Source organism: Leucobacter chromiireducens subsp. solipictus (assembly GCF_016758195.1).
Taxonomy (GTDB): domain Bacteria; phylum Actinomycetota; class Actinomycetes; order Actinomycetales; family Microbacteriaceae; genus Leucobacter; species Leucobacter solipictus.
Map to the genome: position 1 here is coordinate 672,184 of NZ_QYAC01000001.1, position 57,239 is coordinate 729,422.

At 69.9% G+C, this 57,239-nt stretch carries 53 protein-coding genes and 1 riboswitch (2 of these 54 only partly in view); of the genes, 19 read left to right on the forward strand and 34 right to left on the reverse strand.

Annotated elements, in window-relative coordinates:
• The 3 genes from eno to hisS all read right to left on the reverse strand — a co-directional run.
• On the reverse strand, positions 1-118 hold the 5' portion of the coding sequence (eno, locus tag D3230_RS03125; RefSeq protein ID WP_202343521.1) for a phosphopyruvate hydratase. It extends 1,163 nt beyond the left edge of the window; only the first 118 of its 1,281 coding nucleotides appear in the window; it begins with the start codon at positions 116-118; the stop codon falls past the left edge of the window.
• Positions 119-233: 115 nt separating this feature from the next.
• Positions 234-668, reverse strand: coding sequence for a VOC family protein (locus tag D3230_RS03130; protein WP_202343522.1), 435 nt, complete (start codon positions 666-668; stop codon positions 234-236).
• A gap of 100 nt (positions 669-768) precedes the next feature.
• Positions 769-2,067 (reverse strand): histidine--tRNA ligase, encoded by a 1,299-nt coding sequence (hisS, locus tag D3230_RS03135; RefSeq protein WP_202343523.1) that lies wholly within the window; start codon positions 2,065-2,067, stop codon positions 769-771.
• Positions 2,068-2,225: 158 nt separating this feature from the next.
• Here hisS and D3230_RS03140 point away from each other — a divergent pair, with 158 nt between their 5' ends.
• The gene (locus D3230_RS03140) at positions 2,226-3,449 is read left to right on the forward strand and encodes a hypothetical protein (RefSeq protein WP_202343524.1); all 1,224 of its coding nucleotides are present in this window, start codon (positions 2,226-2,228) and stop codon (positions 3,447-3,449) included.
• Entirely contained in the window at positions 3,446-3,895 is a 450-nt protein-coding gene (locus tag D3230_RS03145) for a GntR family transcriptional regulator (protein ID WP_202343525.1), read from the forward strand. The genes D3230_RS03140 and D3230_RS03145 overlap by 4 nt, the downstream gene beginning before the upstream one ends.
• Positions 3,896-3,956: 61 nt before the next feature.
• On the opposite strand, the gene D3230_RS03150 is transcribed toward D3230_RS03145, so the two are convergent.
• Together D3230_RS03150 and D3230_RS03155 are read right to left on the reverse strand one after the other, a co-directional pair.
• The gene (locus D3230_RS03150) at positions 3,957-4,394 is read right to left on the reverse strand and encodes a carboxymuconolactone decarboxylase family protein (RefSeq protein ID WP_337249059.1); all 438 of its coding nucleotides are present in this window, start codon (positions 4,392-4,394) and stop codon (positions 3,957-3,959) included.
• A 105-nt stretch (positions 4,395-4,499) separates the two neighbouring features.
• Positions 4,500-5,075, reverse strand: a complete 576-nt coding sequence (locus D3230_RS03155; protein WP_202343527.1) for an endonuclease domain-containing protein — start codon at positions 5,073-5,075, stop codon at positions 4,500-4,502.
• Positions 5,076-5,700: 625 nt separating this feature from the next.
• On the opposite strand from D3230_RS03155, the gene D3230_RS03160 reads away from it, so the two are divergent.
• The gene (locus D3230_RS03160) at positions 5,701-6,015 is read left to right on the forward strand and encodes a hypothetical protein (RefSeq protein WP_202343528.1); all 315 of its coding nucleotides are present in this window, start codon (positions 5,701-5,703) and stop codon (positions 6,013-6,015) included.
• 216 nt (positions 6,016-6,231) lie between these two features.
• On the opposite strand, the gene D3230_RS03165 is transcribed toward D3230_RS03160, so the two are convergent.
• Complete coding sequence (locus D3230_RS03165) at positions 6,232-7,107, reverse strand: MazG nucleotide pyrophosphohydrolase domain-containing protein (protein ID WP_237466666.1); 876 nt, start codon at positions 7,105-7,107, stop codon at positions 6,232-6,234.
• 105 nt (positions 7,108-7,212) lie between these two features.
• Here D3230_RS03165 and D3230_RS03170 point away from each other — a divergent pair, with 105 nt between their 5' ends.
• Entirely contained in the window at positions 7,213-7,788 is a 576-nt protein-coding gene (locus D3230_RS03170) for a hypothetical protein (RefSeq protein ID WP_202343529.1), read from the forward strand.
• A gap of 156 nt (positions 7,789-7,944) precedes the next feature.
• On the opposite strand, the gene mfd is transcribed toward D3230_RS03170, so the two are convergent.
• From mfd to D3230_RS03195, 5 genes are all read right to left on the reverse strand, one after another.
• Positions 7,945-11,646, reverse strand: a complete 3,702-nt coding sequence (gene mfd / locus D3230_RS03175; RefSeq protein ID WP_202343530.1) for a transcription-repair coupling factor — start codon at positions 11,644-11,646, stop codon at positions 7,945-7,947.
• Positions 11,643-12,233, reverse strand: a complete 591-nt coding sequence (pth, locus tag D3230_RS03180) for an aminoacyl-tRNA hydrolase (RefSeq protein WP_202343531.1) — start codon at positions 12,231-12,233, stop codon at positions 11,643-11,645. The genes mfd and pth overlap by 4 nt, the downstream gene beginning before the upstream one ends.
• A 156-nt stretch (positions 12,234-12,389) precedes the next feature.
• On the reverse strand, positions 12,390-12,971 hold the full coding sequence (locus tag D3230_RS03185; protein WP_202343532.1) for a 50S ribosomal protein L25/general stress protein Ctc: 582 nt from the start codon (positions 12,969-12,971) through the stop codon (positions 12,390-12,392).
• A gap of 367 nt (positions 12,972-13,338) precedes the next feature.
• Positions 13,339-14,073, reverse strand: coding sequence for a uracil-DNA glycosylase (locus D3230_RS03190; protein WP_202343533.1), 735 nt, complete (start codon positions 14,071-14,073; stop codon positions 13,339-13,341).
• Positions 14,070-14,846 (reverse strand): SDR family oxidoreductase, encoded by a 777-nt coding sequence (locus D3230_RS03195; RefSeq protein ID WP_202343534.1) that lies wholly within the window; start codon positions 14,844-14,846, stop codon positions 14,070-14,072. The genes D3230_RS03190 and D3230_RS03195 overlap by 4 nt, the downstream gene beginning before the upstream one ends.
• Positions 14,847-15,050: 204 nt before the next feature.
• On the opposite strand from D3230_RS03195, the gene D3230_RS03200 reads away from it, so the two are divergent.
• From D3230_RS03200 to D3230_RS03230, 7 genes are all read left to right on the forward strand, one after another.
• Entirely contained in the window at positions 15,051-16,373 is a 1,323-nt protein-coding gene (locus D3230_RS03200) for a bifunctional o-acetylhomoserine/o-acetylserine sulfhydrylase (protein WP_202343535.1), read from the forward strand.
• Between the two features lie 230 nt (positions 16,374-16,603).
• Positions 16,604-17,809 (forward strand): homoserine O-acetyltransferase MetX, encoded by a 1,206-nt coding sequence (gene metX, locus D3230_RS03205; RefSeq protein WP_202343536.1) that lies wholly within the window; start codon positions 16,604-16,606, stop codon positions 17,807-17,809.
• A 204-nt stretch (positions 17,810-18,013) separates the two neighbouring features.
• Complete coding sequence (locus tag D3230_RS03210; RefSeq protein ID WP_202343537.1) at positions 18,014-19,057, forward strand: hypothetical protein; 1,044 nt, start codon at positions 18,014-18,016, stop codon at positions 19,055-19,057.
• A 5-nt stretch (positions 19,058-19,062) separates the two neighbouring features.
• Positions 19,063-20,661, forward strand: a complete 1,599-nt coding sequence (locus D3230_RS03215; protein WP_337249060.1) for a hypothetical protein — start codon at positions 19,063-19,065, stop codon at positions 20,659-20,661.
• On the forward strand, positions 20,658-21,560 hold the full coding sequence (locus D3230_RS03220; protein ID WP_420029011.1) for an ABC transporter ATP-binding protein: 903 nt from the start codon (positions 20,658-20,660) through the stop codon (positions 21,558-21,560). Before D3230_RS03215 ends, D3230_RS03220 begins: the two co-directional genes overlap by 4 nt.
• The gene (locus D3230_RS03225) at positions 21,557-22,771 is read left to right on the forward strand and encodes an ABC transporter permease (protein WP_202343538.1); all 1,215 of its coding nucleotides are present in this window, start codon (positions 21,557-21,559) and stop codon (positions 22,769-22,771) included. The genes D3230_RS03220 and D3230_RS03225 overlap by 4 nt, the downstream gene beginning before the upstream one ends.
• A 95-nt stretch (positions 22,772-22,866) precedes the next feature.
• The gene (locus tag D3230_RS03230; protein WP_202343539.1) at positions 22,867-23,475 is read left to right on the forward strand and encodes a hypothetical protein; all 609 of its coding nucleotides are present in this window, start codon (positions 22,867-22,869) and stop codon (positions 23,473-23,475) included.
• On the opposite strand, the gene D3230_RS03235 is transcribed toward D3230_RS03230, so the two are convergent.
• Together D3230_RS03235 and D3230_RS03240 are read right to left on the reverse strand one after the other, a co-directional pair.
• Positions 23,466-24,512 (reverse strand): hemolysin family protein, encoded by a 1,047-nt coding sequence (locus D3230_RS03235; protein ID WP_202343540.1) that lies wholly within the window; start codon positions 24,510-24,512, stop codon positions 23,466-23,468. The two genes, D3230_RS03230 and D3230_RS03235, sit on opposite strands and share 10 nt — an antisense overlap.
• Entirely contained in the window at positions 24,509-25,843 is a 1,335-nt protein-coding gene (locus tag D3230_RS03240; RefSeq protein WP_202343541.1) for a CNNM domain-containing protein, read from the reverse strand. The genes D3230_RS03235 and D3230_RS03240 overlap by 4 nt, the downstream gene beginning before the upstream one ends.
• A gap of 244 nt (positions 25,844-26,087) precedes the next feature.
• Between D3230_RS03240 and D3230_RS03245 the strand changes: the two genes are divergently transcribed.
• From D3230_RS03245 to D3230_RS03255, 3 genes are read left to right on the forward strand one after another with little or no spacing between them, the layout of a single operon-like run.
• Positions 26,088-29,801 (forward strand): multifunctional oxoglutarate decarboxylase/oxoglutarate dehydrogenase thiamine pyrophosphate-binding subunit/dihydrolipoyllysine-residue succinyltransferase subunit, encoded by a 3,714-nt coding sequence (locus D3230_RS03245; protein WP_237466667.1) that lies wholly within the window; start codon positions 26,088-26,090, stop codon positions 29,799-29,801.
• A 6-nt stretch (positions 29,802-29,807) separates the two neighbouring features.
• Positions 29,808-30,590, forward strand: a complete 783-nt coding sequence (locus D3230_RS03250; protein ID WP_202343543.1) for a FadR/GntR family transcriptional regulator — start codon at positions 29,808-29,810, stop codon at positions 30,588-30,590.
• Entirely contained in the window at positions 30,587-31,294 is a 708-nt protein-coding gene (locus D3230_RS03255; RefSeq protein ID WP_202343544.1) for a cache domain-containing protein, read from the forward strand. Before D3230_RS03250 ends, D3230_RS03255 begins: the two co-directional genes overlap by 4 nt.
• Positions 31,295-31,336: 42 nt before the next feature.
• Here D3230_RS03255 and D3230_RS03260 read toward each other — a convergent pair whose 3' ends face one another.
• The 5 genes from D3230_RS03260 to D3230_RS03280 form a co-directional block, all read right to left on the reverse strand.
• Positions 31,337-32,059, reverse strand: coding sequence for a type 1 glutamine amidotransferase (locus tag D3230_RS03260; protein ID WP_202343545.1), 723 nt, complete (start codon positions 32,057-32,059; stop codon positions 31,337-31,339).
• The gene (locus D3230_RS03265) at positions 32,056-32,775 is read right to left on the reverse strand and encodes a gamma-glutamyl-gamma-aminobutyrate hydrolase family protein (protein ID WP_202343546.1); all 720 of its coding nucleotides are present in this window, start codon (positions 32,773-32,775) and stop codon (positions 32,056-32,058) included. Before D3230_RS03265 ends, D3230_RS03260 begins: the two co-directional genes overlap by 4 nt.
• 2 nt (positions 32,776-32,777) lie before the next feature.
• Positions 32,778-33,497: a substrate-binding periplasmic protein gene (locus D3230_RS03270; protein ID WP_337249061.1), complete on the reverse strand. Its 720-nt coding sequence runs from the start codon at positions 33,495-33,497 to the stop codon at positions 32,778-32,780.
• On the reverse strand, positions 33,494-34,915 hold the full coding sequence (locus tag D3230_RS03275) for a glutamine synthetase family protein (protein ID WP_202343547.1): 1,422 nt from the start codon (positions 34,913-34,915) through the stop codon (positions 33,494-33,496). Before D3230_RS03275 ends, D3230_RS03270 begins: the two co-directional genes overlap by 4 nt.
• An 87-nt stretch (positions 34,916-35,002) precedes the next feature.
• On the reverse strand, positions 35,003-36,223 hold the full coding sequence (locus D3230_RS03280) for a cytochrome P450 (protein WP_202343548.1): 1,221 nt from the start codon (positions 36,221-36,223) through the stop codon (positions 35,003-35,005).
• A 230-nt stretch (positions 36,224-36,453) separates the two neighbouring features.
• On the opposite strand from D3230_RS03280, the gene D3230_RS03285 reads away from it, so the two are divergent.
• Both D3230_RS03285 and D3230_RS03290 read left to right on the forward strand, forming a co-directional pair.
• Positions 36,454-37,761 (forward strand): FAD-dependent oxidoreductase, encoded by a 1,308-nt coding sequence (locus D3230_RS03285; protein WP_202343549.1) that lies wholly within the window; start codon positions 36,454-36,456, stop codon positions 37,759-37,761.
• Between the two features lie 11 nt (positions 37,762-37,772).
• A complete protein-coding gene (locus D3230_RS03290) occupies positions 37,773-38,231 on the forward strand; it encodes a flavodoxin domain-containing protein (protein ID WP_202343550.1) in 459 nt (152 codons plus the stop codon).
• A gap of 59 nt (positions 38,232-38,290) precedes the next feature.
• On the opposite strand, the gene D3230_RS03295 is transcribed toward D3230_RS03290, so the two are convergent.
• From D3230_RS03295 to D3230_RS03310, 4 genes are all read right to left on the reverse strand, one after another.
• Positions 38,291-39,070, reverse strand: coding sequence for a gamma-glutamyl-gamma-aminobutyrate hydrolase family protein (locus tag D3230_RS03295; RefSeq protein WP_202343551.1), 780 nt, complete (start codon positions 39,068-39,070; stop codon positions 38,291-38,293).
• A 48-nt stretch (positions 39,071-39,118) separates the two neighbouring features.
• Positions 39,119-40,615, reverse strand: a complete 1,497-nt coding sequence (locus D3230_RS03300; protein ID WP_202343552.1) for an APC family permease — start codon at positions 40,613-40,615, stop codon at positions 39,119-39,121.
• Between the two features lie 252 nt (positions 40,616-40,867).
• On the reverse strand, positions 40,868-41,224 hold the full coding sequence (locus D3230_RS03305; protein ID WP_202343553.1) for a cupin domain-containing protein: 357 nt from the start codon (positions 41,222-41,224) through the stop codon (positions 40,868-40,870).
• 116 nt (positions 41,225-41,340) lie between these two features.
• The gene (locus D3230_RS03310; RefSeq protein WP_202343554.1) at positions 41,341-41,691 is read right to left on the reverse strand and encodes a nuclear transport factor 2 family protein; all 351 of its coding nucleotides are present in this window, start codon (positions 41,689-41,691) and stop codon (positions 41,341-41,343) included.
• 89 nt (positions 41,692-41,780) lie between these two features.
• On the opposite strand from D3230_RS03310, the gene D3230_RS03315 reads away from it, so the two are divergent.
• The 3 genes from D3230_RS03315 (at position 41,781) to D3230_RS03325 (ending at position 44,972) form a co-directional block, all read left to right on the forward strand.
• Positions 41,781-42,806 (forward strand): agmatine deiminase family protein, encoded by a 1,026-nt coding sequence (locus D3230_RS03315; protein WP_202343555.1) that lies wholly within the window; start codon positions 41,781-41,783, stop codon positions 42,804-42,806.
• A gap of 174 nt (positions 42,807-42,980) precedes the next feature.
• The gene (locus D3230_RS03320; RefSeq protein ID WP_202343556.1) at positions 42,981-44,498 is read left to right on the forward strand and encodes an aldehyde dehydrogenase (NADP(+)); all 1,518 of its coding nucleotides are present in this window, start codon (positions 42,981-42,983) and stop codon (positions 44,496-44,498) included.
• An 81-nt stretch (positions 44,499-44,579) separates the two neighbouring features.
• Positions 44,580-44,972 carry an META domain-containing protein gene (locus D3230_RS03325; protein ID WP_202343557.1) on the forward strand — a complete coding sequence of 131 codons (393 nt, stop codon included), beginning with the start codon at positions 44,580-44,582 and terminating at the stop codon, positions 44,970-44,972.
• 59 nt (positions 44,973-45,031) lie between these two features.
• Here the strand turns inward: D3230_RS03325 and D3230_RS03330 are convergent, their stop codons facing one another.
• From D3230_RS03330 to D3230_RS03385, 12 genes are all read right to left on the reverse strand, one after another.
• Positions 45,032-45,385: a hypothetical protein gene (locus tag D3230_RS03330; RefSeq protein WP_202343558.1), complete on the reverse strand. Its 354-nt coding sequence runs from the start codon at positions 45,383-45,385 to the stop codon at positions 45,032-45,034.
• 79 nt (positions 45,386-45,464) lie between these two features.
• Complete coding sequence (gene purH / locus D3230_RS03335) at positions 45,465-47,126, reverse strand: bifunctional phosphoribosylaminoimidazolecarboxamide formyltransferase/IMP cyclohydrolase (protein ID WP_202343559.1); 1,662 nt, start codon at positions 47,124-47,126, stop codon at positions 45,465-45,467.
• Positions 47,127-47,158: 32 nt separating this feature from the next.
• Positions 47,159-47,776, reverse strand: a complete 618-nt coding sequence (gene purN / locus D3230_RS03340) for a phosphoribosylglycinamide formyltransferase (protein WP_202343560.1) — start codon at positions 47,774-47,776, stop codon at positions 47,159-47,161.
• Between the two features lie 61 nt (positions 47,777-47,837).
• Positions 47,838-48,386 carry a nucleoside/nucleotide kinase family protein gene (locus tag D3230_RS03345; RefSeq protein WP_202343561.1) on the reverse strand — a complete coding sequence of 183 codons (549 nt, stop codon included), beginning with the start codon at positions 48,384-48,386 and terminating at the stop codon, positions 47,838-47,840.
• Positions 48,387-50,132 carry an ABC transporter permease gene (locus D3230_RS03350; protein WP_337249062.1) on the reverse strand — a complete coding sequence of 582 codons (1,746 nt, stop codon included), beginning with the start codon at positions 50,130-50,132 and terminating at the stop codon, positions 48,387-48,389.
• Positions 50,113-51,249: a thiamine ABC transporter substrate-binding protein gene (locus D3230_RS03355; RefSeq protein WP_202343562.1), complete on the reverse strand. Its 1,137-nt coding sequence runs from the start codon at positions 51,247-51,249 to the stop codon at positions 50,113-50,115. Before D3230_RS03355 ends, D3230_RS03350 begins: the two co-directional genes overlap by 20 nt.
• A riboswitch (TPP riboswitch) is annotated at positions 51,243-51,353 on the reverse strand. It overlaps the preceding gene by 7 nt.
• 6 nt (positions 51,354-51,359) lie before the next feature.
• A complete protein-coding gene (locus D3230_RS03360; protein WP_202343563.1) occupies positions 51,360-53,063 on the reverse strand; it encodes a cell division protein PerM in 1,704 nt (567 codons plus the stop codon).
• Positions 53,064-53,085: 22 nt separating this feature from the next.
• Positions 53,086-53,862 carry an ATP-binding cassette domain-containing protein gene (locus D3230_RS03365; RefSeq protein WP_202343564.1) on the reverse strand — a complete coding sequence of 259 codons (777 nt, stop codon included), beginning with the start codon at positions 53,860-53,862 and terminating at the stop codon, positions 53,086-53,088.
• A complete protein-coding gene (locus D3230_RS03370) occupies positions 53,859-54,683 on the reverse strand; it encodes an ABC transporter permease subunit (RefSeq protein WP_202343565.1) in 825 nt (274 codons plus the stop codon). Before D3230_RS03370 ends, D3230_RS03365 begins: the two co-directional genes overlap by 4 nt.
• A gap of 8 nt (positions 54,684-54,691) precedes the next feature.
• Positions 54,692-55,702 carry an ABC transporter substrate-binding protein gene (locus tag D3230_RS03375; RefSeq protein WP_202343566.1) on the reverse strand — a complete coding sequence of 337 codons (1,011 nt, stop codon included), beginning with the start codon at positions 55,700-55,702 and terminating at the stop codon, positions 54,692-54,694.
• A 50-nt stretch (positions 55,703-55,752) separates the two neighbouring features.
• On the reverse strand, positions 55,753-56,466 hold the full coding sequence (locus D3230_RS03380) for a response regulator transcription factor (RefSeq protein ID WP_202343567.1): 714 nt from the start codon (positions 56,464-56,466) through the stop codon (positions 55,753-55,755).
• On the reverse strand, positions 56,463-57,239 hold the 3' portion of the coding sequence (locus D3230_RS03385; protein WP_202343568.1) for a sensor histidine kinase. The gene runs 480 nt beyond the window's last position; 777 of the gene's 1,257 nt are visible here — the last part of the coding sequence; its start codon lies beyond the right edge, outside the window; its stop codon occupies positions 56,463-56,465. Before D3230_RS03385 ends, D3230_RS03380 begins: the two co-directional genes overlap by 4 nt.

Here is a 57,239-nt window from a genome sequence, read left to right on the forward strand (position 1 = left end):
CGGAGGGCACCGCGGCGCGGCCCACCGAGTCGTCCGTCAGGCCGACCTCGACCTCGACGGTCGGGTTTCCGCGAGAATCCAGAATCTCGCGTGCGATCACTGCGTCGATAAATGCCACTATGCGCTCCTCAGGTGTCAGCCAGTGCTGGGTGTTTGGGCAAACGTGTGGCGCGGATCCGCCACCCTCACTAGTCTAGCGGCCGCTGGTGCGCCCGTCCCGTTCTCGGCGGGAGTCAGTCATTCTCGGTCATGAAGGCCTCGGGCCCCTGTTCGGCCGCCGCGGGGTCCATGTACATGAACTCCAGGATGTTGCCGTCGCGGTCTTCGAGGGTCCGGGAGTACATGAAGCCGTAGTCCTGCGCGTCGCGGGGCTCGCGCCCACCAGCGGCAAGCCCGGCCTCCAGAATCGCGTCCACCTCCGCGCGCGACTCGCGGGAGAGCGCGACGATCACCTGGGCGCTCTGCGCCGGATCCGCCACGGGTTTCTCGGTGAAGGTGCCGAAGTACTCGCGGGTGAGCACCATGAAAAAGACCTGCTCGTCCCAGACGACGCAGGCGGCATTCTCATCGGTGAACAGCGGGTTGATCTCACACCCGAGCGCGGTGTAGAAGGCTTTCGCCCCGTCCAGGTCGGCGGTCGCGAGATTCACGAAGATTTGCGTACTCATTGCGGTACTCCCCATCCGCCGCGAGGTGCGGCTATCGCGAATAGCGTCGCACCCCGCGCACCCCCGGTCAAGAGCGGATTCGGGAGAGTTTCCTGGGATCTTACGCCGACAACGGGCGGAGTTCGAGATCGGCGACGGTCGCCGTCTCGGCGCGCACATTCGCGATGCTGGTAAAGCCTTCCGCAGCCACGCGCGCGAGGAGCGTCTTCATGTTCTTCTGTCGCTTCTCGAGTCGCACGCGGTGGCCCCGCGCGACGAGCTCGCGCTTGAGCGCGACGAGCTGCGGGAACGCCACCTCAGCGTCGTACACCAGCGCCACGGCCTCGGGGCCCGTGGCCTCGGGCAGCGTGATGAGATCCACCACGCGTTCGAAGCCGATCGAGAATCCCACCGCCGGGACGTCCTGCCCCAGGAACCGGCCCACCATGCCGTCGTAGCGGCCGCCGCCACCCACGGAGCTGCCGGATCCGGGGTGCGCCACCTCGAAGATGGTGCCGGTGTAGTACCCCATGCCGCGGACGAGCGTCGGGTCGAAGCACACGCTGACGCCCTCGGGCAGCACGCCGTCGAGCGCGGCACCCAGCTCGGTGAGGTTCGCGATGCCGTCCTCGGCGGCCCCGACCGGGAGCACCGCCGCAATCGCCTCGCCCGTGAGCGGGATGCCGGATCCCGCGAGCGCGGGCTCCACGCCCGCGAGGATCTCGCCCATCCGTTCGGCGGCGACGGGGTCGATCTCGCGCAGCTCGGCCACGACGCCCTCGGTGCCGATCTTGTCGAGCTTGTCGACGGTGATGAGGGCGCGGTCGTGGGTCTCGGGCGCGAAGCCGCAGTGCCCCAGGAGGCCGAACAGGATCCGGCGATCGTTCACGCGGATCACGCACCCGGCAAGGCCGAGCTCCGCGAGCACCTGCGATGTTGCCGTGACGAGCTCGATCTCCGCGAGGATGCCGGGCTCACCGATGATGTCGATGTCCGCTTGCACGAACTGGCGGTAGCGGCCCTTCTGCGGGCGCTCCGCGCGCCACACCGGGGCGATCTGGATGGCACGGAACACGGGCGGGAGCTCGGCCCGGTGCGTGGCGTAGAAGCGGGTGAGCGGGACGGTCAGGTCGAACCGCAGGCCGAGGTCGGCGAGCTGCTCCACGTCGCCGGCTTCGGCCGCGGCGGCGAGCGCCTCAGCCGTGATCCCGCGCTTCAGGATCGAGAAGGAGAGCTTCTCGTTGTCGCCGCCGAGACCCGAGTGGAGCCGCGCGTAGTCTTCGACCACGGGGGTCTCGATCTCGTCGAACCCGTGAGCGCGGTAGACGCCCTTGATGATGCCCAGGGCGTGCTCGCGGCGCGCTTTGTCGGCGGGCAGGAAGTCGCGCATGCCGCGCGGTGGGTTCACGGGATTAGCCATAGTTCCCCATTCTTCCACCTCTCGGCGGCGGATCGTGCCGGTCACCCTCACGGCATCCCCGCACTGAGCATCTTGATCCACGTGCGCAGTACAAGTTGTGCTACTCTCGCAACACAATCTCGTTTGTCCCCGACGACCCCCGACCAGAAAGCACGCGCATGGACTTCACACACTGGCTCCGCTCGGTTCTCTGGCCGCTCAAAGAACTCTTCCCCGTCGAAATCGCGCTGACACTTGGGCTCGTGTTCTTCGCCCTGTCCTGGGTGTTGCCGCGCAAGATCGTGAACTTTCCGGCGCTCACGTCCCGAACCCGGACACTGGTGTGGCTCGGCGCCGGCGGGGCGTTCGCTGTGGTGGCCATTGCGACGGTGACCAGTTGGATCAGCCAGCGGCAGGGGTATCTGGGGGCCGTCGGCTTCGACGGCTGGTGGCGTCGCCCCGCACCACTGCTCGCCGCCGCCATCGCCATGGCGGTGGGCGCGATCGCGCTCGCCCGCGCACCCCAGCCCGCCCCGGGCGAACGCGCCATCGCGCCGCGGCATCGCTGGTGGCACTTTGCTCCGCGCGGGCTGCTCGGACTCGCGGCCACCGGCGCTGCACTGCTGTTCCTGACCGCGAGCTGGCACACACTTATCGGGGTCTCCGCACCGAGCCACGTCGAGAAGTGGGATCAGCCCGGAACGCTCAATCTCCCCATCTACTTCGAAGCCTTCGGCGGGGCCGGGTATCTGCCCGGCGCGGGATGGCCGAATCACCTCGCGACCCTCCTTGCGCTCGGCGCGACCTCACTCGTGCTGATCCTCGCGCTCGGCCGGGACGCGAATCGTCCCGCCGCACGCGCCTCAGCGGCCAGCGTGCGCGCCGAGCGCGCCGCCACCGCCCGGGTCTTCGTGCTCCTTGCGCTCGGCGGGATCCTGCTCACCCTCGGCGCGGTCTGGGCCCATATCGGCTTCGTGGGCGAGGGCAGCATCGGGCTCCACGTCGGCGACGCCCCGGGGGCAGAGCCGGTGTACGTGGGCACGAGCTACCAGGCATTTGCCCGGTTCATGCACCTGGGCGGGTATCTGATTCAGGGGTTGGGAGCCGCACTCCTGCTCCGGCTCGGGGTGGACACGCTGCGCGCCGCCGCCGTGCGTCGTCGAAACGCGCACGCGCTCGACGGCCACACGCACACGCTCGGTACCGACGCGCTCACGCTCGGTGCCGACGCGCTCGATGGCCACTCGCTCGATGCCCGCGCCGACGCCGACGCCAACGGGTTCGAAACCGATGCGGACGCGCACGCCGACGCCAACGCGCCCGATGCCCACGCGGACGCGCACGCCGACGTTGCCGAGGGCGGCCCCCGGCAGACACCACGCCGGACCGGACTGGCACGATGACCCCGGAACACTCCGGCCTCCCAGCACCGCAGGACCCGAGTCAGGCGCTCCCCCGAACCGCCGACGAAATCGTCGAACTCTTCCGAGGGGCCATCCGCGCGGGGCAGCTGGGCGACGGCGAACGCCTTCCGACGGTACGACAGACGGCCCGCGATTTCGGGGTCGCCCAGGCCACCGCCGCGAAGGCGTACCGCGCACTGGAGCAGGATGGCCTGGTCGTGACCCGCACCGCCGCTGGCACTCGCGTTGCCCCCGGAGCGAGCCGCGCACCCCACACGGTGGTGGAACGCGCACGCGTGCTGGCCGAGGCCGCCCAGGCCGCCGGAATCAGCGCCGACGACGCGGTGTCGGTGCTCCGCGTGGTGTGGGGCACCGGCTCAAGCCACCCCGGCCCAGAGGAGCAGACACCGCCGCTTCCCCGTGCCGAACCCAACATCCAGAGCTGAGGATTCGACGGTCACGCGAGCGGTGCGTCAGGTCCGAATCCCCGGGACTGCGCGTGACCCGCTACGGCGCGACGCGATAGCCGCTCCGAATCGCGACGCGATTCCAGGCGTTCATCACCACGGCCAGCCAGCTGACGGCGGAAACCTGCGCCGGTGTCAACTCGTCGGTGTCCCAGTCGGTCCGTTCCGGCACCGAGAGGCGCGTGACCTCTTCGGCGAGACCGAGCGCCGCCTGCTCCAGCGCGGAAAAGTACTGCGATTCCCACCACGCCGGGAGCACCGACAAGCGGTCCGCGGTTTCGCCCGCGGCGAGTGCGTCTCGCGTGTGCAAGCGGCAACAAAACGCGCAGCCGTTGAGCTGCGACACCCGCAGCTTGATGAGTTCGATGAGGTTCGGACTCAACTCCGCTGCGGCGGCCGCCTCCTCCGCAGCGGCGCTGAACGCTGCCAGCTGCTCGTAGACCTCGGGGTGCTGTCGGCTGAGGTTGATGCGTGACACGAGATACTCCGATCGTTCAGTGATGCGGACAGGGCCCGGATCGTCGTACTCGCTCCGGGATACACGCATCGTCTCACACACCACCGACAGTGCGACCGATCGCCGTCATCGCTCGGAAAGGAAGCCGTGCAGGGGGTCACTCGGCGGCGTCAGTGGCACGTCGAGCGCCGCCGCGATGCGCTCCGCAGTTGCCCGAGGCGTCCGTGTCACGTCGGCCCGCCGAAACCGCAGCACCCGGAACCCCGCATCCTGCGCCGCGTCAATCCGGCGTGCGTCCCGCGCATACTGCTCGTCGTTCGTGCGGTGCTGCTCGCCGTCATACTCCACGATGACCCTCCGCTGCAGCTCGACCATGTCGAAGCGCCCGATCCACCGTCCTCGCGCATCGTGCACGTCGACCTGCAACGGAAGCTCCGGAATCCCGAAGGCAACCATGACGAGCCGCAGAAGCGTCTCCATCCGAGACTCCGCACCGGACCGTGCCAACTCGATGGCCGCCCGCGCTCGCCGGACACCCGGCGTGCGAGCACCCCGCGCCGCATCGCGAAGCTCCTCGCGCGTCGCAATGGGTCCTGCGGCACGCGCTCGGCGGGGCCGAATGAGGTGATCGGCCGCGATCACGAGTTCACGGAACGGGAGCACGGCGGCGGCCTGGGTCAGCGCGAGCGCGGGAGAAACCAACGGTGCGCCGCTTTCGCTGTGCCTCCACGCGACCGACGGGGCCGCGTGCGTGTGCCCCACTGCGCCACGCACGGTTGCACGACTGCCCGGCCGGAGGATCGAAACGTGCGGCTCCGGGCTCGCGGCAATCGGGCAGCCGAGCAGCACGAGGGCGGTGGCATGGCTGAATACCTCGGTCGGCCGCAGCCGCGGAACGTATTCGAGCGCGGCGGCACGCGCACGCTCAGCCGGGAAGTGTGCCGACCGGTCACCCGCGCGCAGTGACCGAACCCCGCGAAAGGGCGTGCGAAACCGCGGGTGCCGGAGTGCATCGTCGCTGACCCCGAGGCGTCGCGCTTCGGCGACGCTGAACGGACGCCCTACGAGTGGAACAGGAACTTCGGTGAGTGGCCAGGGCATGCGTTCATGTTGCCTCCCCGAGCCACGGCGGCGGGGCGAGTACGCGTATCTGTGGATAGACGGCCCTGTTTCGCGGCACAGGCCAAGCTGTGAATGAACGTGCGGCAGTCCGGAGCGGGTACCGGCCGCATCCCGATCCCCCGCATCCCGCATCCCGCATCCCGCATCCCGCTTCCATGGGTGAGTTTTGGGGGCTTCACGCCTCAGAAGGCCCGGAAACTCACCCATGGATGAAGCATCGGGCGCGCGGCTGGGCGCGGCACGGTCTCCCGCGGGCAAGGTCTCGCGCGCGATCGTGCGCGCGCTGGCGCACACGGGCACGGGAGCACACGGGCACGGGCACGGGCACGGGCAGGGGCAGGCGCGAGCACTGGCCCAAGCGGATACGAACACCGGCAGGCGCGAACACAGGCAAGCCGAGCGCGGGCAGGCGCGAGCACCGGCGGCCACCTTCGGGCTCGAGCGCGAGCGTACGCAGGCGCGGGCAGGCGCGAGCAGGCGCGAGCAGGCGCGGGCAGGCGCAGGCGCGGGCACGGTCTAGCGCGCGATCGTGCGCGAGCGTGCACGGGCGCGGTCGTCCGCGGGCGCGGGCGCGCGGCTGGGCGCGGTCGCGCGGCTGGGCGCGGTCAGGCGTGGGCATGGTCTAGCGCGCGAGCGTACGCGGGCGGGCGTACACGGGCGCGGGCGCGGTCAGGCATCGCCCGGCGCAGCCACGGTCTGGCGCGCCGGCGCACAGGCGCGCGCGGGCACCCGCCCGCTAGTCTTCGCCGTGCAGTTCGGAGTGCATGACCCGCGCGGCCAGGCGGTCCACGGCCAGGCGGAGCGCACGGTCGGGGTCGACCCCCGCCGAGTTGGCGCGCATCACGAGGGCGAGCATCGCGTCGCCGATCCCGACCTCCGCGAGCGCCCGCTCGTCGGGCCCGATGGCCGTGGCAAGCGGGTCCTCGGGGGTTCCCTCCCCCGCGCCGAGCTGCACCAGCCCGGCCCGCTTCAATCGTTCGACCACCTTCGCGGCGCGGGCCAAGGTCGGCATCCCCACCGGAATCCCGTCCAGGGCACCACGACTCCCGCGCTCTTCGCCCGCGGCGTCCTCCTTCAGGCGCTCCCACTCGGCGTGCAGTTCGTCCACGCTCATGTACCCGCGATCCCCGAAGACGTGCGGGTGGCGCGCGATCAACTTCTCGTTTAGGTGGTTCGCGACATCAGCGAGCCCGTACCCCTCGGCATCGCGCTCGGCGATCGCGGCGTGAAACACGACCTGGTAGAGCACGTCGCCCAGCTCGGAACGCAGCTCTTCCGCGGGGAGCTGCCGCTCAACCGCGTCGATAAACTCCGCGGCTTCTTCGACCAAGAACGGAGTCAGGGAGGCATGCGTTTGCTCCTCGTGCCAGGCGCAGCCGCCCGGGCTCACCATGCGCCACACGGTCTGCACCACGCGGGCCACCGCGTCCGCCGCGCGCTGCGCCTCCGCGGCATGCGCGAGTCCTTCGGGCGGGGCTTCCTGGGCGGGGCCGGGCGGGGCCTCCTGCGCGGGACCGGGCCCGCGCGCTGATCCGGCGAGCGAGACCGCATGGGTCCCACCCGCCATGGGTTCGTGACTGCGTTTTCCGGCACCTGCGCTCGCGCTGTCCATACCTCCACCATAGTCACCCCGTCCCTGAGTGCGTCGCACAGCGCGGACTCGGGCACCCCTTGTAACGTGTTTCCCGACACGGTGTTTGCCCGCGAAAGGACCCCGATGCCCAGTTCCCCCGCACGTTTCCGGACCCGCGCACTTGCGGCTACGGCGACGCTCGCGTTCCTCGCGATTCCCCTCGCCGGCTGCAGTCTCACGGATCTCGTCGGAGCGAACGGCAGCGCTTCGTCGCAGCCCAGCACCTCGCCGTCCGCGACGGCACAGCCAGGCGCCGGTGCCGGATCGAAGTGCCAGATCGCCACCGAGACGATCGACCGCGTCATGACTGAGGCGCAGGACGGTGCCCCGCAGATGATCGCCGACGCACTCGCCGGGAACCCGATCGATCCGGTCGCGCTCATCACCCCGGTCCTGGAATCGATCGATGCGGCATCGGCCTCGATCACGGACCCGGCGGTGCTCACCGCGTTGGGCGAGGCCCGGACCGAGTGGGATGGCCTCGCGAGCGACGTGGGCGCGCTGCAGCTGCCGGATCTCGCCGGGCTCGCCGACGGCGACCTCAGCGCCCTCGGCGATGCCCAGGCCTACGGCAGTGACCTCAGCGCCCTGGTGGGCGAGCGGCTGCCGGCCCTCCAGGAGTCGGGCGCCCGGCTGCAGCAGGCCTGCACGGCACAGTAGCGGTTGCGGCCCCGCCGCGGGCGGCACCGCCCCGGTCGTCGCGGCGGCGCTTCCCCGGGGCGGGGCTGCGCTACCGCGGTGCGTGGAGCGGTGCCACCCCGGCGAGCGGGGCCTGCACCACCGTGGCGGGCGGCACCGACACGATCGGCGGCGCGCCTACGCGGCTGGCGGCGCGTCCTCCTCGAGCAGGGTTGCGAGCACGCGCCCGGTCCACGCGACGATGTCTCCCTCGTCGCCAACCTTGCGCTGCCCCACGCCCGCGAGCGGGCTCCGTGAGCTCGCGGTGCCGCCGGGGAGCGGGATCTGCAGGGTGCCGGTCGTCTCCGTATAGCGCGCGCCCGGATACATCCGGTTCATGCGCATCTTGCGGGAGTCGAGCAACTTGACCGGTTCGATGCGCAGCGCGGGCCCGGCGGCGACGACCTTCGAGAGGCCGAGCCGGGAGGCCCGCCGCCGGAGCGCGGACACCGCGGCGAGACGCTGCACCTCGGCGGGAGGCTCGCCGTACCGGTCCGTGAGCTCCTCAAGCACGAGCGCGACGTGGTCCTCCGGCGACTGCGGGTGCGAGGCCGCGGAGAACTTCTGGTAGGCCTCGAGCCGCAGGCGCTCGCTCTCGACGTAGTCCTCCGGGATGTGCGCGTCGACCGGCAATTCGAGCACCAGCTCGACGGTGCCGACCGCTTCCTCACCCTTGAAGGTGTTCACGGCCTCGCCGATCATCCGCAGGTAGAGGTCGAAGCCGACGCCCGCGATGTGCCCCGATTGTTCGCCGCCCAGGAGGTTTCCCGCCCCGCGCAGTTCCAGGTCTTTCAGCGCCACCTGCATGCCGGATCCGAGCTCGTTATTCGCGGCCAGGGTGTCGAGGCGCTCGTGGGCGTGCTCGGTCAGGGGCTTCTCCGGGTCGTACAGGAAGTAGGCGTAGGCCCGTTCGCGGCTCCGACCCACGCGGCCGCGGAGCTGATGCAGCTGGCTCAGCCCGTACTTGTCGGCCGCGTCGATGATGATCGTGTTCGCGTTCGCAATATCCAGGCCGGTCTCGATGATGGTGGTCGAGACGAGCACGTCGTACTTGCGTTCCCAGAAATCCTGCACCACCTGTTCGAGCTGGTGTTCGGAGAGCTTGCCGTGCGCAACGGCAACCCGCGCCTCGGGGATCAGCTCCGAGATCTGCGCCGCGACCCGGTTGATCGAGCTCACCCGATTGTGCACGAAGAACACCTGCCCCTCGCGGAGCAGTTCGCGCCGGATCGCCGCGGTGATCTGCTTGTCGCTTCGGGGTCCCACGAAGGTGAGGATCGGGTGCCGGTCCTCGGGCGCGGTCGCAAGGGTGGACATCTCGCGGATCCCGGTGACCGCCATTTCCAGGGTGCGCGGGATCGGCGTCGCGCTCATCGCGAGGATGTCGACGTTCGTTTTCAGCTTCTTGAGGGCGTCCTTGTGCTCCACCCCGAAGCGCTGTTCCTCGTCAATGATCACCAGGCCGAGATCCTTGTAGAGCACGCTCTCCGAGAGCAGCCGGTGCGTCCCGATCACCACGTCGACGGTGCCCGCGGCGAGCCCGTCGATGGTCTCCTTGGACTCCTTCTCGGTCTGGAAGCGGCTCAGCGGCCGTAGCTGGACCGGGAAACCTGCGAAACGGTTCTGGAACGTCTCAAAGTGCTGGTTCACGAGCAGCGTCGTGGGCACGAGCATCGCGACCTGCTTGCCGTCCTGCACCGCCTTGAACGCGGCGCGCACCGCGACCTCGGTCTTCCCGAAGCCCACGTCGCCCGCCACGAGGCGATCCATGGGGATCGGGTTCTCCATGTCGCGCTTCACCTCGTCGATCGTGGTGAGCTGATCCATCGTTTCGGCGTACGGGAACGCCTCTTCGAGCTCGTGCTGCCACGGGGTATCCGGGGAAAACGCGTGCCCCTTGGAGGCGACGCGGGCGGAGTACAGCTTCACGAGCTCCACGGCGATGTCGCGGACCGCCTTGCGGGCCTTCGACTTCGCGGTGCTCCAGTCGCTGCCGCCCATCTTCGACAGCGCGGGGGCCTCGCCGCCGACGTAGCGGGAGAGCTGATCGAGCTGGTCGGTGGGGACGTACAGCTTGTCCTTGGGCATGCCGCGCTTTGTCGACGCGTACTCCAGCACGAGATACTCACGCAACGCCTTGCCCGCGTCACGGCCCATGCCGGTGGGCACCATGCGCTGGGTGAGCTCCACGAATTGGCCGATGCCGTGCGTCTCGTGCACCACGTAGTCGCCCGCGACGAGTTTGAGCGGGTCGACCACGTTCTTGCCGCGCCGCTTCGCGAGCTTCTGCCCGGTGGCCGCCTGGGCGCTCACCGCGCGGCCGAAGAACTCCGCCTCGGTGATGAGCGCGAATCGCGCCTCGTCGCTCTGGAACCCGGACCACGCCGTGCCCGCGACGAGGTAGACGACCCCGGCCTCAAGCTCTGCCGGGAGTTCCTCGACGATGCGCGCCGCGGCGCCGGCCTCCGCGAGCACGTCCCGCGCACGTTCCACGAGCCCAACGCCCTGGGCCGTGACGACCACACCCCAGCCTTCGCCCATGCGCTCGCTCATGAAGCGGATCATCGCCGCCGTCGCGTCGCCGCCCTTCGGCGGGCGCGGCAGCGGACCCCCGTGCACGGGGATCGCGGCGGGATCGTGGAACTGCGGGATAACGGCGGGATCGGACCCGGCATCAGGTGCGGCGTCGGATCCGGCATCGGAGCCACCGTCCACCTCCTCCGCGTCGCGCACAAAGCTCGAGACGGTCCACCAGGGGCGGTCGGCCGAGGCCTCGCGCAGCTGTGCCACCGTGAGCATGCCGCTGTCTTGCACGGGCACGGGCGCGTCGGCACCCGCGGTCGCCGCGTGCCAGGCGGCCTCCAGGAACTCGCGGTTGGTCTCGGCGAGGCTGACGGCGCGCCCCGCAATGCGTTCGGGGGAGGCCACGAGCACCGCGCCGCCCGCGGGCAGCAACGCCGTCAGAGGCTGCAGGCCCGGGACGAGCTGCGGCAGCAGGCTCTCCATCCCCTCGACCGGGATGCCCTCGCTCAGTTTCTCCAGCAACCCGGCCAGCGCCGGGAACTTTGGCAGCAACTCCGTGGCGCGCTCCCGCACCTCGTCCGTGAGCAGCAGCTCGCGCGCGGGCCACAGCTCGACCTCGGCGAGCGGGTCGCCGGCGCTGCGCTGATCCGACACCGCGAAGCGCCGGATCTGGTCTACCTCGTCGCCGAAAAAGTCCACGCGTACGGCCTGGGCCGCTTCCGGGGGAAACACATCGAGAATGCCGCCACGCACGGCGAATTCGCCCCGGCGCGTCACCATGTCGACGCGCGTGTAGGCGCGCAGCACGAGTTCGCGCGCCACGGTGTCGAGCCCGGTGCTGTCGGATCCGGCGCGAAGCGTCAGCGGTTCGGCATCGGCGGCGTGCGGCGACACCGGCTGCAGCACCGCGCGCACGGAGGCGACCACGATGAGCGGGGGCACTTCCTCCCCCGCGCGCACGGCGGCGGCGTGCTCCCGGATGAGGCGCAGCGCGATGGCGCGCCGACCCACGGTCTCGGCGCTCGGGCTCAGCCGCTCGTGCGGCAGGGTCTCCCAGGCGGGAAACTCGACGGTGCTCGCTTCGGGGACCAGCGAGGCAAGGGACGCGCGCAGCGCATCGGCCTCGCGGCTCGTCGCGGCGATCAGCAGCAACGCGCCACGGTCACCGCCCGCACGCTGCCGCCGAAGCAGGCCCGCGACGAGCGGGGCGCGGAGCCCCTCGGGGACCGAGAACTCGGCGTCCATGCCGCTGAACTCGAGCGCACGCTGGAAGGAGGCCGACTCCGCCAGGAACCCGTCGATCCCGCGCAAACTCACGATGCGCTCCGCCCGTGGTAGCGCTGCTGCGCGTTCAGGAGCCCCGCATCGACGAGCATCTCGGTGGCATCCGCGGCGTCTTCAAGCAGCACGCCGAGTGCGGCACGCTCCGCCGTCCCGAACGGCTTCAGGACGAAGTCCGCGGGATCCTGCCGTCCGGGCGGGCGGCCAATGCCCACCCGCACGCGGAAGTAGTCCGGGGTGCCCAGCGCCTTCGCGATGTCGCGCAGCCCGTTGTGCCCGCCGTGGCCGCCGCCCTGCTTCAACTTGATCGAGTCGAACGGCAGGTCGAGCTCGTCATGGATCGCGATCACGCGCTCCGCAGGAAGGTCGAAGTACTTGGCGAGCGCCGAGACCGGCCCGCCGGAGGTGTTCATGTAGCCATTCGACTTCGCGAGAATCAGCTTCGGGCCGCCCGGCCGGATCCGCCCCTCAGCGATCCTGGCCCCGGTCTTGTGCGAGGAGAACGTTCCGCCCATTCGCTCCGCGAGCACGTCCAGTGCCATCTGCCCGACGTTGTGCCGCGTCGCCTCATACTGCGCCCCGGGGTTCCCCAGGCCGACCACGAGCCAGCTGTCCTCAGCCACGGGGGCCTCCACTTTCCTCAGTTTTCGCCAGAACACTCGGCACCTCCACGCACACCATGATTGCAGGTACCACCGACACACACGCCCCAGAGCGGCAAAGAGCCCGCCGGATCAGCGAAACTCGCTGATCCGGCGGGCCGAAGTGTGCGCCGAAACTTACTCGGCTGCGGCTTCCTCAGCCGCCTCGTCCTCGGACGCGCCGCGCGGTGCGACGACGTTGACGACGAGTGCGTCCTCAGCGTCGAGCAGCGTGACGCCCTCGGGGAGCTCGACCGCGCCGGCGAGGATCTGCGTGCCGTCGGTCAGGCCGTCCACGTTGACCTCGATGTTCTCGGGGATCGCGATTGCCGGAGCGCTCAGGCGGATCGTGTTGAGCTCCTGCAGAGCGTTGGTGCCCGAGAAGGACTCGCCCACGATGTGCAGCGGGACCTCGACCTCGACGGTCTCGCCCTTCTTGACGACGAGCAGGTCAACGTGCTCGATGATCTGGCGTACGGGATCGCGCTGCACGTCCTTCACGAGGACCAGCTGCGACTTGCCGTCGATGTCGAGCTCGATCAGGGCGTTCGCCTGGCGGAGCATGAGGCTCAGCGGGTGCGTCTCCACCGAGAGGTGCACGGGGTCGGTGCCGTGGCCGTAGACGACGACCGGGGTCTGGCCGATCGCGCGGAGCTTGCGCGCCACACCCTTGCCGAAGGTCTCGCGTGCAGCTGCGACCAGCTTGTTCGTCTCAGTCATGATGATCTCCTTGCGGGCTCGCGCCCAATTGGGGCGGCCGGGCCGCCAGGATTGGTGTCTCGCACTTGCGTTGTCACGCAGCAAGATGGCCCGCAGAGGCGTTCCGTCCCGCGTCGATAACGGGCGCTGAGGCCCCTCGCCGAAGTACAGCAGCCAAGTTTACACGGTTTTTCGGCGCGACGGGACTTCCGCGGGAGTGCGACGGGGCTGCAGCAGGGTGCGGCGGGGTGCGGATGCCGCGTGCCGCCGCACGTTGCCACGGAGATTCACGGGGCAGGGCGGGAATTCCGGGAAAAATCTCCTGCGAGTTCGTGAATCTCCGCCGGGTTCGTGGGCGCACTCGCGCGACGCGGACCGGCGGGCGGCACTATCCCCAGAGCGGCAGCTGCGCGCCCGGTGCCGGATCGATCCCCCACGCGATCGGCGCCGCGCCCTGCGCAATGAGCGCCGCGTTTGCCCGACTGAACGGGGCGGAACCGAAGAAGCCGCGGGAGGCCGACAGCGGGGAGGGGTGCGCGCTCTCGATCCGGGGCACGTCACCCAGTTGGGGTGCCAACGCGCGCGCGTCGTTCCCCCACAGGATCGCGACGAGCGGGCCGCCCCGAGCCACGAGCGCCCGGATCGCGCACTCGGTGATCGCCTCCCAGCCACGCCGTCGGTGCGAACCCGCCGCGCCCGCCCGCACGGTGAGCACCCGGTTCAGGAGCAGCACGCCCTGATCCGCCCAGGCCGTGAGATCGCCGTGCGGGAGCGGCGGCACGCCGAGGTCGCTCTGCAGCTCGCGGGAGATGTTCGCGAGGCTCCGCGGCAGCGGGTGGACCGCGGCGGCCGTGGCGAAGGAGAGCCCGATCGGGTGCTCGGGCGTGGGATACGGATCCTGCCCCACGAGCAGCACGCGCACCTCGGCGAGCGGCCGCTCGAAGGCCGCGCAGACGCGTGCCGGATCAGGCAGCACCTCGTGGCCGGCGGCGCGCTCCTCGGCCAGGAACTCGGCGAGCTCCGCGAACCGCGCCCGCTCCGGCGCGAGGGCGGCGGCCCAGTCCGGCGCGATGCGGCGGGTGAACGCAGCCGCGGGGCCCGCGGTGTGCCAGTCGACGGTCACGCATCGCCCTTCGGGACGAGCGGCCCGCGATGCGTGTGGAACACGCTCGACTGGGCGACGGGGCGGAGCACGATGAGGTCCTGGTTCACGTGGGGCGGCTGCGCGAACGCGCCCACGAGGACCGCCGCCACCTCCGCCGCCTGCAGCGGGATCACCTCGGCATAGGGTTTCGCGGCGGCCGCAGCGTCCCCGCGCAGCCGGTTGAGCGTGAACTCCTCGGTGTGCACGAGCCCGGGCGCGAGCTCCATCACGCGGATCGGTTCCCCCGCGAGCTCCAGCCGCAGCACCTCGGTCACGGCGTGCGCGGCGTACTTTGCGGCGTTGTAGCCGCCGCCACCCGGGTAGGCGCTGTGGCCGGCGGTCGAGGTGACGTTGAGAATCGACGCCCAGCCGGCCTCGCGCGCACCAGCCCGGAGCACGGGGAGCATCGCCGCGGTGACGGATCGCAGCCCGAGCACGTTCACCTCGAACATGCGCCGCCAATCCTCGGTCGACGCGTGCTCCACGGATTCGGTGCCGAGCGCCCCGCCCGCGTTGTTCACGAGGCCCGTGGCACCCCCGCTCGCCGCGACCTCGGCCGCAAGCTGCGCCACCTGCGCGTCATCGGTGACGTCGCAGACGATCGGGTGAGCGCCCGTCTCGGCGGCGAGCGCCGCCAGCCGGTCAGCGCGGCGGGCGACCGCCACGGTGTCCCAGCCCTGTTCCGCGAAGCGGCGCACGGTGGCCGCCCCGATCCCCGAGCTCGCTCCGGTCACCACCACCCGCTGCCGCATGCGTCGCATTCCTTCCCTTGCCGCGTGCACGGCCCACCCACGGGCCCGCATATCCCGCTAGTTTAGGTGCGTCACAGTGAGGATTCATTACGCTCAGTGTCGGGGGACGTTGCCGACGCAGTAGCGCACCTCGTACGCTCATTTCCAGCACCACCCATACTGAACGGCCACGGGTACCGTCGGCCCCACCACCGAGGAGTACGCATGTCAGAGCAGAACGCTTGGGGCTTCGAGACCAAGCAGATCCACGCCGGCCAGCAGCCCGATCCCGTGACCGGCTCGCGGGCGCTGCCGATCCACCAGACCACGGCGTTTGTCTTCGACGACTCGGATCAGGCCGCAAACCGCTTCGCCCTTGCCGAGCTCGGCCCCATCTACACGCGCATCACGAACCCGACGCAGGAGGTCGCTGAGCAGCGCCTCGCCGCGCTTGAGGGCGGTACGGGCGCGCTCCTCCTCGCCAGCGGCCAGGCAGCGTCGACGTTCGCGGTGTTGAACGTGGCGAACGCGGGCGACCACATCGTCTCCTCGAGCTCCATCTACGGCGGCACCTACAACCTGTTCAAGTACACGCTCGCGAAGCTGGGCATCGAGGTCACCTTCGTGGAGGATCAGGATGATCCGGCAGCGTGGCAGCGCGCCGTGCGCCCCAACACGAAGCTGTTCTTCGCGGAGTCCCTCGCGAACCCCCGCTCGAACGTGCTCGATATCCGCGCGGTCGCGGACGTGGCGCACGAGAACCACCTCCCCCTGATCGTCGACAACACCGTCGCGAGCCCCTACCTGGTGCGCCCGATCGAGCACGGCGCGGACATCGTGCTGCACTCGGCGACGAAGTTCCTCGGCGGCCACGGCACGACGCTCGGCGGCGTGATCGTCGACGGCGGCACGTTCCCGTGGTCGCAGCACGCGGACAAGTTCCCGGGTCTCACCGAGCCGGATCCCTCCTACAACGGCGTGAGCTACACGGGTGCCGTGGGCGATCCGATCGCGTACATCATCAAGGCCCGGGTGCAGCTGCTGCGCGACCTCGGCTCGGCGATCGCCCCGCTCAGCGCGTGGCTGCTGCTGCAGGGCATCGAGACGCTGTCGCTGCGTATGGAGCGCCACGTGCAGAACGCGCAGGAGATCGCCGAGTGGCTCGACGCGCACGACGACGTCGCCACGGTGTACTACTCGGGCCTTCCCTCGAGCCCCTGGTATGCGGCGGCAAACACCTATGCCCCGAAGGGTGTGGGCGCGGTGCTGTCGTTCGAGCTGAAGGGCGGCGTGGATGCCGGCCGCGCGGTCGTGGAGAACGTGGAGCTGTTCAGCCACGTCGCGAACATCGGCGATGTGCGCAGCCTGATCATTCACCCCGCCTCGACCACGCACTCGCAGCTGACGCCCGAGCAGCAGCTCACCGCGGGTGTGACGCCGGGTCTGGTGCGCCTCTCGGTGGGCCTCGAGCACATCGATGACATCAAGGCTGACCTGGAGAAGGGCTTCGCCGCCGCTCGCGCGGTCGTCGCCGCAGCCCGCATCTAGCCGGGGCCAGGCGCCCCACCCGAACCCCGTCGAGATCGCACGCTCGCACCGTGCTCAGCATGAGCAGGTGCCGGATCGCAATCTCGGCGGGGTTCTGGGCTGCGCCCGGGGCTTTCCCGCGGGCGTTGCGGGCGCTTCGGCCGCTCGCACGCACGTGCACGCGCGGGGCGCGCCAGCGCGGCACGCGTAACATTCGCACGGCGCGAGGTGCGGACGGGCAGAATGGGGGCATGGACTGGCAGACTCCCGAGGATTCGTTTCCGACCGACTTCATTACCGACGCGCAGCTGCGCGCGCTCATGGGGCGGCCGCCGATCTCGGGCGGCTGGCGGGATGGTGACCCGGTCGGAGAGCGCCAGTTCGCCACGATCGGCGATCTCGCGACGGAGTTTGGCGGCGAGCTGCCGAATGTGCGCATCGCCTACGAGACCTTCGGCGAGCTCAACGCGCGGCGTGACAACGCGATTCTCGTGTTCCACGCGCTCACCGGCGATAGCCATCTCGTGGGCCCCGCGAGCGCCGGGCATCCGACCGACGGCTGGTGGGCCGAGATCGTGGGGCCCGGCCGGCCCCTCGACACGGACCGCTACTACGTGGTCGCCCCGAACGTCCTCGGCGGCTGCCAGGGGTCGACCGGGCCCGCATCCCTCTCCCCCAGCGGGCGGGAGTGGGGCGGCAGCTTCCCCTACCTCACGATCCGAGATCAGGTGGCCGCGGCCGAGCGCTTCGCCGACACGCTGGGGATCGAGCGTTTCCACGCCGTCATCGGTGGATCGATGGGCGGCATGCACGCCCTGGAGTGGGGGGTATCGCACCGCGAGCGGACCGAGCGGCTCGCCGTGATCGCGGCGCCGCCCGTGACGACCGCGGACCAGATCGGCCTGAACCTCGTGCAGCTCGAGGCGATTCGTTCCGACCCCTCCTATCGCGACGGCAACTACTACGACGCCCCGGACGGGATCGGCCCGCACCACGGGCTCGCGACCGCGCGGCGCCTGGCGCTGCTGAACTACCGCAGCCACTCGGAGCTCGACGAGCGCTTCGGCCGCTCCTGGCAGTCGGCCGTCAGCCCGCTCGGGGCCGGCGGTCGCTTCGCGGTCGAGTCGTACCTCGACTTCCACGGGAACAAGTTCACGCGCCGCTTCGACGCGGGCAGCTATGTCACGCTGGTGCAGGCCATGAACTCTCACGACGTGGGCCGGGGGCGGGGCGGCGTGCGCGCGGCGCTGTCGACGCTGGATCTGCCGACCCTGGTGCTCGGTATCCCGAGTGACCGGCTCTTCACGGTCGCGGGACAGGATGAGATCGCCCGGCACGCCCCCGGAAGCCTCGATGGCGACCGGGCGACGCGGCTCGACTCACCGTTCGGCCACGACTCCTTCCTCATCGAGTCCGAGCTCGTCGGGGCGCAGCTCACCCGACTGCTGAGCCACTAGCAGATTCCGGGCCCCATCCGGGGAAACTCGCCGCGGATGCGGGGGGATTCGCCCGCGACGGGCCGAAAACCACTGCACCGCATCGTACCCAGGTACCCCTTCTGTGGAATACTCCCGAGGGCCGCGCGCTGCTGTGCTACGTTGACGGGGATTCGCGACTCGAGTGCGGGATGGGCCCGCACCGCTAACCCCCGAAGAGGTGCCATGTCTGTACGCACGAGTTCCGCCCGGTACTGGGTTCCCGCCGCCGTTGCGGTCGCCGCGATTGCCCTCACCGGGTGCAGCGGCGGAGGCGAGTCGAAGGGCGGTGCCAGCGCCGCCGAGGAGGGCCCGCTCACCACCTACATGTCGGCGCTGTGGGACGACGAGGCGATGAGCCAGGAGAAGCTCGACGCGGAGAACCTCAAGACCGAGGAACTCGTCGCGGCGTGCATGACCCAGGAGGGCTTCGAATACGAGCCCAACACGAACAATGGCGGCGTGGTCACCATGTCTGACGAGGAGTCGGACGGCCCCGAGTGGGGCTCCGAGGAGTTCGCGAAGGAGTACGGCTACGGCATCGTTGACTTCCCGGGCGGATCGGCGATGGCCGGCCCGGACGAGGAGTACGTCGACCCGAACCAGAAGTACATCGAGTCCCTCAGCGAGTCCGAGCAGATCGCTTTCAACGAGACGCTCTACGGCCCCGGCCCCACCGAGGAAGAAATGGCCGCCATGGAGGAGGGCGGATCCTTCACGAGCAGCTGGGAGACGCAGGGCTGCTATGGCAAAGCGCATCACGAGACCCAGAAGGACTCCCCTGGCGGCATGGCCGCGTACGAGGATCCAGAATTCGCCGAGCTGTTCGAGTCGATGAACGAGGTCTACGCTGCCGTGGCCTCGGAGGACTCGATGAGCCCCGAAATCGAACAGCTCAACCGCGATTGGTCGGACTGCATGGCCGAGGCCGGCTACCCCGATCTCACCGACCCGATGACCGCGCAGAACGAACTGAGCGACGAGTACTACTCGGCTCAGGAGTTCAACGACGAGACCGGGGAGGTCACGGAGCCGAGCAAGTCCGAGAAGGACGCCTTCCAGAAGCGCGAGATCGAGATGGCGACCGCGGACTTCCGGTGCAAGAAGGAGCTGAAGTACGACGAGAAGCAGCAGAAGGTGCTGTTCGCGGCGGAACAGAAGTTCGTCGACGAAAACAAGGCCGCGCTCGACGCGCTCATCGCCAAGCACGGCGTCACGAAGAAGGACTAGCACCGGTGAAGACCCCGCGGTTCCGCGCCCGTTCGCGCGCCACGAAGTCCGGCGAGCCACCCGCGGCAGCGGGCGAACCGGACACCGACGTTCCCGAGATCTCGGACGCGGCGGGCGACGCGAACGACCCCGGGACGGCGGGAACCGACGACGGGCCCGGGGAGCCGGCCCCGTCGACCACGCGCGGGAGCTGGTGGCGCGGGCCGTGGTCCGGGACGCGTCTCGTCGCGCTCATCGCGGCCGTCGCGGTCGTGTCGCTCCTGATCGGTGTCGGAGTGATGCAGTTCATCGTCTCCCCGGCGGAGCTTGCCGCGCGCACCGCTCCGCCGAAGGCCGGGCCGGTCACCGCCCCCGTGGAACTGCGGGCGATCGAAAACACCGTCGTGTCGCGTGGCGAGGTGACCTACGCCGACGCCGTCACCGTGACGATCGATGCGGGCGGCGGCGAGGCCCGCCCCGTCGTCACGGGGCACGTTCCCGAGTCGGGCACCGTGTTCAACGCCGGCAATATCGCGCTCGAGGTTGCCGGGCGCCCCGTCATCGTGCTCCCCGGCGCGCTCCCCGCCTACCGCACGCTCAGCGTGGGGATGCGGGGCCCCGATGTGGTGCAGCTGAAGACCGCGTTGAGCGCGATGGGGTACTGGCCGGGCGATGTGGGATCGGACCTGTTCGAGTACGACACCGCATCGGCCCTCGGGACCCTGTACGAGCAGATCGGGTACGCCGCTGCTGCGGGCGGCCCCGACGCGCAGGAGACGCTGCAACAGGCGGAACGCGCGGCGCGAGACGCGGGCGTGCAGCTGGCACAGGCCCAGGCCACGCTGCAGCAGGCGATCGCCGACGGTGCGAGCAATCCGCTCGCCGAGCAGGCCGCAGTCACCTCGGCGAATGATGCCCTCGTCGACGCGCAGCAGTCGCTCGCGACCGCGCAGGAGGGTGTGCTCCCCACGCTCCCCTCGAGCGAGGCACTCTTCCTCAGCGACTTGCCCCGCCGCGCGGACGACGTGAGTGTGAAGCGCGGCGACATCCTCTCCGGCTCCCCGATGACCGTCTCCGGTGCCACGTTGACCATCGAAGGCACCATCTCCCAGGAGGACGCGGAGCTGCTCAGCGAGGGGCTCACCGCGACCTTCCCCGGCCCCGGCGGCGAAGACCTCACCGCGACCGTGCAGAAGATCATCCCCCCGAAGAGCGGGGGCGGCTCGGGCGGCGGCGCTGGCGGCGGTGACGACGCCAGCGGCGGCGGGAACGGAGACGGCGGGGGCGGCAACAGTGGCGGATCGGATTCGAGCCGGTACTCCGTGCGGCTGACTCCTGGCGAACTCACCCCCGAGCAGATCGATGTGCTGCGCGGCAGCAACGTCCGCGTGCGCATCCCCGTCGCCTCCACCGAGGGCGAGGTGCTCGCCGTTCCGATCGCCGCGCTGTCCGCAGGGTCCGGCGGCGAGGACCGGGTAGAGCTCCTGGTGTCCCGGGGGACCGGCGACGACGCGAAGACCGAAAACGTCACCGTCACGGCGGGGCTCGCCGCCGACGGCTACGTCGAGATCACCTCGGACGACCCCCGGATCGAACCGGGAGCGCAGGTCGTGGTCGGCGAATGAGCCGCATCGACGAGCTCTTTGCCGCCCCGAGAGACCCCGGCTCCGCGGACGGCGAGGCCGCCATCCCCGAGGGGCCGGCGGGCGCCACGCGCCGCACCCTGCGAGACCGGCTGCGCGGGCCCCGCGCCCGCTCGCGGGGCCGGACCGATGAGGACGGTGATACCGCGGCCACGGCCGTGGCCACGGCACCCCCCGCGGCCACGGTCGAGGGCAATCCCGACTTCGCGGGGCCGATCATCGAGCTCGAAGACGTGACGCGGTTCTTCCCCGGACCGCCGCCCGTCAACGCGCTGCGCGGCGTTAACCTGGCGGTCGAGCGCGGCGACTACCTCGCGATCGTCGGGCCCTCGGGATCCGGCAAATCCACGATGCTCAACACGCTCGGGCTCCTGGACCGCCCCAGCACCGGGCGGTTCCTGTTCGAGGGCATCGACGTCGCGGGGCTCAGCGACGATGAACGCTCGGCGCTGCGCGGGCGCGCGGTGGGCTTCGTGTTTCAGTCCTTCCACCTCATGCCGACCCGCAGCGTGCTCGACAACGTCATGCTGGCGGGGACCTACGCGGGGCTCACCCGCGATGAGCGCGAGCCGCTCGCGCGCGCCGCGCTCGATCGCGTCGGCCTGGCGCACCGCGTCGATTTCTCCCCCAACACGCTTTCGGGCGGCGAGCGGCAGCGGGTCGCGATCGCGCGCGCCGTCTGCACCTCCCCCCGGCTGCTGCTCGCCGACGAGCCCACCGGCAACCTCGACCGAGAGAACTCCGCGTCGATCATGCGCCTGTTCCAGGAGCTCAGCGCCGACGGCCTCACCATCGTCATGATCACCCACGATCAACACGTCGCCGACGCCGCCCAGCGGCGCGTGCGCATCAACGACGGCGAACTCTCGGAGCTGTCATGAGCGGCCACATCTCGCTCCGCGCCCTCGTGCATGAGGCCCTCGAAGGGATCGGGTCGCGGCCGTCCCGGCTCATCATCACCCTGCTCGGCACCGTGCTCGGGATCGCCTCGCTCGTGGCCACCATCGGCTTCGCCCAAACGGCGGCCGGGCAGATCACTCAGCAGTTCGACGCGCTCGCAGCCACCCGCGTCACCGTGGCCCCGGGCTCGACCCAGGCCCCGGGCGGCAAGGAACGTGCGACCTCCAAACTCCCCTGGGATGCCGTCGAGCGGGTGGCGCCCCTGGCCGGCGTCGTCGATTCCGCGCTCATCGGAAAGCTCCCGGCCTCGGTGCGTGTGGAGGCCGTGCAGGTGCAGGACCCCTCCGAGCCGCAGAAGTCCTCGCCGCCGGTGATCGCCGCCTCCCCCGGCCTGATGACCGTGGTCAAGGGCGGGCTGCAGACGGGCCGCTTCTTCGATTCGGGCCATGACGCGCGCCACGACCGCGTGGTCGTGCTCGGCGCGGAAGCGGCGAAGCGCCTCGGCGTGAATCGGGTCACCGGCCAGCCCGCGGTGTTTATCGATGGCCGCGCGTACACGGTGATCGGCATCCTCGACGAGGTCGGAACCCGCAACAATCTGCTCGACTCCGTGATCGTGCCGCTCAGCACGGCGCGCTCGGAGCTCGCGCTCACCACCACGGAGAGCCTCGACATCCGGATCGACGTAGGTGCGGGATCGGTCGTGGCCCGGCAGGCCCCGATCGCGCTGAATCCGAACAGCCCCGATACCTTCAAGGTAGGTGCTCCCGCGAACTCCAACGCGCTTCAGGATCAGGTCGAGTCCGATGTGAACGTGCTCTTCCTCGCCATCGGCATCGTCGCGCTCATCGGCGGCGGCATCGGCATCGCAAACGTCACGCTGCTGTCCGTGTCCGAACGGCGCGGGGAGATCGGGCTGCGCCGCGCACTCGGCGCGCGGACCCGGGACATCGCCCAGCAGTTCATGCTGGAGTCCGTCACGATCGGACTTCTCGGCGGGCTCATCGGCGTGGTCGTCGGGCTCTTCGCCCTGATTGGCGTGTGCCTGGTGCAGGGGTGGACGCCGATCCTCGCGCCGTGGGCCGCCCCGGTGGGGGTGGTGGTCGGCGCGCTCGTGGGGTTGCTTGCCGGCGGCTATCCCGCGATCAAGGCGGCGCGCGTCGAGCCCGTGGACGCCCTGCGCGACGCGTAGCCCGAGCGACGCGACGCCCCGGAGGCTTTCGGCAGGCTCTCACTTTCCCCGCGTATGCTCGGCTCAGTTCGTCCATCGGGGAGGAGGTGTCAGCTGTGCCGGTCAAAGTCGGGTTGGAGTCAACGCTGCGCGCGCGGCGTTCCGCACGGACCGTGGGATTTGCGGCCGCGATCACCGCGACGCTCCCCCTGGTGCTGACCGCCTGCGCACCGGTGGCTGACGCCGAGGTCTACGCGGCGCAACTGCACGCGTCCGCGGACGCGGATATCCTGACCATCCCCACGGCCCGGGTGTACCAGGTCACCGAAACCAACGTCATGACGCCGATCAGTGGCGCGCTCGGCCGCGCACTGGATCACCCGGTCAAGTCGACGGGCTCCCTGGTCCTCAAGGATGGCGTCATCACCGAGGCCCACATCGGCCTCCACCTCGGCAGCTACCCCGAGGCGGTGTTCGAGCTCACGGAGCCCGCGGTGCTCCGCCGGGAGGGCAGCTCAAAGAGTACCGTCCGCGCGATCGGCACGGTGTCCGTTGATGGCTTACTCAGACACGACATCAGCGTGGAGCTCACCCCCACCGTGCTGACGCAGGAGTCGGTCGAGTTCGACGTGCAGTTCGCGGTTCCGGACAACCCCTTCCTCGTGGGCCGGAGTATCCCGCTCGATCAGCTCTCCGCGCACCTCGTACTCGACGCTCAGGAGTAGCGCTGCCGACGCGTCGCGTCGTGCACCTCGCCCACGAGCTCCTCGATGACGTCTTCAAGGAAGACGACGCCCAGCTCAGTCCCGTCGCTCTCCAGGATGCGGGCCAGGTGGATCCCCCGCGCCTGCATCCCCGCGAGGACGTCCTCGAGCTCCGCGGTCGCGGGGAACGAGACCATGTCCCGGATCCGCTTCGGGGGGATCGGTTCGGCAATGCGCTCCTCAGAGAGCCGCACCAGGTCCTTGATGTGGACGTAGCCGGTGAGGCCCCCATCCGTGGCGGCGATCGGGTATCGCGAGAAGCCGTGCTTCGCGACGGCTGCCTCGACGTCTTCCGGGGTGGCGCCGGCGGGCAGGATGACCAGCCGGTCCGCCGGCACCAGCAGATCCGCCGCCCGTTTCGTCGTGAACTCGAACGCCGCGGTCAGCGCGCCGCTCCGGTCCTCGAGCACGCCCTCGCGGGTGGAGTGGCTCACGATGCTTGCCACCTCTTCCAGCGTGTAGGTGCTCGTGGTCTCGGACTTCGGCTCGACTCGGAACAGTCGCAGCACGCCGTTGGCCATCGCGTTCATCGCGGCGATGATGTGCTTCAGGACCCGCGACACGGCGACGAGCGGGGGCGCGAGCAACAGCACGGCCTGGTCCGGGATCGAGAACGCCGCGTTCTTCGGGATCATCTCACCGAACACCACGTGCAGGTAGGTGACGATCAGCAGGGTCAGCACGAAGGCGGTGATGCTGACGGCCTGCGCGGACAGTCCAGTCCATGCGAGCGGCCCCTCCAGCAAGTGGTGGATCGAGGGCTCGGACACGTTCAGGATCAGCAGCGAGCACACCGTGATGCCGAGCTGACTCGTGGCCAGCATCAGCGTCGCGTGCTCCATCGCGTAGAGCGCCGTCTTCGCGCGCTTCGATCCCGCTTCGGCGCGCGGCTCGATCTGGGATCGGCGTGCCGAGATGACGGCGAACTCCGCACCGACGAAAAAGGCGTTCGCGATCAACAGCACCACGAGCCAGACGATTCCCATCCAGTCGCTCATCGGGGACTCTCCTCAGCCTCGTCGGATTCGCTCGGCAGTGGTGGCCCGGTGTAGCGCAGGCGCGCGATCCGACGCCCGTCCATGCGCTCCACCCGCAGCACCCCGCCGTCGGCGAGGGGAACCTCGTCGCCGACCTCGGGGATCCGCTCGAGTTCACGCAGCACAAAGCCGGCGACGGTGTCGTAGTCGCCGTCCTCGGGGATCGTCACGCCGGCCTGCTCACGCACCTCGTCCGGGCGCAGGTCCGCGGGGAACGTCATCTCGTCCGCGGTGCCGACGACGCCGGCGGCGGCGCGATCGTGCTCGTCCGCAACCTCCCCCACGATCTCCTCGACGAGGTCTTCAAGCGTCACCATTCCGGCGGTGCCGCCGTACTCGTCGACCACGATCGCGAGCTGGAAGCCGCTCGAGCGCAGGGCGCCGAGCAGCTGATCGAGCCGCATCGTCTCGGGCACGCGAACGACGTCTTCCGCAAGCGCCGCGGCGGGAACGTCGCGGCGCTTGGCGCGCGGCACGGCGACCGCGTGCTTCACGTGGACCACGCCGACGATGTCATCCCGGTCCTCGTCGATCACGGGGAAGCGGGAGAAGCCCGAGCGGCCCGAAAGCTCGAGCACGTCCTGGGCGGATTCGAGACGCTGCACGCTCTCGACCCGCAGCCGCGGCGTCATGACATCGGCGGCGGTCAGCTCGGAAAACCGCAGCGTGCGGTCCAGCAGGGTCGCGGTATCGGCTTCGAGGAGCCCGGCGCTCGCCGAGTGCCGGACGAGGGAGGACAGCTCCTCGGCCGAGCGTGCGCCGGAGAGCTCCTCTTTCGGTTCGATCCCGATGCTCCGCAGCATCCCGTTGGCGCTGCCGTTGAGCACGAGAATTGCCGGCTTGAACGTTGCGGTGAACGCGCCCTGCGCCGGCATCACCAGCTTCGCGGTCTGCAGTGGCCGCGCGAGCGCGAAGTTCTTGGGGACGAGCTCCCCGACGATCATGGAGAAGACCGTGGCGAGCGCGATCGCGATGGGGGCGCTGATGGTGCGGCGAAGATCCTCCGGCACGCCGATCGCCCCGAGCGGGGCGTCAAGGAACGCGCTGATCGACGGTTCCAGCGTGTAGCCGGCGAGCAGCGTGGTCAGGGTGATGCCGAGCTGCGCACTCGACAGGTGCGTCGACGTGATCGACAGCCCGCGGATCACCCGATCGAGGCCCCGCTCCCCCGCGTCACGTCGACGCTCGAGCTCTTGCCGGTCGAGCGCGACAAGCGAAAACTCCGCCGCGACGAAGATGCCGGTCCCGACGGTCAGAATCAATCCGATCAGCAGCAGTATCCAGTCGTTCACCGGCAGCTCCTGAGCGGTGCAGGCTGCCGCGCGTCCGCGCGGCAGCTACTCGGAGGGTCTGAGGGTCTTCGAGAGCCAGAATCCATAGTGATGGCCACTTTATCACCGCGGGCTGAGAATCTACGCAGGAGCTATGCCGCGAGTTCCCCCAGAAAGGCGTAGGGTTGAACATGGTACGGCTACGGTGCTGCACCCCGATCACCGAAACTTGCCACGCAAGTGGCACGACCGAGAGGAACCCGCTTTGGCAGAGCGCACGGAGACCACCGATCAGGTTGGTCCCGCAGAAGATTTTGGCGCAAATGCTTGGCTCGTCGATGAATTGTGGAAACAGTTCCAGGTCGACAAGAACTCGGTCGACCAATCGTGGTGGCCGGTGCTGGAGCGGTACGGGAAGACCGCCCAGGCGAGCGCAAGTGCAACACCGGGCGCGGCAGCGGCGCCGCCCGCGACCGCGACGGGACCGGTGACGACGCCGATCACCTCGCCTGCACAGCCCGCACGCACCACGAACACCGCGCCGCGCACCACGCCGATCCCGGCCGACGCCCCGCGCAGCGCCCCGGCCTCGGCCACGGCGGAAGACCCGGACGTCGTCGAGGACGTCGTCACCCCGCTCAAGGGCATGGCCCGCACGCTGTCGAAGAACATGGACCAGAGCCTCACGGTTCCGACCGCGACGAGCGTCCGCACGATCCCGGCAAAGCTGCTGATCGACAACCGGATCGTCATCAATAACCACCTCCGCCGCAGCCGCGGCGGCAAGATCTCCTTCACGCACCTCATCGGCTGGGCACTGATCCAGACGCTCAAGGAGTTCCCGAGCCAGAACGTGGCCTACACGGAGGTCGACGGCAAGCCCTCGATCCTGGTCCCCGCGCACGTCGGCCTCGGCATCGCCATCGATCTGCCGAAGCCGGACGGCTCGCGCTCGCTCATGGTGCCGGCAATCAAGCGCGCGGAGACGCTCGATTTCAACGAGTATCTGACCGCCTACGAGGACCTCGTGAAGCGGGCCCGCGGGGGCAAGCTCACGGCGAGCGATTTCCAGGGCGGCACGGTCTCCCTGACCAACCCCGGCGGCATCGGCACGGTGCACTCGGTGCCCCGACTCATGCAGGGCCAGGGCTGCATCATCGGCGCCGGCGCGCTCGAGTACCCTGCCGAGTTCCAGGGGGCCTCGGAAGACGTGCTCACCCGCCTCGGCATTTCGAAGACGATCACGCTCACCAGCACCTACGACCACCGCGTCATTCAGGGTGCCGGCTCCGGCGAGTTCCTGAAGCTTGTCCACGAGCGCCTGATCGGCGGCCACAACTTCTACGAGGACATTTTCGCCGCGCTGCGTATCCCGTACAAGCCGGTGCAGTGGGCGTCCGACATCCACGTCGATATCTCGGGCGCGATCGACAAGGAAGCCCGCGTCCAGGAGCTCATCAACTCCTTCCGCGTGCGCGGCCACCTGATGGCCGACACCGATCCGCTCGAGTACGTGCAGCGCACCCACCCGGATCTGGAGATCGAGTCGCACGGCCTCACTTTCTGGGACCTCGACCGCGAGTTCGTGACCGGCGGCATCGGCGGCCAGCGCACCATGAAGCTGCGCGACATTCTCGGCGTGCTGCGCGACTCCTACTGCCGCAAGATCGGCATCGAGTACATGCACATCCAGGATCCCGCACAGCGGCTCTGGCTGCGCGAGCAGCTCGAGGTGAACTACGCCAAGCCGAGCCGCGACGAGCAGATGCGGATCCTCGAGAAGCTCAACGAGGCCGAGGCGTTCGAAACCTTCCTGCAGACCAAGTACGTCGGGCAGAAGCGCTTCAGCCTGGAGGGCGGCGAGTCCGTGATCCCGCTGCTCGACGCCATGCTCGTCGACGCGGCGGAGGACGGCGTCGACAGCGTCGACATCGGTATGGCGCACCGCGGCCGCCTCAACGTGCTCTCCAATATTGCGGGCAAGACCTACGGGCAGATCTTCCGCGAGTTCGAGGGCGCGCAGTCCTCGAAGGCCGGCTCGGGCGACGTGAAGTACCATCTCGGCACCTCCGGCGTGTTCACGGCACCGAACGGCACGCAAGTGCCGATCCACCTGGCCGCGAACCCCTCGCACCTGGAGACCGTCAATGGCGTGCTCGAGGGCATCGTGCGCGCGAAGCAGGATCTCAAGCCGATCGGCTCGTTCACCACCCTCCCGATCCTCGTGCACGGCGACGCGGCGATGGCCGGTCAGGGCGTGGTCTACGAGACGCTGCAGATGTCGCAGCTGCGCGGCTACCGTACCGGCGGCACGATCCACATCATCATCAACAACCAGGTGGGCTTCACCACCCTCCCGCTCGACTCGCGCTCCGCCGTGTACTCCTCGGACGTGGGCAAGGTCGTGCAGTCGCCGATTTTCCACGTCAACGGGGACGACCCCGAGTCGGTGGTCCGCGTCGCCAAGCTCGCGTACGAGTTCCGGCAGCGCTTCCACATCGACGTGATCATCGACCTCATCTGCTACCGCCGCCGCGGACACAACGAGGGCGACGACCCCTCGATGACGCAGCCGCTGATGACCGATCTGATCGAGGCCAAGCGGTCCACCCGTCGCCTCTACACGAGCGCGCTGGTCGGCCGTGGCGATATCACCGAAGAAGAGTACGAGAAGGCCAAGCAGGACTTCCAGGCCCGGCTCGAACTCGCCTTCCAGGAGACCCACGCGGCGCAGACCGGCGCGATCCCGATCATCGACCAGAGCGGGATCGGCCAGGTCGCCGAGGTCGGCGGCCCCGGCCCCGCACCGCTCGAGACCGCGGTCGACCGCAGCGTGATCGAGCGCATCGGCGACGCCCACGAGAACAAGCCCGCCGGCTTCACGGTGCACCCGAAGCTGCAGCAGCTGTTGAAGAAGCGCACGGAGATGAGCCGCAACGGCGGCATCGACTGGGGCTTCGGTGAGCTGCTCGCCCTGGGCTCGCTCCTCATGGAGGGCACCGCGGTGCGCTTCGCCGGGCAGGACGCCCGCCGCGGCACCTTCGCCCAGCGTCACGCTGTCTTCCACGATCGCGCGAACGGGCAGGAATGGATCCCGCTGCTGAACCTCTCCGAGGAGCAGGCGCGATTCTGGATCTACGATTCCTTCCTGTCGGAGTACGCCGCGCTCGCCTACGAGTACGGCTACTCCTTGCAGCGTGAGGACGCCCTCGTGCTGTGGGAGGCGCAGTTCGGGGACTTCGCGAATACGGCGCAGGCCGTGATCGACGAGTACGTCGCCGCCGCGGAGCAGAAGTGGGGTCAGCGTTCCTCCGTCGTGATGCTGCTGCCGCACGGCTACGAGGGCCAGGGGCCGGATCACTCCTCCGCTCGGATCGAGCGCTACCTGCAGCTCTGCGCCGAGGACAACATGACCGTCGCGCGCCCGTCGACCCCGGCGAACTACTTCCACCTGCTGCGCCGCCAGGCCTACGCACGGCCGCGCAAGCCGCTGATCGTGTTCACCCCGAAGTCGATGCTGCGCTTGCGCGGCGCGACGTCGAGCGTGGAAGACTTCACGACCGGTCACTTCCAGCCCGTGCTCGACGACCCGAACGTGGGCGAGAAGTCGCAGGTGGAGCGCGTCCTGCTCGTCTCGGGCAAGATCTACTACGATCTGCGCGTGGCGCTCGACAAGAACCCGGACCCGCGCATCGCGCTGGTCCGCGTCGAGCAGTACTACCCGCTGCCCATCGTCGAGGTGGGGCGCGTCCTCACCCAGTACTCGGGCGCCGAGCTGGTGTGGGTGCAGGATGAGCCGGAAAACCAGGGTGCGTGGCCGTTCATCTCGCTGGAGCTCTCGAAGCACCTGGCGAACGACCGCATCAGCGTGGTCAGCCGCGCCTCGTCCGCGGCGCCCTCGACCGGCTCCGCGAAGGTCCACGCCGTCGAGCAGGAGGCCCTGATCGCACGCGCGCTGCGCTTCGAGTCCCAGGACTGACCCGGGATGCAGCACCCACTCCTCGGGGGGTCGCCCGCCCGCGGCGGTGACGCGGCGTCGGGCGTCCCCGGGGAGGGGATCGCGCAGCGCATCGCCACCGCGATCTCGTTGGGCATGCTGAGCGTCGGCGAGCGGCTCCCGCCCGAGGCCGAGCTCGCAAGCCAGTTCGGCGTGGCCGTGGCGACCCTGCGCAAAGCGCTCGCGACGCTCCGCGAGCAGGGCGTCGTCGAGACCCGGCGCGGCCGCAACGGCGGCACGTTTGTGGTCCAGGCCCCCTTCCCGTCCCCCGACACGTTGCAGACTGCGCTGCGTCGCATCAGCACGGTCGCCCTCCGCGACTTCTTCGACGAGCACGCCGCGGTGTCGGGAATGGCCGCCCGACTCGCCGCGGAGCGCGCGGTTCCCGGCGTCCGAACGCGGCTCGCCGAGTTCGCGTTCGAGGCGCGCGAGGCGCCCGCCGGACACGAGCGCTCCCTCGCTGACAGCCGCTTCCACTTCGAGGTGGCGGTGCAGAGCCACTCGCAGCGGCTGCTGACCGCGGAGCAGCGACTGCAGTCGGAGCTCTCCCCCTTCCTGTGGTGCGAAGAGATCTGCAGCGCGTCGACGCAGCTCGCGTTCACGGAGCACCTCGCGATCGTGATGGCGATCGAGCAGCGTCAGCCGGACGAGGCGCAGCGGCTCGCGGTGGCGCACGTCCGCGAAAACATGCGCCTCATCATCGAGGGGAAATTCGCGCTCGGGCCCGGGGCCGAGCCGAGCCGAGCGCCCGGAACGGGGGCCGCCGCATGACCGCCCCGCTCGCGGATGTCACCGCGGAACTCACCGCGTGGTTTGCCGATCGCTTCGCCCAGTTGGAGCGACTCTCGGACGAGCTCATCTCGGCGCTCCACCTCGGCGCGGATCGCCGCTTAGAGCTCACCGAATCGGCGCGACGGCGCATGAAAACGACCGCCGTGCGGATGCTCGAGGCGCATCCCGTGCTCGACGGGTGCGGCCTGATCTTTGCGCGGACCGCCCTCGGCACCGAGAACGGCCACCTCGAGTGGTGGGTGCGCGAGGACGAGACCCGGTTTGCCCGGTACTCGTTCGGGGTGGTTCCCGGCGGCGACCGGTATTACGACTACGAGCACCACGAGTGGTTCATCCGCGCGTTTCACGAGGGTGCTCCCGCCCTGGTCGGCCCCTACATCGACTATCTCGGCGTTGAGGCCTACGTGGTCACGCTGACCGTTCCGGCGGTGCTGGACGGCGTCCGCGTCGGGGCGGTCGGCACCGACATTCAGGTTGCCGACCTCGAGGCGGCGTTGCTCCCGATGCTGCTGCGCAGCCGCGCGCCGCTCGCCGTCGTCGGCCGCCACGGGAACGTGCTCGTGGGGAGCTCTGCGAGCTTCCTCCCGGGCGAGTACGTCCCCGCCGAGCTCGACGGCTTTGCGCGGATCGCGCTCGGGCCGGCCTCGGCCGGGCTCACGCTCCTCGCCCCGACCGCGAGCTAACGACGCGGCCGGGGCGAGGAGCGCACACGAGGGCTGCGCGGCTTAGCCTCGGACAAGCGCGGCGAAGCGCGCGGCGAAGCCGCCCCACAGTTCGCGGAGACGCGGTTCTGCCGCGCGCACCTCGGCGACAACGTCCGAGCCCGAGAGCCCGAGGGCGTCGAGTCCGTCCCCCTCTTCGACGACCCAGTCCTCGGCCGTGCCGGTGAGCGCCTCGGGGTGGAACTGGACACCCCAGGCCGCGGCTCCGACTCGGAAGGCCTGGTTCCGGCACGCCGCGTTCGACGCGAGCACCTCCGCCTGCGCGGGCAGCTCGGCGGCCTCCAGCCAGTGCCACTGCACGGTCGGCACCGCATCCCCGGCGAGGTCCCCGAACAGCGGATCCCCCGCCGCCCCGGGCGCAAAGCCCACGCTGGTGAGCCCCACCTCGGGTCCGGCCGGCATGGTGCGCACCTGGCCCCCGGTCGCGGTCGCGAGGAGCTGCGCGCCGAGGCAGATCCCCAGCGTCGGCAGCTCGCGCGCCACGCCGTCGAGCAGGAGCGCCCGGGTCGCGGGCAGCCAGGGGGCCGCCGTATCGTCGGTCGGCCCCATCGAGCCCCCCAACACGATCAGCCCGTCGAAGCCGTCGAGCGATCCCGGGACCGGGACGGCGGCGTCCGGGCCGACCGTTTCCAGCGTGATGCCCTCCTCCTGGAGCCGGGCGGCGAAGTGCCCGATCCCGGCGTTCGCCTGATGCTCCACCACGAGAACGCGTGCGCGCGAGGTCATGCGGCGCTCCTTTCCGTCCGGGCGGCGCGCGCCGCGGCACGCTCCACCAGCCAATCGAAGAGGGCCTGCTGCGTCGGATCCGTCGCTGCCGTGTCCTCCGGATGCCACTGTACGGCGAGCAGCTCCGCGCGCTCGTGTTCGAGCGCCTCCACGATGCCGTCGGCGGCCCGGCCGACCACCCGCAACCCGGTGCCGACCGCATCGACGGCCTGATGGTGGTACGAGGACACCGGGAGCTCGGTCACGCCCAGGGCGCCGGCGAGCGCGGAGTCCGGCGCGAGCTCGACCGGGTGCACGCTGTTGCGATGCACGCTGTCGGCGGGGAGATCCTGCACCATGGTGCCGCCGTGCTCCACGTTGAGGAGTTGGAAGCCGCGGCAGATCGCCAGCACGGGGACCCCCGCCGCGATCGCGGCGGACAGGAGATCCGCCTCGAACTGATCCTGCGCGGCGAAGTCTGCGGTCACCGTGGTCGGCAGCGGGGCCTGGCCGTAGCGTGCCGGATCGAGATCGAAGCCGCCAGGAATCAGCAGGCCGTCGAGGCCCCGCAGTCGCTCGGCCGCCGGCGACGGCCCCTCCGCGAACAGCGTGAGGGGCTCGCCGCCCGCGCGAACGACGGAGCGGAGCACCGCGGACGCGACCGCGGTGCCATCGAAGCGGAGGCCGTGGATCTGGTTCGACCACATCCCGGTCACCCCAATGCGCGGCGCCTGCATGGCTACGCCTCGGGCTTCAGGGGGAACGGGAGCAACGGCATCCAGCGTGTCCACACGCGCTCGAGCGAACCGTCGGCGACGATCGCGGTGAGCGCGGCGTCGATCTCGGCGCGGAGGGCGTCGTTCCCGGGGGCCACGCCGATCCCCCACCGGTTTCCGGTCAGCACCGTGAAGGCCTCGACGAAGTCGGGGTCTTCCTGGCCGAGCGGGATCATGACGACGTCGTCGTCCACGAAGCCGTCGACCTCGCCGGAGCGCGTCGCCTCGATCATGTCCCGGAACACGTCGTCGCTTGCGCCGAAGCTCACGAGCTCCACGCCGGGGAACGTCTCGGCGAGCTTCATGTTCGTGGAATGTGCGATCGCACCGATCTTGTAGCCCGCGAGATCCTCGGGGGCGCGGGCGGGATCATCCGCCCGCACGATCAGCGTCTCGTTGAACACGGCGTACGGCTGGGTGAAGTCGACGAGCGCGGCGCGCTCCTCGGTCATCCCCTGGCCACACCAGACGGCGTCGGCGTCGCCGCGTCGCACGGCGGGGATCATGTCGTCCCAGGGCAGCATGATCCACTCGATCGTCGCGCCCAGCCGCTCGGCGACGAGCGCGGCGGCTTCGGGTTCGTATCCGCCGCGGGTCGCGCCGTCCGGGCTCTTCGAGAAGAGCGGCAGGGCCTCAGAGTCGATGCACGCGAGTCGGAGCGTGCGGGGCGTGGTGGTGGTCACGGAATTGCCTCCCAGTACTGATCGAATTCCCACTGTGAAATCTGGCCGCAGTAACGCGCCCACTCGTCCCGCTTGAGCTGCAGGAAGATGCGTGTGAGTTCCTCGGGCATCGCGGCCATGAGGTACTCGTCGGCCTCGAAGGCCTCGATGGCGCTGCCGAGCGTGTTCGGGACGACGACCCCGTCGAGCGCGGCGCTCGGGCTGCCGGGCTCGCCCGGATCGAGTTTCGTTTCGAGTCCGCGCTCGATCGCCGCGAGCAGGTAGAGGTGGGACAGGTGCGGGTTCACGCTCGCGTCCGGGAGGCGGTATTCCATCCGGCCGTTCGCCGAGATCCGGAGCGCCACGCCGCGGGTGTCGAGCCCCCAGTCGGCACCGGAAGGCGCGAACTGGCCGGCGTCCCAGTACCGCTTGTAGGAGTTCACCGTGGACCCCATGACGAGCATGGAGCCGGGGGTGTGCCGCAGCATGCCGCCGATCGCGTGGCGTGCGGTCTCGGTGACGTGCAGTTCGACCCGCCCATCCTCGATCACGTTCTCGTCCGCGCGCCAGAGGCTGAGGTTGTGGTGGCAGCCGTTGCCCATCTTGCCGTTGTACGGCTTCGCCATGAAGCTCGCGTGGAGGCCCAGCTCCCGCGCAACCTGCTTGCAGATCTGGCGATACGTGGTCATCCGCTCGGCGGTGAGCTCGGCGCGGTCGAAGTCCCAGTTGAGCTCGAGCTGCCCGTCGTCCTCGTAGTCGCCCTGGATCATGGCGAAGTCCATGGCCTGCGAGTAGCTGATGACCTTCTTGAACACGGGGCGCATCTTCTCGAGGTTCTCGACCTGGTACGCGGGGCTCTGGTCGTCCTTGCAGGAGACGTCCATGCCGGGTCCGGTCCACGTCATCTCGGGTTCGAGGCCGCTGCGCAGCTCGAGCCCGGTGCGCTCGGTGAAGGAGCGGTGGGCCGCACGGAACAGCGCGCGCGTGTCGAGCGGGATCAGGCAGCCGGAGCCCTCGCCGAGCTGCGGCGGATCGTAGGCGGTGCAGAACATGCGACCCACCTCGGGATCCCACGGCAGCACCTGGAAGGTCTCGGGCTCGGGGAGCCCCCAGAATTCGTGGGCGTCCACGCCGCCGCCGATCAGCTCGCCCTCGCGACTCGTCTGGAGATCGGTGAGCGCGGTGCGGTGGAACGCGATTCCCTTGCGGAGCATGCGTTCGTAGTGCTCCGCGGGCACCACCTTCGCGACGGTGCGGCTGCCGAGCGTCGGGATCATGTAGTAGATGTACTTGACGCCAGTCTCCCGGATCCGCTCGCCGAGCACCGCGAGGGTCTCGGGGCGGAGGTTCGCCTCCTGGTGGCGCGCGAACGCGGTGGTATCGCTGAGAATCTCGCGCAGCGCGGCGCCGAAGCTCCCGCCGGTCTTGAGGTCAGACATGTGGGTCCTTTCATCGTTGGAAGGTCTCATTCGGGCAGCACTGCCCGGGGCCGCCGAGGCGGTGGCCCCAAAATGGGGTGGCGCGGCTTATCGCACCGTGAAGGTGATGGGGAGCTTGACGGGGCCGTGGTTGCCCGAGTCCGGCAGCCACGTATCGCCGCCGGGGCACGAGACCTCGGTGATGCGCTGCGCGAGCATCGGCAGCGCGATCCCCATGTCGGCGCGGGCGATGTAGTGGCCCAGGCAGTGGTGCACGCCCCCGCCGAAGGTCTGGTGAGGTTTGCGCCCCTCGGCTTCGATGTCGATCTCGGGGTTCGGGAAGGCCTCGGGGTCGGTGCCGCTCGACATCGTGAAGAGGTGCACCGTGGTTCCCTGAGCGATCCGCAGCCCCTCGTACTCGAAGTCTTCGTTCGCTTCCCGGGTCACCCAACGGGTCGTCGGGTTGACGCGCAGCCCCTCTTCGAGCGCGGGCTTCGCGAGTTCGTCGGGCCGCGACGCGAGCTTCTCCCACTGCTCCGGGTTGCGCATGAAGGTTTGCAGGATCAGCCCGATCTGGTTTCGGGTGGTATCCATGCCGCCGAACAGCATCAGCACCAGCGCGTTCCGCAGCTCCGCGTCGCTGAGCTTGTCTCCGTCCTCCGAGAACTGCACCAGGCGGGACACGACGTCCTGGCCCGGGTTCGCGCGCCGCTCCACGATGAGCTCCTCGACGAAATCGTAGAGCTCCTGGACGGCGACGTCGATGCGTTCGATGTCGTCCTTGATCGAGACCGCGAGCGCGTAGCCGACCGTGTTGGCGCGGTCGGCGATGAACGGCCAGTGCTCGTGGGACAGCCCCATCATGGCGCAGAGGGCGCGGGTGGCGAAGGGTTCGGCGAATGCGGCCACGAAGTCGACCTCGGCACCGCTCGCCTGCACCGCGATCATCTCGTCGATGAGTTCCGTCGCGATCTCGGCGAACTCGGGCTCCAGACGGCGGGCCTGCGTGGGCGAGAATGCCGGGTTCAGGAGCCGGCGGATCCGGTGGTGCTCGTCGCCTTCCAGGACCAGGAGGTTCTTCGACCACCACTCATGGAACAGGCCCGAGTGCACGCCGTTGAGTTCGGGCCACTTGGCGCTGCCCTGGTTCAGGCTGGGGTGCTTCAGCAGCTCGGTGACCTCCCGGTAGCGAAGGACGCCGAAGCCGTAGTTGGTGCGGGCAACCCAGCTGCGGGCGCGGGCGTCGCGAACCGCTTCCGAGTTCATGGCGAACTCGGGCGACGCGATGTCGAGGTAGGGCAGATCGGTATCCACCAGTGTTCCGGGCATTCGTACTCCTTCGTCGAACGTCATCCCGCGCTGGAGCCGCGGGCGACCGGTAGAAAATAAGCTATCCATGAATGATTTATTTCGCAAGTACACATTCGGATCCGCACTCGCAATGTGGGGCAATGTGATTAAAACATTCACAAGTTCTATGATTAGCGCTACACTCGATGCATCCGGTTCGCGCAGCGCCGCACGATCCCGGCCCGAACCAGTCACGCGAAGGAGCTGTGATGACGTCCCCTACGACCCCGCACATCGCCATCATCGGGAGCGGCCCCGCGGGCTGCTACCTGGCGCAGTCGCTCGTGCGCGCGCTCCCCGAGTCCACGCTCACCCTGTTCGATCGGCTCCCCTCCCCGTTCGGCCTCGTGCGCTACGGCATCGCCGCCGACCACCAGCACACCAAAGCAATCACCCGGCAGTTCGAACGGCTGTTTGCCACGCCGAACGTCCGCTTCGCCGGCGACATCGCGATCGGCACGGACCTCACCCTCGCCGAACTCCAGGACCACTTCGACGCTGTGGTGTTCGCCACGGGCCTGAGCGACGATCGCCCGCTCGCGGTGCCCGGCGGCGATCTGCCCGGCGTCGTGGGGGCGGGCGCGCTCACGCGCGTGCTGAACGCGCACCCCGACGGGGCGCCCGCACTCCCCGAGCTCGGCAGCGACGTCGTGATCGTGGGGGCCGGCAACGTTGCGCTCGACGTGCTCCGTTTTCTCGTCAAGGATCGCGACGGGTACGCGCAGAGCGACGTCGCCGATGCGGCACTGGCGGCCTACCTCGCGGCCCCGGCACAGCGGATCACGGTCCTCAGCCGCTCGGAACCCGCCCAGGCCAAGGGCGACCCCCCAATGATCAAGGAGCTCGCGGGGCTCGCACGCGGACGATACACGACCGACTCGGCCGCGCTGAGACTTCCGGACGGTGCCGGGCGCACCGAAACGGCGCGGGTGGCCGCGATCGCGGAACTCACGGCGCCGGACCGGCCCGCCTATCCGGGCCCCGAGGTCACCCTCCTCTTCGGCGCGGCACCCGTCCGCATCGAGGGCCCGGACCGCGTGCGCGGGGTCACCATCGAACGCAACGGCGAGACGCACCAGCTGCCAGCGACCGCGGTGATCACCGCGATCGGATTCGACGGGCTGGGACCGACGTCAGCGGACGCGGAGAGCGCCGACACCGCGCTCCCGGCCCCCGCGACCACCGGGCGAATCCGCCCCGGCGTGTATCGCACCGGCTGGGCCAAGCGCGGCCCGAGCGGCGCGATCCCGGAAAACCGGGCGTGTGCGAAGGCCGTCGCCGACGAACTCCTCGCGGACCTCGCGGACGGTTCGCTCACCGTGGGCACCGGGAAGCGCGGCTTCGCGGGCCTGCCGGCGCGTATCCAGGAGCGCGCCATCAGCTTCGCGCAGTGGCAGGTCCTCGATGCCGTGGAGTGCGCGACGGCCGCGCCCGATCGCGTCCGCACCAAGCTTCCGGACCACGAGCAGATGGTCGCCATCGCTCGCGGCACGACCCTCCCCCAGGCCCAGGCATGAAAGGACACGCTGTGAAATTCACGGTTCTCTACGGTACGGAATCCGGCAATTCGGAGCTCATCGCCGAAGATCTCGGCGCGAAGCTGCGCGAGACGCACGACGACGTCGAGGTGTTCGACCTCCAGGATTTCGATCCCGCGGCGCTTGTTCCCGAGCGCTTCGTCATCGTCGTCTGCTCCACCCACGGCGAGGGCGATCCGCCCAACACGGCGCTGCCGTTCATCGAGGCCTTCGACGCGGCACCGCCCGCTCTCGACGGCGTCCGATACGCGGTGTTCGGGCTGGGCGACACCTTCTACGAGGAGACCTACAGCCAGGGCAGCGAGCACCTCGACCGCCGGTTCGCGGCGCAGGGTGCGGTGCGCGTGGGCGAATACGGCCGCCACGACGCGTCGTCCTGGGATCTCGGGAGCGATGTCGCGCTCGAGTGGCTCCCGGGCGTTCTCGACGCCGCGAGCGTCGCGGCCTAACCGCCGCGCACACCGAGGGGCCCCGCCGGGACACACCGGCGGGGCCCCTGCGCGTGGGGCTATCGCGCGGCGGCCCGCGCCACGAGTGCGCCGAAAATGCGCGCCCGGTCCTCGGGGTTCGCGGCGGGCTCTTCCGGATGCCACTGCACCCCGACGACCCAGCTCGCGCTGCGATGCTCGGTGCCCTCGATGATCCCGTCGTGCGCTCGCGCGCTCACTCGCAGCTCCGGCCCCACGGTCGCCACGGCCTGATGATGCCCGTTCCGCACGGTCACTCGGGTGCGACCCAGGATCCGCGAGATCTCGGAGTCCGGCTCGAGGAGGACCTCCTCGTCGATGAAGAGCGGGGACTGCCCGCGGTGCAGCGGCCAGTTCTCGATATCCGGGATCAATGTCCCGCCGAAGGCCACGCTGAGCAACTGCGAGCCGCGGCAGATCGCCAGGGTCGGAAGATCCCGTGCCACGCTGTCGCGGATCGCCGCGATGCAGTACTCGTCGGCGCGCTGATCCACGCCGTACTCGTTTGCGGGTGGCGGGCCGTCGTATCCATAACAGGCACCCGCGACATCCCCTCCCCCGAGGAACACGATCCCGTTCGCCTCGCCAAGCAGCGCGGCGTGCTCGGGACGATCCGGCTGCGCCGAGTCGACGAGGCGAGGACGGCCCCCCGCCTCGCGCACCGCCGCGAAGGCGATGCGCGTGAACGTATCCTGCAGCGCGTGCGCCCCCCGATCCATCCCGGGGAACGTCAGTGACACCACCATCGGGATCAGCGGGCCATCGGCGCGCTCGCCGTCTGTGGCGAGGAACGGAGTGGGGTCAACGGAGAGATCTGGCATGGGCGGGTCCTTTCTGAGGGGTCCTGGCGTGCGCACGCCGGAGACGAGTTACGCGACGGTCTTGATCGGGCCGCTCGCGTCGGCAGCGGGCGCGTCGCCGCGCTGATACGCCTTCGATACGAGCATGTAGATCCACCCGACGGCGATGACGCCGACGGTCGTCATGATGAGCAGGTAGTCTTCCGCCCAGCCCCCACCCGTGGGCCGCGGCCACAGGATGTTCGCAACGGCCGCGACGCCCCACACGAGCGCGATGATGTTCACGGGGTACGCCCAGGCCCCCAGGCGGAACTTGCCGGCGGGCTTCCATCCCATGATCCGGGCCCGCAGCGCGGCGAGCACCACCATCTGGAAGCCCATGTAGATGCCCACGGTGCCGAAGCCCACCATTGCGGTCAGGGCGTTCTCGAGCAGCAGCGAGAGCACGACCACGGCGGCCGGGAACAGGGCGGCCATGAGCAGCGCATTGTGCGGAACGTGGCGCCGCTCGTTGAACTTTGCGAGGAAGTGCGAGGCGGGCAGGAAGCCGTCGCGGCCCATCGAGTAGATGAGTCGGCTCGCGGCGGCCTGGAGGCTCGTGATGCAGGACAGGAAGGCGACGACGATCACGAACATCACGACGGGGAAGATCGGGCCGAAGGCGTTGTGCAGCATCGCGCCGATCGGGTCGGCGTCCTCACCGCTCGCCACGGCCTGGAAGTCGGGCACCGCCAGCACGAGGGAGAAGACCAGCAGGTTCGCCGCGAAGCCGCCAATGTACAGCGTCATGCGCATGGCCCGGGGCACGCGTCGACTGGGATCCTTGATCTCCTCGGCGACATCGCCGTTCGCCTCGAAGCCGTAGTACGCGAACATACCGATCAGCGCCGCCGCGGCGAAGGCACCGAGGTACCCGCCGGGAGCGTCGTTGCCGATGCCCTGGTTATCGAAGAAGATCGAGAAGTCGTGCTGACGGTGGAAGATCGCCAGGTAGAGGCTAATCACCACGGCGCCGATCATCTCGGCGATGAGGCCGACCGTCGCCGCGAGGCTCAGCACCTTGGTCCCCGAGAAGTTCAGGATCGTCGCGATCACCAGCGTGATGAGGGCCACGATGACGGTGCCGCCGGCGCTCAGCTCCGTGCCAAACACGGAGGCGATGAACGGGGCCGCGCCATAGGCGACGGCGGCGATGGTGCCCACGAGCGCCACCACATAGATCCAGCCGTTCATCCACGCCCACTTGCGCCCCCAGAGGCGGCGCGACCAGGGGTATACGCCGCCCGCGACGGGATAGTTCGAGACGACCTCGCCGAAGATCAGGGCGACGAAGAACTGTCCGACGAGGGCGATGACGAGCGCCCAGGCCATGGGCGGGCCGGCCTGGCCGAGGGAGATCGCGAACATCGAGTAGATGCCGGCGATCGGCGAGAGGTAGGTGAAGCCGAGGGACACGTTGCCCCAGAAGCTCATCTCACGCTTGAACGTCGTGTCATACGAATAGCCGAGGGACGCAAGATGCGCGGCATCCTCGTCGTGTTCGAGAACGGTATTTTCGTGTGTCATGGTCGCTGAGTACTCCCTTGTACGTCGACGGTGCGAGTGCTCTCGCCAGCGAGAACTAGATTCAACCTACATCTAGATGTTTTTAACGGCAAGCAAAAAGGTAGAATCGCGGCATCGTTTGCAACGATCTCGGGAAAATTCATTCGTAAATACATGAATAAGCGCCACCTGCGACCCCGGGCACCGCGTCCAGGGACACAAACGGGGCCGGACACTCCGCACGTGCCCGGCCCCGATCACCCGCGCCGCGGGCTACAGCATCACGTAAAACTTCTCCAGCGCCTCCGTGATCTCCCACGTTCCGCGCCAGCCGTCGGGAAACGATGCGACGTCCCCGGGCCCGAGTTCCACCGGCACGCCGCCCGTCTCGGTGACGGTCATTCGCCCACGCAGCACGTGGATCACCTCGCCCATCCCATCGAAGTTCCACTCGGAAACCCCGGGATCGCAGCGCCAAAAGCCCGTGTGGATCCCGCGCTCGGCGTCGGAGGTGAACTCCTCGAGCCAGGTGTTGGTCGGTCCCGTCGTCGAGATCCCGAGCGGGGCACCCAGCGGGCCCGCCGCGGCGATGCGCTCGAACACTTCGGACACTCGTACATGCTGCGTCATTGCAACCTCCATGGCTCCGGGGTCCACTCTGAACCCGTCGGCACATATCCTACATACGGTGAAGGTTTTTGGGCAGCGCAGTTCTCGCGCCCCCCCCCCCCTCGGGCCGCGCCACATCAGAGTGTCGTGAACACCTTGCTCACGATACGCCAGCGCCCGTCTCGCTCCACAAGCCCCAGTTCATTGCGAAAATTGGAGCCCAGAAACCCTTCCTCGACAAGCACGGCGCTTGCGACCTTGCCGGTGACCTCAATGCGCTGAATCTCCGAGCGGTATTCGGGGCCCGCCGGCGTCGCCGTCCCAACGACCCGCGTCGCGAACTCGGCGCCGGTCATCGTCACGTACTCGTCGCCGAGGTATCCCCACATCACCGCGCCCGCGTCGAAGGCGTCGGCCACCCGGCGAGAATCCGCCGCGGCGCATCCGTCAATGTACTGCTGAACCGCGGCTTTCACTCCTGTGTGCATAATCTCCAGCCTAGTCACGCTTCCTTATTGGTCACACACCCAGTAGCATGAACACTGTTGCACGTCAGTTACTCACTCAGGAGCCCCACATGACCACTTGGCGCATGCCCATCGAAGGACACGAGCAGGAACGCCTCTGGCTTGCCTGGCCCACCAGCGGCTACACCCTGGGCGACACCGAGGCCGAGGTCGAAGAGGCCCGCACCACCTGGGCGGCCGTGGCCAACGCCGCAAGCGAGCACGAGTCCGTGACCGTCGTGGTCAACCCGGGCGACGAGGCCGTCGCCGATCGGTACCTCTCCGCACAGATCGACCGGCTGGTCGCCCCGCTCGACGACGCCTGGATGCGCGACATCGGCCCGAGCTTCGTCATCGGTGACGACGGCCGCCTCGGCGCCGTGAACTACGTATTCAACGGCTGGGGCGGGCAGGACTGGGCGAGCTGGGAGCACGACCAGCACATCGGCCGAATCGTCGCCGAGGCCGCAGGTGCCGAGCTCATCAACTCCACGATGACGAACGAGGGCGGCGGCATCCAGGTCGACGGCACTGGCCGCGTGGTGGTCACCAAGACCGTGCAGCTCGATCCGGGTCGCAACCCGGGCTGGAGCCAGGAACAGGTCGAGGCCGAGCTGCAGCGCACCATTGGCGCGGAGAGCTTCCTGTGGCTGCCGCGCGGGCTGACCCGCGACCACGAGACCTTCGGGACCCGCGGCCACTCGGACATCCTCGCGGCGTTCACGACCCCCGACGTGCTCCTGATGCACCAGCAGAACGCTGCCTCGCACCCGGACCACGAGATCGCCCGCACCAACCGTCGCGTCGCCGAGGAATACCGGACGAACACGGCAGCAGGCTTCGAGATCATCGACATGCCCGCCCCCGAGACGCTGCGCGACGCCGAGGGCTTCGTGGATTACAGCTACATCAACCACGTGGTCATCAACGGCGCCGTCCTCGCCTGCGCGTTCGACGATCCCGCCGACGACCGGGCGCTCGCGATCCTGCGCGAGGTCTACCCGGGCCGCCAGGTGATCGGGATCGATGCACGCCCGCTCTTCGCGCGCGGCGGCGGCATCCACTGCATCACGCAGCAGCAGCCCAAGACGGCGTAGCCCGGGCCTGCGCTCCCGCACAGCCCGCCCGGCCGGGACTGGTCAGAGTGCACACGGCGACCGGACGGATCGGCGTGGCAGACTAAGCGTCAGCCACGCCGATCTGCCCCGTTCCCGCAAGCGGAACCCGCCAGCATCGGCTGCGCACTCCGCTTTCGAACCGTGAAGGACACCATGACCGAGATCCTCTCCCCCGAGCTCGAGGCTGTGGTCGCGCGCGCTGCCGCCGCGGCCCCGGCGTTCGCCGCCACCGCCCCCGAGCACCGCGCCCGCGCGATCGTCGCCGTCGCCGACGCGCTCGAGGCGAACAAGCCCGGACTCGTCGCGATCGGCATGCGCGAGACCGGCCTCACCGAGGTGCGCCTCACGGGTGAGGTGACCCGCACCGCCGTGCAGCTGCGTCTCTTCGCGGACACCCTCGTGGACGGCGCCTACCTCGATGCCCGCATCGACCCGGCCGACGCCGACTTCGCGCTCGGGGTGCGCCCCGACATCCGTCGCACGCATCTCCCCGTGGGCCCGGTCATCAACTTCTCCGCGTCGAACTTCCCGTTCGCCTTCTCCGTCATGGGCGGCGACTCCGCAGCGATCCTCGCCGCCGGCTGCCCCCTCATCGTCAAAGCACACTCGGGGCACCCTGAGCTCTCCGACGCCACCGCGGCCATCGCCACCGAGGCCCTCGCCGCAGCGGGCATGCCCGAGGGAACCTTCCAGCTCATCCACGGCCGCGAGGCCGGCGTCGCCGTCCTGAAGGACGCGCGGATAAAGGCCGGGGCGTTTACCGGCTCCATCGCGGTCGGCCGCCTGCTCGCGGATATCGCGGCGAGCCGCCCCGCCCCCGTTCCGTTCTACGGGGAGCTCGGCAGCGTCAATCCCGTGTTCATCACCGCGGACGCCATCGCCGAGCGCGCCGAGGAGATCGCCACCGGCTTCCTCACGAGCGTCTCCGGCTCCGCCGGGCAGCTCTGCACCAAGCCCGGCTTCGTGTTCGTCCCCCAGGGCACCGGGCTCGCGGCCGCGATCCAGGCCGTCGCCGGAGAACTGCCCGAGCACCGGCTGCTCGACCCCCGCATCGCCCGCAGCTTCGACGAGCGCCGCACCGAGATCCTGAACGCCCCCGGCGTCACCTCCGTCCTGCCCGGCGGCATCCGCTTCGACGAGGCGGGCCACGGCTGGGCGACCCCCACCGTCGTGAGCGTCAGCCTCGCCGACTTCCGCGCGAGCGCGGCGGCACTCGTCGAGGAAGCCTTCGGCCCGCTCTCGATCCTCGTGGAGACCCCCGCCGGCGAAGACCTCGCGGCCCTCATGCCCGAGTTCTACGAGGGCAACCTCACGGGCACACTCCACCTCAGCGCCGCCGAAGCGACCGGGACGACCGCGAATGTCGCCGAGCTGCGCGCCCTGGTCGCCGCTCTCAGCCAGCAGGTGGGACGCGTCTTGTTCAACGGCTGGTCCACGGGCGTCGCGGTCACCCCCGCGCAGCAGCACGGCGGCCCCTGGCCCGCCACCACGAACGATGCGAGCACCTCCGTCGGCACCGCGGCGATCTCCCGCTTCATGCGCCCCGTCGCCTACCAGAACGCCCCCGACGCGTTCCTGCCCGACGCGCTCCGCGACACGAACCCCGCCGGGGTGCCGCAGGCGATCTCCCCCGCCGGCGAGTCCCAGACCTGGGGGGCGCGCTGGCGCTGATCCGGCACGCTCACGACCTCGACCGGGCCGCCGCGGGAGATTCACACCCGCGGCGGCCCGGTCTCGTTCTACGATGGAGCTATGAAGATTCCGACCTTGCGAATTGCCGGTGTACTGACCGCCGCGGCCGCCGCCCTGCTCCTTGCCTCGTGCGCGACCCCTGGGGCCTCCGGCGCCGTGGCCGGCGCGTGGGGCACCGCAGACACCCGCGGTGAGCCCTCACTCACCTTTGCGCCCGCGGCAGAGGGGGACGGCGGCGAGGTCAGCGGGAACGACGGCTGCAATGTGATCGGCGGCTCCTACACGCTCACGAACGGCACGATCGAGTTCGGCGTCCTGCACTCCACCATGATGTTCTGCGAGGGCGTGGACACCTGGCTCCAGCACGCGCACACGGGCACGGTCCAGGGCGATACGCTCACGGTGCGCGACGAGTCCGGCGCGGAGATCGGCACGCTCGAACGGGCGAAGTAGGGCAGACACGAGCGGGGTGCGGGATCTTTCGATCCCGCACCCCGCTCGTGTATCCAGGCTTAGTGCCAGAGCACCGCCAGGGCCACGTTGACGAGCGACAGCCCGGCGATCGCGCCGAGCACGCCGGCCGGCACGTTCTCCTTCTTGCGGTTCACGAGGATCACGACGATCAGCACGATCAACACGAGCGTCTTGACGCCGATCTTCATGTTGTTCGGGGACCCGCCCAGCATGTAGATCGAGCCGACGAGCAGCAGGCCGGTGACAAACAGCAGGTTCGCGCCGTGCAGGATGCCCGGCGTGATGCGGGCACGCGCCTCCTTCACCAGCGACAGCTGCGCGAGCGTGCTGCCGAACACCGCGCCGAAGCCGACGAGGTGCAGCACCACGAGGATGCCCTTCACAATTTCCATGACGTTATTCCCTTTCCATCCCTGCGAGTAACTCCCGACACGTCTGTGCGGGGCGGCGCGGGCCCGGGCCCGCGAACGGCTAGTGGAAGAAGTGGCGCTCTCCCGTGAAGTACATCGCCACCCCTGCGGCCTCCGCCGCGGCGATCACCTCGGCGTCGCGCACCGAGCCGCCCGGCTGGACGACGGCGCGCACACCAGCATCGAGGAGCACCTGCAGGCCGTCGGCAAAGGGGAAGAACGCATCCGACGCGGCCACGGATCCCGCGGCGCGGTCCCCGGCGCGCTCCACCGCGAGGCGGCACGAATCGACGCGGTTCACCTGGCCCATGCCGACCCCCACGGACGCACCGCCGTGGGTCAAGATGATGCCGTTCGACTTCACCGCGCGGCAGGCGCGCCACGCGAACTCGAGCTCGGCAAGCGTCTCCGCGTCGACCGGGGTGCCCGTCGCGAGCTCCCAGTCGCTCGCGGCAGCGAAGTGACGATCGGCGTCCTGGAGCAGGAAGCCACCCGAGACCTGACGCATCTCGACCGGGTTCGCGGCGAAGTCGCTCGGCAGCACGAGCAGGCGGATGTTCTTCTTCTGGCTGAGGATCGCGAGCGCCTCCGGCTCGAAGCCGGGCGCGACGACAACCTCGGTGAAGATGTCGGCGATGGTCTCCGCCATCGCCTTCGTGACGATGCGGTTGGCAGCGATCACCCCGCCGAACGCGGACACCGGGTCACAGGCGTGCGCGAGTTCGTGCGCCGCGGCGATGGGATCGGCCGCGCCCTCGGGAGCGACCGCGACACCGCAGGGGTTTGCGTGCTTGATGATCGCGACGGCGGGGCGTTCGTGGTCGAAGGCTGCGCGCAGTGCGGCATCCGCGTCCACGTAGTTGTTGTAGGACATTTCCTTGCCGTGCAGCTGGCTTGCCTGCGCGATCCCGGCGCCCTCGTTCTCGGTGAACAGTGCGGCGCGCTGGTGGCTGTTCTCGCCGTAGCGCAGCACCGCCTCGCGCAGCCCGAACACCTCATAGCCGACGTAGCCGTCGGTCTCGGCGAAGATGCTGTCGACCTCGTCGCCCGCTTCCTCGGCCTCGGGGGCCGTGGTGCCGGCTTCCCAGCCCAGGTCCTCCTGGTCGAGGAACCAGTTCGCGACCGCGGCGTCGTACTGCGCGGTGTGCACGAACGCCTCCGTGGCGAGGGAGCGGCGCAGTTCGAGCGTGGTGCCCCCGGCCTGCACGGCGGAGATGACCTCGTCGTAGCGGGCGGGCGACACGACGATCGCCGCGTTCGCGTGGTTCTTGGCGGTGGCGCGCACCATCGCGGGGCCACCGATATCCACGTTCTCGATGACGTCGGCGGCGGGCTTGCCGGACGCGACGGTCTCCTCGAACGGGTACAGGTTCACGACGACCAGCTCGAACGGCGCGAACCCGAGCTGCTCCAGCTGGGCGCGATGGTCGGCGAGCCGGAGATCGGCAAGCAGGCCCGAGTGCACGGCGGGGTGCAACGTCTTCACGCGGCCATCGAGTGCCTCAGCAAAGCCGGTGACCTCGGCCACGTCGGTGACGGGGTGGCCCGCCTCGCGGATCGTCGACGCGGTGGAACCGGTCGACACGATCTCCACCCCCGCCGCCGCGAGCGCACTCGCGAGGTCGAGCAGGCGGGTCTTGTCACTCACGGAAATGAGTGCACGCCGGACGGGGACCTGGTCGCGATGCTCGTAGAGGCTGGGGTCGTGGCTCTGGACTGCCATCGGGCTCCTTGATGTGGTGTGGTGGGTGGTCGTTAGGGGCGGGCGGCCGCGACGGCGGCCAGGTCGAGGGTGCCCGCGGCGATCTCGCGCACGGTCTCAACCAGGAGGGGGCGTTCCTCACGTTTGATCCGCTCGTGCAGTTCGGCCTCCGTATCGCCAGCCCGTACGGGCACGGCGATCTGCCGCAGCACCGGCCCGGTGTCGACGCCCTCGTCGATCACGTGCACGGTGACGCCGGTCTCGGTCACGCCGGCTGCGAGCGCGTCGCGCACGGCGTGCGCGCCGGGGAACGCGGGAAGGAGCGCCGGGTGGGTGTTGATCAGCTGCGGCGAGAACCAGCGCACGAAGCCGCCGGGCAGGATCCGCATCAGCCCCGCGGAGACGACGAGCCCGGGGTTCGGGCCGGTCCCGACCCCGTGCTCCTGGATGGCGGCCGCGAGCACCTGCCCCCATTCCTCGCGCGAGCCATAGTCGGCGGGGCGCACCACGAAGGTCGGGATCCCCGCGGCGGTCGCGAACTCGAGGCCCGGGGCGTCCGTGTCGGAGCCGACGCAGACGATCTCTGCGGGGAACTCCGGGTTCGCCGCGGCGTCGAGCAACGCCTGGAGATTACTGCCGCCGCCGGAGATCAGAACTGCGAGTTTCAGCACATCCCTAGTGTACCTGGGCCACGGGCCACCCGACGCCGCGCCTGGGCGGCGCGGGCCACGCTCAGCCCCGGAGCGTTTCGTGGACGAGCTCCCACGGTTCGTGCTCCGCGAAATGCGCATCCTCCTGCGCCGCCCAGCGGTCCCAATGGGGGGCAAACATTTCGCCATCGCGGTCGATCGCGCGCGCACGCCGCTCGTCCTCGGGAAGATCGAGCCACACGCTCCACACGGCGTCGTCGGCGTGGGGCGTTCCCCGCGCGACGCGCGGCCCACGGCTCCGCGACCACGCGTGCACCGCGGCGAGATTCTCCTCGGTGACGGCGCCGCAGCCCTCCACGATGAGGGTGGTGTGCGGGGCAATGTCGACCCGCTCCGCGAACTCGCCACGATGCCAGTCGTAGCGGCGATAGGATCCCGATTCGAGCGCCTCCGCCACCGAGCGAGACCCCTCGGCAAGCCCGTCCCAGCCCGGATACAGGTCTTCGACCCGCAGGATTTGCGCGTCGTGCCCGGCGCTCCGCAGACGCGCAGCAAGGCGGTCCGCCAGGGACGTCTTCCCCGATCCGGACCGCCCGTCGATCACAATGGCGTCGAGTTCATGCACGCCCATTTACCACTCCCCCTTCGATCCGTCTCCGGCACGCCGTTGACCCGAGACGCGAATCGAGCCGCTCGCCCGCAGCCGCTCAAATCCGAGCATAGCGGCGGCGGTCACCGCACCGAGCACAACGGCGCCCGCGAGTCCGGCACCGTATGCGCCGGGGCTCTGGTGCCCGATCAGTTCGGCGACCGCAACCGGGAGGGTCTGCGCGCCCGGGCGGACCAGGAAGGAGGTCGCCCCGAACTCCCCCAGGGAGGTCGCGAAGGCGAATCCGAGCGCGAGCCCGATCGAGCGGCCCAGCAGCGGCAGATCGATCGTGCGCAGCACGGCCCCGCCGCTCGCCCCCAGGCTCGCGGCCGCAAAGCGGAGGGTGGGGTCGATACCGCGCAGCACCGGCAGCAGCACCCGCACCACGAGCGGCAAGGCGACGAGCGCTTGCGCGATCGGGATCAGCACGACCGAGGTCCGCAGATCCATCCCGATCCCGAGCGGGCGATGCATGGTGAGCAGGAGCCCGAAGCCCAGCGTCACCGCGGACACGCCGAGCGGCAGCATGACCACGGCGTCGAAGAGGTGCTGGCCGCGACGTGCGAGTCGCGACACGGGCCGGCGCGACAGCACCATCGAGATCAGGACCCCCAGCACCATCGCGATCACCGCGGCGACCGCGGCGATGCGACAGGACAGTCCGATCGCCTGCAGCACCGAGCCGGCCAGCGGAAACTCCGGGGGCGGCTGCACGAGCGCGCGGTAGTGTGCGAGGGTCCACTCCCCCGTGGGCGACCTCAGGGAACGCGCCACGAGCGTGAGGATCGGCGCGAGATGCAACAGGACCACCGTCGCCCCGCACACGAGCAACACCGGAATATCCTTTCGCTGCACGCGACGCCCGGGTAGGCCGTCGGGGAGGAGCTGCACCGCGCGTTCCCCCGCCGCGCGCAGTCGCGCCGACACGAACAGGACGCCGGCGACGAGCGCGAGCTGCGCGAGCGAGAGCACGGCGGCGCCCCGCAGGTCGAGGAACTGCACCGTCATCCGGTAGATCTCCGTCTCCACGTTCGCGTACTCACGCCCGCCGAGGATCAGCACCACGCCGAAGGAGGTGGAGCAGAAGAGGAACACGAGCGCCGCCGCGGACGCCAGCGCCGGTCCCAGCGCCGGGAGGGTGACCGTGCACCACGCTCGGAGCGGGCTCGCACCGAGCACCTGCGCCGCATGGTTGCCGCTCTCGTCGAGCCTCGCCCAGAAGCTGCCGACGGTCCGCGCGACCACCGTGACGTTGAAGAACGCGAGCGCCGCGACGATGGTGACGAGGCTCCGTTCGAGCCCCAGGAATTCCAGCGGCCCGCCGGGTCCGAGCAGCGCCGAGAACGCGATACCCACCACCACCGTGGGGAGCACAAACGGCACGGTCATCAGACCCTGCACCCAGCGTCGCCCCCGAAACTCGAGCCGGTACAGCACATAGGCGGCCGGAACGCCGAGCGCGAGCGAGAGCAGGGTCGCGAGGCTCGCTTGCGTGAGCGTCTGCCCGATCACGCGCCAGGTCCGCCCCGCCCCGAACACTTCGGGAAGGCCGCTCAGGTCCAGCCGCCCGTCCGCGATGAAGCCCGTCGCGACGAGCGACAGCACGGGCCACAGGAAAAAGAGGCCCAGGAATGCGAGCGGCAGCGCGACGGCGAGCGTCCAGGCGGCAACCGCCCACGCACCGCCGGCGCGCCGCTCGCCGCGCACGCTAGAGCCCGATCTGCTCACTCAGCGTCTGCAGCCAGGCCTCGCGGCCGGCCTCGATCTCACTGCTCGGCAGATCGTTCAGCTGCGCCTCGGTGGGCAGCGGCGCGAAGCTCGCCCAGGCCTCGGGGAGGGCCACCTCACGATCGACCGGGTACATGTACATGGTGTCGGGGATCGTCGCCTGGAACTCGCTCGAGGCGAGGAAGTCGACCACGGCCCGCGCGCCCTCGGGATTCTGCGCTCCGGCGAGTACGCCCGCGTACTCGACCTGGTTGGAGCAGGTATCGAGCAGCGCCTTCGACGTGGTTGCCGCGCCGTCCTCGCTCACGGTGAACGCGGGCGACGAGCCGTAGGACACGACGATCGGCTTCGTGCCGTCGCCGCCGCCCTGCGTGAACTGCCCGTTGTAGGCGTCGCTCCAGCCCTGCTCGATGCGGGCCCCGTTGTCCATCAGCCGCTGCCAGTAGTCCGCGAAGCCGTCCTCGCCGAACTCGGCGACGGTGCCCACGAGGAACGACGCCCCGGTCGAGGACGCGGTCGGGTCGAGCAGCACGGTGAGGTCGCGGTACTCGGGCTTCGTCAGGTCTTCGTAGCTGTTCGGCTCCGCGATCCCCTTCGCGCGAAACCATGCCGGGTCGATGTTGATGCACGTGGCACCCTGATCGATCGGGGTGAGGGCGAAGTCGCCCGTGGCGTTGGCGGCTACGTCGTCTCCCGCGCCCTCGGGGAACACCGCGAGGTATTCGAATCCCTCGGAGAGGCCGTCGGTCCGGTACGGTTCGATCACGTCGTTGGCGACCAAGCGCGAGGCGAAGATCGTGTCGACACCGAAGAACGCATCCGCGATCGGTGCCCCCTTCGTGAGCACGAGCTTGTTGGTGAGCTCGCCTCCGTCGCCGGCGGAGATCACCTCGACGTCGAACCCGGTGGCCGCGCTCGCGGCCTTCGCAAATTCCTCGTTCGGGAACGAGTCGTGCACCACCAGCGTTACCGTCTTCCCCGAGTCCCCGGTGCCCTCGCCGTCCGTGGCGGATCCCGTGGCGCAGCCCGCGAGCGTCAGTGCGGCCACCGCCACGACCGCCGGCAGCAGCGCCGCCCGGGTGATTCGCGTTGCGGACCGAGAAATTGCGTGCGTCATTGAAGAGTCCCTTCCTCCGCTGGTATGAACCAGATCAGGTTGAACGGTCAGAGCACGCGTGCTCCCTCTCAGCCCCGCGCGCCGGGACTCCCGTGGATTGCGCCTCTACCCTAGCGCCCGGGACGCGGCCAGCGCCAACCCGTCCGCTCCTGCGGAGCCTCCGGTTCGAGATCGACGGTGTCGTTCCATTCGTAGGCGCGCAGCGCCTCCGATTCGGACACCGCGTCGTCGACGTCTGTGAGGGTGTTCGGGGCGGGATCCGCCTCGGGATCGGCGGGCGTCTCCGGCTCGGGAGCCCCCGTGTCGTTCGCCCCGGCTTCCGCGTCACCGTCCCCACCGTCCTCGACGTCGAGGACGGAGTCGGGATCGGAGCCGTGGCTGTAGTCAATGCCGTCGAGCTCGTCACTGTCGTCGGTGCTGCGCGCATCGGCGGGATCCGGCGCGGCGAGCTCCGCGGCCTCGGCAAACGCTGCGTCCAGCTCGACGGCGCTGAGTCGTTGCACTGCATCGTCGAGCGGAACCGTCAACTGCTCGTCGGCCTGTTCGGCGCTCAGCCGCTCCCGCACCCGCTCCGGCACCAGATCCGGCAGCGCCGCGCTCCACTGCCGCGCGTCGATCCGCGCCGCCGCCGTGCCGATGAGCAGGCCGAGCCCGAGCTCCGCCGCGGCGAGCCCACCCGTCACCCACGGGTTCGGGCCGGTGACTGCAAGCCGGTCCGGGCCGATCGCGCCGGTCGCCAGGGCGCTCAGTGCCGTCACCGCGAGCCCAACGAGGATCGCGGCCACCACCGGAACGGTCACCGCGACCGCCCAGGACGCACGGCGCGCTTCCGCGCGGTGCCCCAACAGCACCGCCACCCCGACGCCGACGAGCACGACCAGGGTCGGTGCCAGCGCCCCGAACGCGCCCCACCCCTGCGGAATGGCGCCGAAGATCGGGAGCGCGGGAAGCGGCCCGAGCAGGGTCTCGAACGGCGTGACCGAGCTTCCCGCCCCCACCGCAAAGCCCGAGCCGAGAAGCCACGCGAGGCCCCAGAGCACCGCCACGGGAAGCAGGGCAAGCTGGGTCAGGAACAGCAGGGCGGAGCCCAGCGGATCGAGCTGGAGGTGCTGGGTGAGCGCCACGATTCCGCTGTAGCCCACGATCAGCGCGATCGCGACCGTCAGCGCCGCGAGCCCGAGCAGCGCCGCGAGGCTCGCCGCGCCGAGACGGCACACCTCTGTTGCGCGCGCGGGCAACGCCGCGGCTCCCGCGAAACCGAGGCCCGCGATGCCGCGTTGCACGAGGCGCACGCCGGCGCGCCACCACGGATGCTCGTGGCGCGCCGCCCCCACGAGAAATGCCAAGCCCGCCGGCACCCCGTAGACGAGCGCGGCGACCGCGGCGACCCCGGCACCCGGCCAGCTCAGAAACGGTGCGGCGAACTGCGCGATCACGAGTGCCGCGCCCGCAAATCCCAACGCGCCGCCGAGGACCCCGGCCGCCCCGGCACCCCCACGCGCGCTGAGCCGATCTCCCGCGCGGAGCGCGAGCAACACGGTGATGAGCGTCACGCCCAACGGGGCGAGGCTCAGGCCGAACGTCAGTTCCTCCGGAGGCAATCCGAGCGACAGCGCAAGCTCGGGCGGCACCACGAGGCTCAGGGGCGCGAAATGCGCGAGGGCCCAGCCCGCCGCGGCCCCCGCGAACACGGTGGCGGGCTCCGCGGCCAGCGAGAACGTGACCATCCACAGCAGCAGCGCCGGCACCACCACGGCGGCGACCCCCACGGCCGCCGCGGCACACGCCTCGATCGCCGCGATTACTGCCGTCACCAAGGATCTCATTGCCGAAAGCTTACTCTGCGGGACTGCCAGCGTGGATCAGGGCGAGGATCTCGTCGCTCAGCTCCCGGAACTCGGGGGTGCGCTCAGACGCGAGCGTGCGCGGCCGCGGAATCGGCACGTCCACAATGCGCTGCACCCGGCCCGGACGCGGACTCATCACCACGACCCGGTCGCTCGTGACCACGGCCTCGTCGATATCGTGCGTCACCAGGAGCACGGTCAGCCGGTGCTGCTCCCAGACCTCCAGCAAGAGCTCCTGCATCGTGCGCCGAGTGAGCGCGTCGAGCGCGCCGAACGGCTCATCCATCAGGAGCACAGCCGGACCGTAACTCAACGAGCGCGCGAGCGCGGCGCGCTGCTGCATCCCGCCCGAGAGCTGGGCGGGATGGGCGCGTTCGAAGCCGGCGAGGCCGACGAGGCCGATGAACTCGCGGGCACGATCCGCGCGATCCGCGCGCGACAGGCCGGCCTCACCGCGCAGCGCGAACTCGACGTTCTGCTGCACCGTGAGCCAGGGCATTAGCGTGGCCTGCTGGAATACGACGCCGCGGTCTCTCCCCGGCCCCGTGATCGGCACTCCGGCGGCCTCCAGCGTGCCCGAAGTCGGGTCTTCGAGTCCCGCGATCAACGACAGGAGCGTCGACTTGCCGCAGCCCGAGGCGCCCACGATCGAGACGAACTCGTTTTCGCCGACCTCCAGATCAACCCCGGCGAGCGCGGTCACCTCACCGAATGTCTTGGTCAAGCCGGCCACGCGGATCCGCGGCGGCGTCTGCGAGGCGCTCACGCGCGTCCCTCCTGGTAGGCGAACATGCGCCGCCCGGCGGCGCGCATCAACTGATCGAGGATCAGGCCGAGCATGCCCAGCACGAAAACGTAGCCGATGATCAGGTCGGTTTCGAAGAAGCGCTGCGCCACCGTGATCCGGAATCCCATGCCGCTCGAGGCGGCCACGAGTTCCGCGACCACCAGCCAGGTCCAGGCCCACCCGAGCGTCACGCGGAGCGCATCCCAGATGCGCGGCAGCGCCGCCGGGATGACGATCCGTGTGAGCTGCTGCATCCAGCTCAGCCCCAGCGTCTCGCCGAGGCTCACCAGGGTGCGGGGCGTGCGGCGCACCGCGTCGGCCACCATCAGCACCTGCTGGAAGAACGTGCCCATCCAGATGATGAGGAACTTCTGGCTCTCATCGATCCCGACCCACACGATCGTGAGCGGCACGAATGCCACCACGGGCATATACCGGATGAAGTCCATGAGCGGCTCGAGCGCCGCCTCCACTCGGGCGTTCACCCCCATGAGCGTTCCGATCGGGACCGCCATCACGGTCGCGAGCACGAAGCCCACGAGGATCCGGAACGAGCTCACGCCGATGTCCGCCCAGAGCTCGCCGCTCGCGGCCTGCTCGCTGAGGGCTCCGAGGACGGCCCCCGGGCCGGGGAGAAACATCGGGTCGACGAGGCCGAGCGCGGTGACGAGCCACCACACGGCGATCAACACGACAAACGTCGCCACCGCGGTGGTGAGGTACGCCGAGCGAGACAGGCGCCCGCCGATGCGGATCCGTCTGCGGGGTCGCGCGGGGGCGACGTCGGTGCGCGCGTTCACGGAGGCGGTTACTCGCCCAGGAACTCGGTGCGGATGACCGACTTCGCCTCAACGGGTGCCGAGAGCAGCCCGATACGCTCAGCGACCGACACGAGCGCGGGCAGCGTCTCGGTCAGGTAGTCGCCCGTCAGCAGCTCCCGGTTCTCGGCGAGCGTGTAGTAGTGCACCCCGTCGAAGGCGGTTTCGAGATCGGCCACGTCGGATCCCACGCCCGCGGCGATGATCGCGCGGCCCTCGTCCGTGTGTTCCGCGGTGAACGCGACCGCGTCATCCCAGGCACCGAGCACTTCTTCCACGTCACCCGGACGCGCGTCGAGCACGTCGTTGCGCACCACGAGCACGTCGGTGATGAGGCCCGGGTACTCGCCCGCCGTGACCAGCGCTTCCACGCCCTTGTCGGCGCCGAGCGCCTCGCTGATGTACGGCTCGTACGTGACGCCCGCATCGACCCGGCCCGCGAGCAGCATCGGGGCCACCTTGTCGGCGGACGCCTCCACAACCTCGACGTCGTCGAAGCTCATGCCCGCCTCATCGAGCGCCTCGGCGAGCAGGATCTCGCTCGTCGCGCCACGCTCAAACGCGACCTTCTTGCCCGCGAGATCCTTCACGTCCGTCACGCCGGCACCGCTCAGGATCGCATCGGCCTCGGTCGCGGAATCGAGCATCAGCACGATCGATACGTCAAGGCCCTGCTCGATGAACTGCAGCGCGGCCTGCGCACCCACGTTTGCCATGTCGAGTCGGTTCGCGGCGAGGGCGGCGTTCACATCGGCATCGGCGTTGAAGCTCGAGAGCGCAACCTTGACGTCGCGATCCGCGAAGAAGCCCTGATCCTCCGCGACGTACCACTGCCCGTAGCCGAGCCACGGCTGCGTGCCCATGCGGATCGCGTCGGCCGACTGCGCGGCCCCGGCCTCGGGATCAGCGGCGGGCTGCGCCGTGCACCCGGCGAGGCCGAGTGCGAGCGCGGCGGTCGCGGCTGCGGTGACTGCGAGCGAGCGGAAAATACGACGGGTCACGACGGTCCTTTCGAAGCGAGGCCGGTCGCCGTCGTGGCGCCCGGACCCCGCTATTCTACGGGAGCCGAACCGCCGCCTGAGCCGGTGGCGCGTAACATGGCGACGGCGTGCGTGCGGTTCTCCGCACCGAGCTTCATGAGGATGCTCGAGACGTGGGTCTTCACCGTGGGGAGCGCGATCCTCAGCCGCGCCGCGATGCGCGAGTTGGAGTCCCCGGCGGCGAGCGCGGCGAGCACCTGCTGCTCGCGCTCGGTGAGGAGCTCGATCCCTGGAACCGCCTCCCGCCGGGGTTCGGGGGTGCTCGCGAGCGCCGCGAGCGCGCGCCGGGTGACGCGCGGATCGAGCGCTCCCTCGCCCGAGGCAACCCGGCGCACGGCCTCGGCGAGCGGCGCGGCCTCGGTGGTTTTCAGGAGAAAGCCCGCGGCACCGGCCCGGATCGCCGAGAACACCAGCTCGTCCTCGTCGAAGCTCGTGAGCACCAGCACCTCCGCAAGCGCCTCCTCGACCACCTGCCGTGTGGCCGCGATCCCATCCATACCGGGCATCCGCAGATCCATCAGCACGACGTCGGGGCGCAGCGCACGCGTGTTGCGTACCGCGCTCGCTCCGTCGGCGGCTTCTCCGAGCACGGCGATCCCCTGCCGCTCCAGGATCATGCGCAGTCCCTCGCGAATCATCGCGTGGTCATCGGCGATGAGCACCGACGGTGCCGGGCCCGGAGCCCCGCCGGGGGCCCCGCCGGGAGCAGGGCGATCCGTGGTCATGTCGTCTCCTCGATGGTGGGCTGCTGCGCGGCGCGCGCAGGAGTGACGGGCAGTTGCGCGGTGACCAGCCAGCCCCCGGCGTCGGGCCCCGCGGCGAACTCGCCCCCGAGCGCCCGGACGCGTGCGTCGAGACCCTGAAGCCCCAACCCGCTGCCGCGCAGCCCCGGGGCGGCCAATGCGCGCCCGCCCCGGGATGCGACGGTCAGGCGAAGCCCGCCCGCGTGTGCGGTGATCGTGACGGCAACGCGGGCACCGAAATCGTGTTTCGCGCTGTTCGCGAGGCTTTCCTGCACCACCCGGCCAACGGTCTGGTCGATCTCAGCGGGAAGCGCGCCGCGCCAGTCATCCGTGAGTTCCACGTCCAGCCCCGAGCGCCGCGCCTCGGCGACCAACGACGGCAGCTGGGCGCGCCCCGGCGGGGTGGTGCGCGGGGCCGCTCCATCGCGCAACACGGACACCATCGAACGCAGCGCCTCGTGTGCGTGCAGGCTCGAGTCGCGGATCGCGCGAAGCGCATCACGCTCCCCCGCGCGCTCGGGCTCCGGCGCATCGCTCTGGCCGAGCAGCGCCGCCTCGCTCCGGATCGCGACGGCGGAGACGTGGCCGGCGACGATGTCGTGCAGCTCGCTCGCCAGCCGTTCCCGCTCATCCTGGATGGCGCTCGCCCGGTCCAGCTCCGCCAGTCGTTCCGCGTCTTCCGCTTGCCGCCGGTAGAGCGCCACAAGCTCGCGGGATTGGGCGACCGAATTGGCGTACCAGTACGTCATCCCCAG

Bases quoted from the DNA above. Each gene is read 5' to 3' on its own strand.
- D3230_RS03130 (WP_202343522.1), bottom strand. From the start codon at position 668: ATGAGTACGCAAATCTTCGTGAATCTCGCGACCGCCGACCTGGACGGG.
- hisS (WP_202343523.1), bottom strand. From the start codon at position 2,067: ATGGCTAATCCCGTGAACCCACCGCGCGGCATGCGCGACTTCCTGCCC.
- D3230_RS03140 (WP_202343524.1), top strand. From the start codon at position 2,226: ATGGACTTCACACACTGGCTCCGCTCGGTTCTCTGGCCGCTCAAAGAA.
- D3230_RS03145 (WP_202343525.1), top strand. From the start codon at position 3,446: ATGACCCCGGAACACTCCGGCCTCCCAGCACCGCAGGACCCGAGTCAG.
- D3230_RS03160 (WP_202343528.1), top strand. From the start codon at position 5,701: ATGGATGAAGCATCGGGCGCGCGGCTGGGCGCGGCACGGTCTCCCGCG.
- D3230_RS03165 (WP_237466666.1), bottom strand. From the start codon at position 7,107: ATGGACAGCGCGAGCGCAGGTGCCGGAAAACGCAGTCACGAACCCATG.
- D3230_RS03170 (WP_202343529.1), top strand. From the start codon at position 7,213: ATGCCCAGTTCCCCCGCACGTTTCCGGACCCGCGCACTTGCGGCTACG.
- D3230_RS03185 (WP_202343532.1), bottom strand. From the start codon at position 12,971: ATGACTGAGACGAACAAGCTGGTCGCAGCTGCACGCGAGACCTTCGGC.
- D3230_RS03195 (WP_202343534.1), bottom strand. From the start codon at position 14,846: ATGCGGCAGCGGGTGGTGGTGACCGGAGCGAGCTCGGGGATCGGGGCG.
- D3230_RS03200 (WP_202343535.1), top strand. From the start codon at position 15,051: ATGTCAGAGCAGAACGCTTGGGGCTTCGAGACCAAGCAGATCCACGCC.
- metX (WP_202343536.1), top strand. From the start codon at position 16,604: ATGGACTGGCAGACTCCCGAGGATTCGTTTCCGACCGACTTCATTACC.
- D3230_RS03210 (WP_202343537.1), top strand. From the start codon at position 18,014: ATGTCTGTACGCACGAGTTCCGCCCGGTACTGGGTTCCCGCCGCCGTT.
- D3230_RS03220 (WP_420029011.1), top strand. From the start codon at position 20,658: ATGAGCCGCATCGACGAGCTCTTTGCCGCCCCGAGAGACCCCGGCTCC.
- D3230_RS03225 (WP_202343538.1), top strand. From the start codon at position 21,557: ATGAGCGGCCACATCTCGCTCCGCGCCCTCGTGCATGAGGCCCTCGAA.
- D3230_RS03235 (WP_202343540.1), bottom strand. From the start codon at position 24,512: ATGAGCGACTGGATGGGAATCGTCTGGCTCGTGGTGCTGTTGATCGCG.
- D3230_RS03250 (WP_202343543.1), top strand. From the start codon at position 29,808: ATGCAGCACCCACTCCTCGGGGGGTCGCCCGCCCGCGGCGGTGACGCG.
- D3230_RS03255 (WP_202343544.1), top strand. From the start codon at position 30,587: ATGACCGCCCCGCTCGCGGATGTCACCGCGGAACTCACCGCGTGGTTT.
- D3230_RS03260 (WP_202343545.1), bottom strand. From the start codon at position 32,059: ATGACCTCGCGCGCACGCGTTCTCGTGGTGGAGCATCAGGCGAACGCC.
- D3230_RS03265 (WP_202343546.1), bottom strand. From the start codon at position 32,775: ATGCAGGCGCCGCGCATTGGGGTGACCGGGATGTGGTCGAACCAGATC.
- D3230_RS03275 (WP_202343547.1), bottom strand. From the start codon at position 34,915: ATGTCTGACCTCAAGACCGGCGGGAGCTTCGGCGCCGCGCTGCGCGAG.
- D3230_RS03280 (WP_202343548.1), bottom strand. From the start codon at position 36,223: ATGCCCGGAACACTGGTGGATACCGATCTGCCCTACCTCGACATCGCG.
- D3230_RS03285 (WP_202343549.1), top strand. From the start codon at position 36,454: ATGACGTCCCCTACGACCCCGCACATCGCCATCATCGGGAGCGGCCCC.
- D3230_RS03295 (WP_202343551.1), bottom strand. From the start codon at position 39,070: ATGCCAGATCTCTCCGTTGACCCCACTCCGTTCCTCGCCACAGACGGC.
- D3230_RS03300 (WP_202343552.1), bottom strand. From the start codon at position 40,615: ATGACACACGAAAATACCGTTCTCGAACACGACGAGGATGCCGCGCAT.
- D3230_RS03305 (WP_202343553.1), bottom strand. From the start codon at position 41,224: ATGACGCAGCATGTACGAGTGTCCGAAGTGTTCGAGCGCATCGCCGCG.
- D3230_RS03310 (WP_202343554.1), bottom strand. From the start codon at position 41,691: ATGCACACAGGAGTGAAAGCCGCGGTTCAGCAGTACATTGACGGATGC.
- D3230_RS03315 (WP_202343555.1), top strand. From the start codon at position 41,781: ATGACCACTTGGCGCATGCCCATCGAAGGACACGAGCAGGAACGCCTC.
- D3230_RS03320 (WP_202343556.1), top strand. From the start codon at position 42,981: ATGACCGAGATCCTCTCCCCCGAGCTCGAGGCTGTGGTCGCGCGCGCT.
- D3230_RS03325 (WP_202343557.1), top strand. From the start codon at position 44,580: ATGAAGATTCCGACCTTGCGAATTGCCGGTGTACTGACCGCCGCGGCC.
- D3230_RS03330 (WP_202343558.1), bottom strand. From the start codon at position 45,385: ATGGAAATTGTGAAGGGCATCCTCGTGGTGCTGCACCTCGTCGGCTTC.
- purH (WP_202343559.1), bottom strand. From the start codon at position 47,126: ATGGCAGTCCAGAGCCACGACCCCAGCCTCTACGAGCATCGCGACCAG.
- D3230_RS03345 (WP_202343561.1), bottom strand. From the start codon at position 48,386: ATGGGCGTGCATGAACTCGACGCCATTGTGATCGACGGGCGGTCCGGA.
- D3230_RS03355 (WP_202343562.1), bottom strand. From the start codon at position 51,249: ATGACGCACGCAATTTCTCGGTCCGCAACGCGAATCACCCGGGCGGCG.
- D3230_RS03380 (WP_202343567.1), bottom strand. From the start codon at position 56,466: ATGACCACGGATCGCCCTGCTCCCGGCGGGGCCCCCGGCGGGGCTCCG.